The organism is Mycobacterium fragae (genome assembly GCF_002102185.1).
Taxonomy (GTDB): domain Bacteria; phylum Actinomycetota; class Actinomycetes; order Mycobacteriales; family Mycobacteriaceae; genus Mycobacterium; species Mycobacterium fragae.
The window spans coordinates 1-56,609 of sequence record NZ_LQOW01000033.1 but is presented as its reverse complement, the minus strand read 5'-3'; the positions used below and the strand labels follow the sequence as shown (position 1 = coordinate 56,609).

Genomic DNA, 56,609 nt, shown 5'->3' with positions numbered 1-56,609 from the left:
CAGCGCGCATTTCTGGCTATCTGCACACTGTTCCTGGTGACCAGTTGCTTCAATCTCGCCAAGGTGATCCGCGACCAGCACGAAGCCAACCAATTCCGCAATCGGGTCGACGAAGCCCGCTTGGAACAGATGTACGTCGAACACAATCCGCTGAAAGGCGTCGTCTGAAATCGGAGCCACCTAACGGAATCGAACCGTTGACCTGCTCATTACGAGTGAGCCGCTCTACCGACTGAGCTAAGGTGGCATGCCCGACCGGGCGGACCGAGTCTACAGGTCGGACCGCAGCGCCTGCCCGATGGTGGCGACCATCGCATCGACGGCGAACTTGGGTTTGACGTTGACCGCCAGCGCCTCGCGGCACTCGAGCACCGCCTCGATGCACCGCAGCAGCCGGTCGGGTGTGGCGTGTGCGGCCATGGCTGCGATCCGGTCGGCCATGTCGGGATGGTTGGGCCGCACTTCGCCGGCGTTCGACGCCACCAGCAGGGCGTCGCGGAAGTACGTCGCCAGGTCGATCAGCGCGCGGTCCAGCGCATCGCGCGACGCTCTGGTCTGGCGCGACTTCTGCCGTCGCTCCTGGTCTTTGATCGCTCCGGTGGCGCCGCGCAGGGTAGCTGCGGTGCCTTTACCGGTGCCGCCCGCACCCAGCGCGGTCCGTAGCTCCTCGGTTTCGGCCTCGTCGCGCCCGGCGGTGAGCACGAGGGCCTCGTCCCCGGCCGCGGCCACCAGCGCCTCGGCGGCGGCGTAGGCCTTGGATCGGGTCGCCGCGTCACGGGCCAGCCCCAGCGCCTGCAACCGTCGTTCGCGCGCCTGCGGATCGGTGGCCAGCCGCCGCGCCCGGCCCACATGGCCACCGCTGACCGATGCTGCCCAGCTCGCGGTGTCGGCGTCCAGCGCGTCGCTGTCGACCAACACCTGGGCGATGGCCGCGGCCGAGGGTGTCACCAGCGCGATATGCCGGCAGCGCGACCGCAGCGTGATCGCGATGTCCTCGGGGTCCACGGACGGCGCGCACAGCAGAAACACCGTCGACGGCGGCGGTTCCTCGACGACTTTGAGCAACGCGTTCGCCGCGCCTTCGGTCAGCCGGTCGGCGTCCTCGATCAGCACGATCTGCCAACGCCCTGTGCTCGGCCGGCGAGAGGCGATCTGGACGATCGCCCGCATGTCGTCGACGCCGATGGATAGCCCCTCAGGGATGACCCGCCGCACGTCGGCGTGCGTGCCGGCCATCGTCGTCGTGCAGGCACGGCACTCTCCGCAGCCGGGCACGCCCGGTGAGGTGCACTGCAATGCCGCCGCGAAGCACAGCGCCGCGACCGAGCGTCCGGAGCCGGGTGGACCGGTGATCAGCCAGGCATGAGTCATGGCGGCTTCGGAAGCCGCATTGTGAGCTGACTCACCGCGAGCCGCCCGGGCCGCGGCCACCAAGTCGGCTTCCACCGACTCCTGGCCGACCAACCGCGTAAACACCCCGGGCATCACCGGCAACAGTAGCCGCCACAGCTTTTTTGGCTACGTCTTCGTCCCCAGCGCCCGATACGGTGGGCACGTGAGCACGGCAGAGGCACTCCCTCGGCGAATCTTCGGATTCGTCCAGTGGCTGCTGCGCACCCCCTGGCCGGTGTTCGCGCTGAGCGTGCTGCAGGCCGACATCATCGGCGCGCTGCTCGTGCTCGGCTTCCTGCGCTATGGCCTGCCGCCCGAGGACCGCATCGAGCTGCAGGACCTGCCCCGAGCCAACTTGGCGTTCTTCGCGCTCACGCTCGTCCTGCTCTTCGCCACCGGATTTTCGATCAGTACGCGACTGCTGGTGCCGGTATTCCGGTGGCAGCGCCGGGACGGTCTGCTCGGTGACACCGACCCCGCCACCACCGAGCTGGCCCGTAGCCGCGCCCTGCGGATGCCGTTCTACCGCGTGCTGATCAGCATGGGCTACTGGTCGGTCGGCGGAACAATCTTCATCATCGCCAGCTGGCGGGAGACCAGCCACCTGGCACCGGTCGTGGCTGTCGCCGTCGCGCTGGGCGCCACCGCCACCGCGATCATCGGCTACCTGCAGAACGAGCGGGTGCTGCGACCGGTGGCGGTCGCCGCGCTGCGGGGCGGGCTGCCAGAGAACATCCGGGCGTCGGGCGTCATCGGCCGCCAGATGCTGGCCTGGGCGCTGTCGACCGGCGTTCCGTTGCTCGCGATCGTGCTGGCCGTGGTAGCCGACAAGGCTTCGCTGCTGCACGGGACACCCGAGAAGCTGTTCAACCCGATCCTGCTACTGGCGTTAGCTGCACTGGTCGTCGGGTTCGTCAGCACGCTGTTGGTGGCGATGTCGATCGCCGACCCGCTGCGTCAGCTGCGCTGGGCGCTCGGCGAGGTGCAGCACGGCAACTACAACGCGCACATGCAGATCTACGACGCCAGCGAACTGGGCCTACTGCAGGCCGGTTTCAACGACATGGTGCGCGACCTGGCCGAGCGGCAGCGGCTGCGCGACCTGTTCGGCCGCTACGTCGGGGAGGACGTCGCGCGGCGCGCGCTGGAGCGGGGCACCGAGTTGGGCGGCCAGGAGCGCGACGTCGCGGTGTTGTTCGTCGACCTGGTCGGCTCCACCCAGCTCGCGGCGACACGTCCGCCCGCCGAGGTGGTCAACCTGCTCAACGAGTTCTTCCGGGTGGTGGTCGACACCGTCGGCCGGCACGGCGGTTTCGTCAACAAATTCCAGGGTGACGCCGCATTGGCGATCTTCGGCGCACCCATCGAACACCCCGACGCTTCCGGTGGCGCGCTGGCGGCGGCTCGTGAACTGCACGACGAACTGCTTCCGGTGATCGGCTCCGCGGAGTTCGGCATCGGGGTGTCGGCCGGACGCGCCATCGCCGGCCACATCGGCGCACAGGCCCGCTTCGAGTACACCGTGATCGGCGACCCGGTCAACGAGGCGGCGCGGCTGACCGAGCTGGCCAAGCTCGAAGAGGGTCATGTGCTGGCGTCGGCGATCGCGGTCAGCGGGGCGCTCGACGCCGAAGCGTTGTGCTGGGACGTCGCGGAGGTCGTCTCGCTGCGCGGTCGCACCGCACCCACCCAGTTGGCCCGGCCGTTGAATCTGGCTGCCTCAGAAGAGGTTTCCAGCGAGGTGAGCAGCTAACCCTCCGCGAAATAGAAGTCAGGGTCGCGAAAGCGCGAGAATCACTGCCTTGGCTGCTACTTCGCGACAGACAATCCTGGGCTTAACCCCGCTTCTTGGCCGGCGCCCTGCGGGTGCTCTTGCGGGCCGGTCGCTTGGCCGGGCCTCGGGCCCGCCGGTCGGCGAGCAATTCGGCGGCGCGCTCATCGGTGATCGACAACACGTCGTCGCCCTTGCGCAGGCTGGCGTTGGTCTCGCCGTCGGTGACATACGGACCGAATCGACCGTCCTTGATGACCATCGGTTTGCCCGACGCCGGGTCGTTGCCCAGCTCACGCAGCGGGGGCGCCGAAGCGCCTTGGCGGCCTCGGCGTTTCGGCTCGGCGTAGATCTTCAACGCTTCGTCGAGGGTGATGTCGAATATCTGGTCTTCGGTCGCCAGCGAGCGAGAGTCTTTGCCGCGCTTCAGGTATGGCCCATAGCGACCATTCTGCGCAGTGATCTCCTCACCGGTGTCCGCGTCGACACCGACCACGCGCGGCAGTGACAGCAGCTTCAGTGCATCCTCGAGCGTGACGGTCTGCAAATCCATCGAGCGGAGCAGCGATCCTGTGCGCGGCTTGGGACCGGTCGGCTTCTTGCCCTTCTTGGCGGGCGCGGCGTCGTCGCCGTCTTCCGGTGGCTGCGGCAGGATCTCGGTGACATACGGCCCGTAGCGGCCGTCCTTAGCGACGATCTCGTGACCGGTTTCCGGATCCACCCCGAGCACCCGGCCCTCCTGCGGGGTGGCGAACAGCTCTTCGGCCACTTCCAGCGTCAGCTCGTCGGGGGTCAGCGAGTCGTTGAGGTTGGCGCGCTGCGGGGTCGGTTCGCCGTCCTCACCGGTCACCATGCGTTCCAGGTAGGGGCCGTTCTTGCCCACCCGGACGTAGATGGGTCGTCCCTGAGCATCGTCAAATACCCTGATTGAGTTGACTTCTCGCGCGTCGATGCCTTCGAGGTTGACCCCGACCAGCTTCTTCAGACCCCCGGAGCGGGCCACCGAGTCCGGGACGCCGTGGTCGCCGCCGAAGTAGAAGTGGTTGAGCCAGGTGGTGCGCTGCTCGTTGCCCGAGGCGATCGCGTCGAGCTCGTCTTCCATCGCCGCGGTGAAGCTGTAGTCGACCAGCCGGCCGAAATGCTGCTCGAGTAGGCCGATGACGGCGAACGCCACCCACGACGGCACCAGCGCGCTGCCCTTCTTGTACACGTAGCCGCGGTCCTGGATGGTCTTGATGATCGACGAGTAAGTCGACGGCCGCCCGATGCCCAACTCCTCGAGCGCTCGCACCAGCGACGCCTCGGTGTAGCGCGGCGGCGGGTTGGTGGAGTGCCCGTCGGGAGTCAGGTCGGTGGCGTCGAGCCGCTGGCCTTCGGTGAGGTGCGGCAGCCGGCGCTCGGCGTCGTCGGCCTCGCCGCCGGCCAGCTCGTCGACGGTCTCCACATACGCCTTGAGGAAGCCCGGGAAGGTGAGCGTGCGCCCGCTGGCCGAGAACACCACCTGCTGCTCGCCGGATGCGCCCGAGATTCGGAGGCTCAGCGTGGTGCCGCGCGCGTCGGCCATCTGGGAGGCGACGGTGCGCTGCCAGATCAGTTCGTAGAGCCGGAAATCATCGCCGTCCAGTTCGCGGCGCACCGCGTCGGGAGTGGCGAACGTCTCACCGGCGGGCCGGATCGCCTCGTGCGCCTCCTGGGCGTTTTTCACCTTGCGGGTGTACTGCCGCGGCGAGGGGTACACGTATTCCTCGCCGTAGAGCTGGCGGGCCTGAGTGCGGGCGGCGTTGATGGCCGAATCCGACAGCATCGTGGAGTCGGTCCGCATATAGGTGATGTAGCCGTTCTCGTAGAGCCGCTGCGCGATGCTCATCGTCCGCTCGGCGGAGAACCGCAACTTGCGCCCGGCCTCCTGCTGCAGGGTGGAGGTCATAAACGGTGGATAGGGCTTGCGGGTGTACGGCTTTTCCTCCACCGACGCCACGTTGAGCTGCGCGCCGCGCAATCCCTCCGCCAGCGCGGTAGCCCGCGCCTCGTCCAGCACGACGACCTCGTCCGCCTTGCGTAGCGCACCCAGCGAGTCGAAGTCGCGGCCGGTGGCCACCCGCTGACCGTCGACGGAAGTCAACCGGGCGGTGAACGTGGGCGGCTGGGCTTGCGGGTCGGAAACGCTGGCGTCCAGCTGGGCAACGATGTCCCAGTATTCGGCGCTGCGGAAGGCCATCCGGTCGCGTTCGCGCTGCACGATGATGCGGGTGGCCACCGACTGCACCCGGCCCGCCGACAGCTTGGGGGCGACCTTCTTCCACAGCACCGGGCTGACCTCGTAGCCGTACAGCCGGTCCAGGATGCGGCGGGTCTCCTGGGCGTCGACGAGGTCGATGTCCAGGTCGCGCGGATGCTCGGCGGCGGCGCGGATCGCCGGCTCGGTGATCTCGTGGAAGACCATCCGTTTGACCGGGATGTTGGGTTTCAGCGTTTCCAGCAGATGCCAGGCGATGGCTTCGCCCTCGCGGTCGCCGTCAGTGGCCAGATACAGCTCGTCGGCATCCTTGAGCAGGCCTTTGAGCTCGTTGACCGTCCTCTTCTTGTCCGGGCTGATGATGTAGAGCGGCTCGAAGTCGGCGTCGACGTTGACCCCGAGCCGGGCCCAGGGCTCCGATTTGTATTTCGCGGGCACGTCGGCCGCCGCGCGCGGCAAGTCACGGATGTGCCCCCGCGACGACTCGACGACGTAGTTCTTGCCCAGGTAGCTGGCTAATTTGCGCGCCTTGGTGGGCGACTCGACTATGACGAGCCGCCGCGCGCTGCCATTACCCCTGTTTATGGGGTTGCTGCTATCACCCTCAGCCAACTGTGCTTACGCTCACTCTCTCCGGCCGCATCGTGCGCCGGTGCCCCCCTGTGGACACCTGACAATGTGACACCCGGCGCTTGCCGACGCAAACCGACCCCCCGGTAATTGCCCTCTCAATCGCCGCTAAACCCGCGGCCAGGAGTTGAACGCCTCCGCGCAGTCAGGCGGTTCCCCCACGTTCTCTACCAGGCGCGATAGCCTGCGGCGGCCGCTGATCCGCAGCGCCGGGCGAGCCCCGCGAGTGCCGATCAGGGTGGGCGCGATCCCGACCCGCATCAGCGCCGATGCCAGCGGCGAATGGGTGTCCGGCGCGTGCGGGTCAAGGCCGAGCAAATAACGGTCGGCTTCGGGGCTCCCGGCCGCCAGGGTCCACGCCCGTAACTCGCGCGGTCCCGGCAACCACAGCGGTGGCACGGTCTTGACCGCCCCGCGGGTCCACTCCTCGGCGATCGACCGCAGCCTGACGTCCACCGCCGTCCGGACCAGCGGAGTGTCCTCGTCGGTCTGGGTGATCTCGGACGCCAAACCCGCCTCGTCGATCATCTCGGCCAGCGCGCTGGCCCGCCACGGTTGGTCCACCACCACCGACAGCCGGGCGCCACTGCCGACCACCACGACCTGGCCGGAGGCTGCCAACACCCCGGTGAGGTCGGCGACCGCGGGCGGCACCGACTCGGCGGAGAAGAAGGACAGCTGACTCACGTCACCGACAGTAGGCCACGCCCGGCGACGAATCGCGCCGCGAAGCGGCGGGAGGTGGGGGCACCGCCAGCCGCGCTGCGGCAAAGGGGGCGAGCCGGGCAATCGACCGACGTCAAATAAGGCCGGGCAACGAGAACCCCCCGGTCGTACCCGGTGACCGGGACGACGCGGGGGGTTTTCGTCAGAAGCTGCTCAGATGGAGCGGACGCCGGTGGCCTGAGGCCCTTTGGGGCTCTGGCCGACCTCGAACTCGACCCGCTGGTTCTCCTCAAGGGTGCGGAAACCCGTTCCCTGGATTTCCGTGTAGTGGACAAACACGTCGGCCGAACCGTCCTCCGGGGCGATAAAACCAAACCCCTTCTCCGCGTTGAACCACTTCACAGTTCCCTGTGGCATTTCTCGATCTTTCCTTTACTACTGGGGTACGGTGCACCGGCTTTCGGTGCCCCGGGCCCGCTGTGACCGCCATACCTCGCGGAGTTGCCGGAACTTCACCCGAGCAAGAACCTCGCAGGAACCGCGGCCGCAACGTCGATCCTGCGAAAGTTTGACACGAACACAGAAGCTGCGACCGCACATCAGTCAATCATGTTCATCGCGTCGGCGACAGTCTGCCTTGATCAATTCAGCTGGGAGCCGGTGAACAATTCAGTTACGAAGCGGATATGAAGGGGTTCAAAGTGACGTTCGGCAGCGAATTGCTCGCCGTCGCGGTCGCGGGCAGCGAGCCGGGCGAGCAGCCGCTGCGTCATGTCGCCGAGCTGGCGCCGCGCCACGGTGAGCCGTGCCCGTGGCCGGACTGGGTCGAGCCCGACGTGGTTCGCGCGTTCACCGAGTGCGGGATCGCGTCGCCGTGGGCGCATCAGGTCGACGCCGCGGAACTCGCCCACGCCGGGCGCCACGTGGTCATCGGCACCGGCACCGCGTCGGGGAAATCGCTCGCCTATCAGCTTCCCATCCTCAATGTGCTGGCAACCGATCCGCGGGCCCGGGTGCTTTACATTTCGCCGACGAAAGCGCTCGGCCACGACCAGTTGCGCGCCGCGCAGACACTGACCGCGGCGACGCCGCGGCTGCACGACGTCGCACCCACTGCCTACGACGGTGACAGTCCCGCCGAGGTGAGGCGCTTCGCGCGGGAGCGATCGCGGTGGCTGTTCTCCAATCCCGACATGGTCCACCTGGCGCTGTTGCGCAACCATGCTCGCTGGGCGGTGTTCCTGCGTAACCTGCGCTACCTGGTTGTCGACGAATGCCATTACTACCGTGGCATTTTCGGCTCGAACGTGGCGATGGTGCTCCGCCGGCTGCTGCGCTTGTGCGCACGCTACTCCGGGTCACCGACGGTGATCTTCGCCAGCGCGACGACGGCCTCGCCCGGTGAAACCGCCTCAGAGCTCATCGGGCAGTCGGTAGCAGAGATCACCGTGGACGGTTCGCCTCAGGGAGCGCGCACGGTGGCGTTGTGGGAGCCCCCGCTGCGCGCTGACCTGACCGGCGAGAACGGCGCTCCGGTCCGGCGGTCCGCGGGCGCAGAGGCGGCCCGTGTGATGGCGGACCTGATCGCCGAGGGGGCCCGCACCCTGACGTTCGTTCGGTCGCGCCGGGGCGCCGAACTGACCGCGCTGGCCGCCCGGGCGCGCCTGGAGAACATCGCGCCGGAGCTGACGGAGCAGGTGGCGTCCTACCGCGCGGGGTATCTGCCCGAGGACCGCAGCGCGTTGGAACGTGCGCTGGCCGACGGGCAGCTGCGCGGGCTGGCCACCACCAACGCGCTGGAGCTAGGTGTCGATATCGCCGGCCTCGACGCGGTGTTGATGGCCGGCTTCCCGGGAACCGTTACCTCGTTCTGGCAGCAGGCCGGACGCTCGGGGCGACGAGGTCAGGGTGCGCTGGTTGTGCTGATCGCCCGCGACGATCCGCTGGACACTTATCTGGTCCATCACCCTGCGGCGCTGCTGGACAAGCCGATCGAGCGGGTGGTGATCGACCCGGCCAACCCGTACATCCTTGGACCGCAATTATTGTGCGCTGCAACCGAATTGCCGCTCGACGAGGCCGAGGTGCGGGAGTTGGGCGCCGAGCAGGTCGCGGAAACGCTGGAAGACGACGGGCTGCTGCGACGGCGGTCCGGCCGGTATTACCCCGCGCCGGGCGTGGATCCGCATCCCGCAGTGGATATCCGGGGTCCGACCGGCGGGCAGATCGTGATCGTGGAGGCCGACACCGGCCGGCTGCTGGGGACTGCCGGCGTCGGTCAGGCCGCGGCATCGGTGCACCCGGGGGCGGTGTATCTGCACCAGGGTGAGAGCTACGTCGTCGAATCCCTGGATTTCGAGCAGGGCATGGCCTTCGTGCATGCCGGTGATCCCGGATACGCGACGTTCGCACGCGAGCTCACCGATATCGCGGTCACCGGCGCCGGTGAGCGCTGCGAATTCGGGCCCGTCACGCTGGGCCTCGTTCCGGTCGACGTCACCAGCAGAGTCGTCGGCTACCTGCGCCGTCAGCTGAGCGGGGAGATCATCGACTTCGTCGACCTGGATATGCCGGCGCATACGTTGGCCACCACCGCGGTCATGTACACCATCACGCCGGAGGCATTGCAGCGCAACGGCGTTCAAGCGCCGCAGATCCCGGGATCACTACACGCCGCCGAGCATGCGGCGATCGGACTGCTGCCCTTGGTTGCCAGCTGTGACCGCGGGGACATAGGAGGCCTCTCCACTGCCATGGGGCCAGAGGCCGACGGCCTGCCGAGTGTGTTCGTCTATGACGGTTACCCCGGCGGGGCGGGGTTTGCCGAACGCGGTTTCCGCCGGGCAGCCGTCTGGCTGGGCGCCACCGCTGCCGCTATCCAGGCATGTGAATGCCCACACGGATGTCCGTCGTGTGTGCAGTCTCCAAAATGCGGCAGCGGTAACGAACCGCTGGACAAGGCCGGGGCTGTCCGCGTGTTGCGCTTGGTGCTTGCGGAGCTGTCTCGCGATTCATCGTGAGACGACCGGACGACGACCGACCCCTCGACGGTCGACCTCCACGCCTCCGCGTCGTGGCACCTGCCACGTAAGCGCGTTTCTCACTGTTGAAGAGCGCGGACCTGCCGAAATACAAAACGTCGCGACGAACGGTCGGACAACACAATCCGTTCTCAATCCCTGTGGTGCAGCGAAAATACCCGCCCCGGGTAACTGTGTGCAACTCATCAGTCAACCGTGTCGAGATCCGCGTGAGTTGACGGGTGTCGAATCGCGCCGGATCGGCAGGGCGACAACGGGTTAATCCGCGTTTGCTCGCCGGTAAAATCGGGGCATGGCCCACGACTGGCTGCTCGTCGAAACGTTGGGCACCGAACCCGCCGTGGTAGCGCTGGGCCGTCAGCTACGAAATCTCGTTCCGATCAACGCGTTCCTGCGGCGCAATCCGCATCTTGCCGCCATCCGGGCTGCGATCGCCGAGTCGTTGCAGACCGGCCAGAGCCTCGTCAGCATCACGCCCAAAAACGACCGCGTGATCCGCACCGAGCCGGTGCGGATGTCGGACGGCCGAATACACGGCGTACACGTCTGGAGTGGGCCGGTCGCGGCTGAGCCGCCCGAGCGGCCGGTCCCGGGCCCGCTGAAATGGGACATGACCGCTGGCCTCGCCACCGACACGCCGGAGTCGCTGGCCAACAACGGCAGAAACCCCGAGGTGGAAGACACCCACGGTCGCGCGTTTGCGGAGAACTGGCCGTCTCGCGATCTCAAGCCCAACGAAAGCAAGGTGCTGGCGGTGGCAGTCAAGGCCGAACCGGGTCAGACGCTTTGCGACACGTGGGACGGCACCGATTGGCAGGGCAACCACATCCGGGTGAGCTTCGTCGCGCGCAGTGCGCTGGAGCCCGGGCCGGATGGTCGCGACCATGTGATCGCGCGGGGGATGAATTGGCGTGCCGACCCGGCTGGCTCGGTGCACTTGACCGACCGACTGGCGCAGCGAATCCTGCACGGGCTGGCGCAACCGGGCGTGCACCGCGCATTGTTCGATCTCAACAGGTGGACCCTGCTGAAATGGCTCGACGAGCCGTGCCGCTTCTACGACTGGCGCCGCGCCGCGACCAGCTCGCCACGGGTGCACCCCGCCGACGAGCCGAAGATGGCAGCCATGGCAGCCGAATTCGCCGCCGGGACCGCTACCGGGGTCCTACGCATGCCCGGCCACAATGACGACTGGGTTCCCGTGCATGTGACGGTCAACCGAGTGGAGCTCGACGAGAAAACGTTCGCCGGGCTGGTGTCCCTGCGGTTGCCGACCGATGCCGAACTCGTCGAGGCGGGGCTGCGCGAACCGGGCGGCTAAGCCTAATCGTCGGGGCCCGCGCGGGCGGCGGCCCGCGCACTGCCCCACCCGCCGATGGGCACACGCACCTGCACGGTGACCACCACATCCAAGTCGTCGACGGCGCACCCGATGCGATCGATCCGCATCACGCGGGCCACGTTCGTCGCCCGCGCGCAAGCCGTCTCGGGTCCGGCGGGTAGTCGCGCGGCGGCGGCAAGCGCGGCCAAATCGGCGGCCGCCTGGGCGCGGTGACGTGCCACCACCGCAGCACCCAGATACGCGCCGCCGCCGGTGATACCCAGCAAGACGGCGACCATCGCGGCGGCCACCACGGTCGCCGACCCGCGCTCACCGCCGCGGCTCCACCGCCGAGACGCCGGTCGCCGCGATGGGGAGCGCGGGCAGCAGATTCGACCGGGCGGTGACGGTCGCGACGACGAACTCCCCGTCGACCCGCAGCTGCACAGCGGCACCGCCGGGTGCGATTTCGCGTGCGGCGGCGACGGCCGAGCGCTCGTCGCCGCGTGCGGCCAGTCGTGCGGCCTCGCGGGCGGCGTCGACGCAGCGAACCTGCATGGACACCGCCGTGATACCGGCCAGGCAGAGCACCAAGACCGCGACCAGCGCGGCGATGCCGAGCGCCGCTTCGACGGTGCTGGCGCCGGCATCATCGGTTACGCCTTGGTGTTGAGGGCGCGGGTGATGATGTTGGTCAACGCCGCGACGATGGAATCGCCGGTGACGACCGTGTAGAGGATCGCAGCGAACGCCGCCGCCGCGATCGTTCCGATGGCGTATTCGACCGTGGACATGCCCGACTCGTCGACGGCCAGCAATGCCAAGCGTGGCTTTAGCACCCGAAATGTGTTGGCTATCTTCATCTTTTCCTCCTTTCATCACAACAAGCCTGACTGCAGCAGGTCACCCGCCAGCCCGGCCACCACCGGAACGATGCCCAGGCACACGAACGCAGGCAGAAAACACATCCCGAGCGGCCCGGCGATCAGGACCGCGGCCCGCTCGGCGGCCGCGGCGGCAGCGGCGGCCGCGTTGTGGCGACACTGCACGGCAAGCTCGGCCACCGCCTCGGCGAGCGCCGCACCGGATGCGGCCGATCGTCGCGCCAGCCGCAGCAGCGCGTCGGTCTGCGCGTCGAGGGACCCGGCCGCCAGGTCCGGCGGCGCCGACCATGCGACGGCAGGGTCGGCGCCCAACGCCAGCAGATCGGCGGCCCGGCGCAGGATCCTGGCCAGCGCCGCGGGCGCCGAGGGCGCGGCCGCAGCCGCGGCCGTCGAGACCGGCATGCCCGCTGCCAGGCAAACAGCCAGCACGTCCAGGCTCGACGCGACGGCCAGCGGGTCCACGTCACGCGGTGACCGGCGCGGCGTCCAATGCGCGCGGGCCGGCATCCCGGCCCGCGCCCGCACCGTCGACGTCCCGGCACCGCTCAACAGCGCTGCCGCCAGCAGCATCGCCGCTGTAGTCATGACGACGCCACCCGATCGGTGATGTGGTCGGACCACAGCAGCCCGCTGCACGCCAGCGTCACCCCGACGACCAGCAGCCAGCCGCCCGCGTGTCCGCCCAGCAAGAACGCCACCGGGTCCGCCCCGATCAGCTGACCCAGCAGCACAGCGAGCAGCGGCAGGCCGGCCAGGATGACCGCGGTTGCCCGGGAGCCAGCCATTGCCGACGTCACGCGTGCCGAAAACCGTTGTCGTTCAACAATATCGCGCTGCGCAGCGCGCATCAGTGTTGACATCGCCAGGCCGTGTTCGGCGGCGAGTTCCCAACACACCGCGAGCCGTTCCCATTGCGCGGGCAATGCCGAAGTCTCGGCGACACTGCGCAGACCGGCACCGACGTCGGCGCCCAGCCGCGCACGTGCCGCCACCGCGCGACATGAGTTCGCGACCGCGCCAACCGTTTCGTCTGCCGCGACGGCGAAGGCCCGTGCCGGGTGGGCTCCCACCCGCAGTTCGCCCACCAACACATCGATCGCGGTTTCCAGCGCGCGGCTCTCAGCCAGGCCGCGACGGCTGCGGCGCCGCCGCCGGTACCGCAGTCCGCCCGTTGCGGCCAGCACCGCGGCAGCGAGAACCGTTGTCAGCGGCAGCAATACGACAGCGGCGGCCGCCGCACACACTGCCAAGCATCCGATTGCCGACCGTGGCACGCGCACCCGGCCGTCGGAGGCAAGGCGTCGCCGCGGTGAGCACGGCAATGCCATCACCGACATCGACAACGCCAATGTGGCCGCCACCGGACCGCTCATGCCGGTGTCCGGCTCTGCAGCAATCGGCGCAGGACCGCGATTTCGTCGGTCGGTCCGCGGTCGGCGTGCCAGACGGTGATCGCGCTGACCCGCCCGTCGGTTTGGCGCAGGACCGCGATCTCATCGAGGCGCCGCCGCCCGGTGCGGTCGCGGGCAACATGCAGCAACACTTGGACCGCCGCGGCGAGTTGACTGTGCAGCGCAGCGCGATCCAGCCCGCCGAGAGCGCCCAACGCCTCCAGCCGCGCCGGCACTTCACCGGGATTGTTGGCGTGCACCGTTCCCGCGCCGCCGTCGTGGCCGGTGTTCAACGCCGCCAGCAGATCGACGACCTCGGCACCCCTGACCTCGCCGACGACGATGCGGTCCGGCCGCATCCGCAGCGCTTGGCGAACGAGTTGGCGCACCGTGACCTCGCCAACGCCTTCCACATTCGCGCATCGCGCGACCAGCTTGACCAGATGCGGATGCCGAGGCGCCAGCTCCGCGGCGTCCTCGACGCACACGATCCGTTCGTCGGTGGCCACCGCGTTGAGCATCGCCGCGAGCAACGTGGTCTTACCCGCCCCCGTTCCGCCGGACACCAGGAAGGCCAGCCTGGCGGCGATGATGTCGGCGAGCAGTGCGGCGGCCGTCGGCGCGATGGCGCCCGCCGCGATCAGCGCGGCCAAATCCTGGGTGGCGGGCCGCAATACTCGCAGCGACAGGCAGGTGCCGCCGACGGCGACCGGCGGCAGCACTGCATGCAGCCGGACCGTGAAAGCGCCGGCGCCCACACCGGTCAGCTGTCCGTCCACCCAAGGCTGCGCGTCGTCGAGCCGGCGACCGGCCGCCAATGCCAGCCGCTGCGCCAGCCGCCGCACCGCGGCTTCGTCGGCAAACCGAACATCGCTGCGCCGCAGTCCGTTTCCGTCGTCGACCCACACCGCGTCCGGCGCGGTCACCAGCACATCGGTGGTGTCGTCGGCGCATAGCAGCGGCTCGAGGATCCCGGCGCCGGTCAGCTCGGTCTGCAGTACCCGAAGATTGCTCAGCAGTTCGATGTCGCCGAGAACCCCGCCGGACTCGACCCGGATAGCGTCGGCCACCACCGTCGGACGCAGCGGGGCGGATTCCGTCGCCAGCCGCTCGCGCACCCGATCGATCAATGAACCGCTCACGCCACCCGGCCTTCGACCCGGGCCGGCGGGCGTGCGGGCAGCACAGCAAGGACCCGCCGGGCCGCCGCCCCCAGCGCGGAGCGCCGCCGCAATCGCAGCCCACCATGTTCGAGCTGCTCGGCCAGCCGCGGCTCCGGCTTCATCGTCGCCAGCAGCGGCACCGCCGCGATTTCAGCCACCTCGCCCGCCCGCAGACCACCCGGCGACGGCCCGCGCACGACCAGTCCGACATTGGGATTGATTCCGGCGATCACCGCCGCGATCGTCGCGGTGGCGGCACACGCCCGCACGTCGCATTGGCTGATCACCACGACCAGATCAGCGGCGTCGAGCGCGGTTTGAGCGGCATCGGTCAACCGACGTGGAAGGTCGCACACCACGGTCGCGCCGCCGCGGCGCCCAGCATCGATGACGGCCTCCACCGCCTTGGCGTCCGGTTCATATTCGCGTCGAGTGCCCGAGAGCATGCAGACCCCGCGGTGTCGTGGCAACGCGTCGCGCATGGCCGCCCAGTTCAGCCGTCCGCCTTGCAGCGCCAAGTCGGGCCATCGCACGCCAGGTGTGCTTTCGCAACCCATCAGCAGATCGATGCCGCCGGCCCAGGAATCAAGATCGACCAGGAGCGGATCGGTGGCCGCTTGCGCCAAGGCGGCAGCGAAGAGTGAAGCGCCCGCTCCGCCGCGTCCGCCAATGACCGCGATGGCTTCACCGCGGGAACCGCTGTCACGCGCCGCGTCCCCGGCGTCGGCGAGCTCGCGGACCAGATCGCGTTCCTGCGAGGGGAGCCTGAACACATGCCGGGCGCCGACCTCGATCGCCGCGGCCCACGTCGCCGGCGCCGGCTCGGTCGCGGTCACCACGATGACATGCGGGCGGCGCGGAAGTGCGGCGTGGGCGCATTGACCCGTCGCGGCCTCGTCGAGCAGCACCGCCGCGGCCGCCGACCACGTTTTCCTGCTCACCGGTGGTGTACTGCCGGCGTGAACCACCCGCACACCCACCGCGGCGGCGACGCGGTCCACTTCGGCACGCAGCGCCGATTCGGCCAGCACGGCCAGTACCCCGCGGGTACCGGTTGTGGGTGTCATTCGCCCACCGTGCCCGGGGGCGATGTCGTCCCGCCAGCAGCGAATGCCGATCTGTGGACAGCATCCGAACTGTGCACAAACCTGTGGGCTGCGCGCGCCAAAGAGAGGGCCGGGCCGGATAGGGGCGAGAAATTCGGGTAAAAAAGGGACGACCCCCGCCAGGGGGGGAGGAGGCGAGGGTCGTCGTGTATCAGCCCCGGGGGGTCGGGCTGATACACCCTCGGCATAAGCCGAGTACTGCTTACTATACACACGACAGCTGCGCCGGGCGCAAGAGCTGCTTGCAATAGAAAGCATGACGTCCAACTACATTGGTGTAACTGCAGCAAGTCCTGCGAGCAACCAAACCGGGCCTGACCGGCTGTTTTAACCACGCCGTCGCGCTTAGTCGCACGCTCGCCCTATGCTTGGCCGGTGACCGTCTCCGACTCGGCCGCTGACCAGCAAACATCGCAGCAAGCACGGGCAAGTTCGGGTTCAATTCCCCGTACCGCCGCTTTCTTCGATCTTGATAAAACCATCATCGCGAAGTCCAGCACGCTGTTGTTCAGCAAACCCTTTTTCGCCCAGGGATTGATCAATCGGCGCGCCGTGCTCAAGTCCAGCTACGCCCAGTTCCTGTACCTGCTGTCCGGCGCCGATCACGATCAGATGGACCGGATGCGCATCCACCTGACCAACATGTGCACCGGCTGGGATGTGGAGCAGGTCAAATCGATCGTCAACGAAACCCTGCATGACATCGTGACGCCGTTGGTATTCGCGGAAGCGGCGGACCTGATCGCCAGCCACAAGCTCTGCGGCCGCGACGTGGTGGTGGTATCCGCATCCGGTGAGGAGCTGGTGGCGCCGATTGCGCGCGCGCTCGGCGCGACGCATGCGATGGCGACTCGCATGGTCGTCGAAGACGGCAAGTACACCGGAGAGATCGCGTTCTACTGCTACGGCGAGGGCAAGGTGCAGGCGATCCGCGAGTTGGCCGCACGCGAGGGTTACCCGCTCGAGCACTGCTACGCCTACTCCGACTCGATCACCGACTTGCCGATGCTCGAGGCCGTCGGACATCCGAGCGTGGTCAACCCGGACCGCGCCCTGCGCAAGGAGGCGATCGCCCGCGGCTGGCCGGTACTGAGTTTCTCCCGCCCGGTCTCGCTGCGTGACCGCATCCCGGCGCCGTCGGGAGCCGCGGTCGCCACGACGGCCGCGGTGGGTGTCAGTGCGCTGGCCGCCGGAGCGCTGACGTACTCGTTGCTTCGCCGCTTCTCCCTGTAGGCGCGTCGTCCAGCAAACTGCTCGTGGCACGACGCCATGTAACTTCAGCGTTTCGTCACGCTTAAAAAATCAATTGACCCTTGATGTGATAGAGGTCACGTAGTACAAAGGAGTCACGGAAGCCCGGTACGGCCAAGGTCGATCCGGAAGAGAAGGTTCGAGCTCCCGAACTGGGCGACCCAGCACGGCACCCGGCACCCACGCGGAGTCACAGCCACGATAAAGGCAGAAGTGTTGCGGGCCTGCGTAATTGCGAAGAGCGACCGGCCTCGACGGCCCTTTGGGTGGGGCTGCAGTCGGACGCATCGCAAGATCGCCGAGGCCAACCCACGCAACCCAGAGTTGCACGCTTGGTAACCGAGTTCCGTGCTAGCGGGCGGCGAGCCGAAGTTCTTCGGATCGTCGCTCGCTTTATCTTTCCTGGCCGCCTGCCGAAGGCCTGACCGACGCGCTTGCGACGGGGTTCCGGCAACCTACTGCGCCAGCGATTCGGCGATCGACAGCGCTTCGGAAGCGCCGGTCCGCGTGGCCCGGCAGCACAGCATCAGCCAGGCCGTCATCCCGTCGGGAGTGCCCGCGGCGAAGCCCAGCGCGGCCTCCCGGTAGTCGGCGGCGCGACGCATCCACATCACCTCCGGCACCCCCAACCCGTGCGGGTCGAGACCGGTGGCGATGGTAACCAGCCGGGACACCGCCCGGGCCACGACGCCATCGGCGCTGCCGAACGGGGCCAGGGTCAGCAGCTCGCCGTGGGCGACCGCGGCAATCACCGGAGCCGGCGCATCAGTGCCGCCGGTCACCAGGTCGGCGAGCAGCTCGAGGCGCGGCCCGACCTCGGGGTCGGTCCGCGGCCGGCCCAACCGATCCTCCTCGACCAGGTCCGCGGCGGCGAGCACATGCAGCCGCGCCAACGCCTGCAGCGGCGCCCGCTGCCACACGCCAACGAGGTTGGTCTCGCCGCCTTCCAGTGCTTGCGCGACTCGTAACGCGCCGGCGAAGACGGGGTCGCTGGCCGCGTCAAGCTGCTCGACCTTCCGGGCACCGTCGAGCACAGCCGAGGCCCGTGCTGCGCGCAGCGCCGCCTCCGCGGCGGTCACCGGCCACCTTCGCAAGTTGATCCGATGCCGATGCGCTCGCCCGAGTGCGTCGCGCGCCTGCTCCGCTGCGGCGGCGACGCCGGGCAGCTCCATCAGCGGAGCCAAGACGTCTGGAGCCATCACGAGCTGTCACGATATGCCGGTATCGCCGCCAGCAGCTCACGGGTGTACTCATGCCGCGGCCGAGTGAACATCTCCTCGGTGGGCGCATGCTCGACGACCCGGCCGTCGCGCATCACCATCACCTCGTCGGCGATCTGGCGGATCACTGCCAGGTCGTGGCTGATGAACAGATAGGTCAACCCGAGCGCGTCCTGCAGCTCGGCAAGCAGATCCAGAATCTGCGCCTGCACCACGACGTCGAGGGCAGAGACCGGTTCGTCGCAGACAAGCACCTCGGGCCGCAGCGCCAGCGCCCGCGCGATCGCGACGCGCTGACGTTGGCCTCCGGACAGCTCCCGCGGCCGCCTGCCCAGCACCGATGAGGGCAACGCCACCTGCTCGGCCAGCTCGCGCACCGCCTGCGCGCGCTGACGACGGTCGCCGACTCGATGAATTCGCAACGGTTCCTCGATGGCGCGAAACACCGAGTACATGGGATCCAAACTGCTGTAAGGGTTCTGGAATACCGGCTGCACCCGCCGCCGAAAGGCGAACGCGGCGTCGCGGTCCAGCGCTGCGATGTTCTGGCTCTCGAAAACGACTGTGCCCGAAGTAGGTTGCAGCAGCCCCAGCACCATCCGCGCCAGCGTGGATTTTCCCGAACCGGATTCACCTGCGATCGCCAGCGTGGTCCCGCGCCGCAGTCGAAACGACACGTCGTCGACGGCACGCTGCTCCACCTTCCGCCATGGCGCACCGCGCGACGTCCGGTAGACCTTGGTCAGCCCGCTGGCAACAACCACGTCGTCGCCGGGGCTCCTGGTCTGCTTGACGGGTTGATGCAGCGACGGCGCCGCAGCCACCAGCTGTTGGGTGTATGGCTGCTGCGGGTCTTGCAGAATCGACTGGGCCACACCCGTTTCCACCACGACGCCGTCGTGCATGACGACGAGGTACTCGGCACGCTCGGCGGCCAGCGCCAGATCGTGGGTGATCAGCAGCAGCGCGGTTCCCAGTTCACCGGTCAGGCGCTGCAAGTGGTCGAGCACCCTCCGCTGCACCGTCACGTCGAGCGCCGAGGTTGGTTCGTCGGCGATCAGCAGCCGGGGCCGGCCCGCCAGCCCGATCGCGATCAAGGCGCGCTGGCACATCCCCCCGGACAGCTGATGCGGATACCGTCTGGCCTGCGTCACCGGATCCGGCATACCGGCATCGGTGAGCAGTTGCAGGGATCCCTGGCGCACCTCGTCGATATTGTTCGCGCGCAACGCCTCCCGGATCTGAAAGCCGACCTTCCACACCGGGTTGAGGTTGCTCATCGGATCCTGCGGCACGTAACCGATGCCGACGCCCCGGATATCCCGCAGCCGGCGCTCGCCGGCCCGAGTGATGTCGACGCCGTCGAATTCGATGCGACCGGCGGTGACGCGTCCGCCCGGCGGCAGCAGTCCCAGAACCGCGGCGGCGGTAGTGGACTTGCCCGAACCGGATTCGCCGACGAGGGCTACCGTCTGACCGTGGCCGACCGTCAGATCCACTCGCCGCACCGCCGGAGCGTCGTCGCCGAACCTGACTTCCAGGCCCGTGATGCTCAGCAGCGGCGACGTGGTCGTCATGCGCGCCTCGCCCGCGACGCCGGGTCCAGGGCGTCACGCAAGACGTCCCCCATCATCATGAAGGCCAGCACCGTGATCGCCAGAGCGCCCGCAGGATAGAACAGAATCGGCGAGCCGGCGCGCAGCCGGATCTGGTCCACGTTGATATCGCCTCCCCACGACACCACCGACGGCGGCAGCCCAACGCCGAGGTAGGACAACGTCGCCTCGGTGACGATGAACACTCCGAGAGAGATCGTGGCGACGGCGATGACCGGCCCCATCGCGTTGGGGAGCGCGTGCCGCACCAGGGTCCCAAACCTGCTCAGCCCCAGTGCTTTAGCCGCCAGCACATAATCGCTGTCGCGCACCGAGAGCACCGCGCCGCGAGCGATGCGCGCCACCTGCGGCCAGCCGAACAAAGCCAGGATCGCGATCACCGTCCACACCGTTCGGTGATGCATGACCTGCATGAGCACGATGGCCGCCAACAACAACGGTATTCCGAAGAAAACGTCGGCGACGCGCGAGACCAGCGCGTCGAGCCAACCGCCGTAGAAACCGGCCAGCGCGCCCAGCGCGCCGCCCACGACGAACACGGCGAGTGTCGCGCCCACGCCGACCGTGATGGAGGCCCGGGCGCCGTATACCGTGCGCGCGTAGATGTCGTGGCCCTGCAGGTCGGTGCCGAACCAGTGCGTCGCCGACGGTGACAGCAGGCTCTGGTTCGGATCGGCATACCCGGGATCGGCTCCGGTGAAGAGCGCCGGAAACGCCGCGACGATAACGACAAAGAGGATCAGCGTCCCGGCGACGATGAACTTCGGGCGCCGGCGCAGTCCACGCCACAGCTCAGCCATAACGAATCCGTGGGTCCAGCGCGGCATACAACAGATCCACGAGCAGGTTGGTCGCCAGGTAGACGACAACCAATACCGTGACGATCGACACCACTGTCGGGGCCTCCTGGCGGGTGACGGCTTGATAGAGCACGCCGCCGACGCCGTGGATGTTGAAGATTCCCTCGGTCACGATCGCCCCGCCCATCAGCGCGCCGAGGTCCGCGCCGAGGAAGGTCACCACCGGGATCAGCGAGTTGCGCAGAATGTGCACCGTCACCACCCGTGGCCGCGACAACCCCTTCGCGGTCGCCGTGCGCACGTAGTCGGCATGGGCGTTGGCGGCCACCGCAGAACGGGTCAACCGCACCACGTAGGCGAACGACACCGAGCCCAGCACAATGCCGGGCAAAAGCAGCCGCTGCAACGTCGCTTGGTCGCCGACGGTGACCGAGGCGACGCCCAGCCGTACCCCGAAGACGAATTGCGCCAAGAAGCCCAGCACGAAAATCGGAATCGCGATGATGACCAGGCTGGCGATCAGCACACCGGCATCGAAGATCCCGCCCTGGCGCAGACCGGCGACAACCCCGAAGCCCACGCCGAGGATGGCCTCCACCGCCAGCGCGATCAACGCCAGCCTGATGGTCACCGGAAAAGCCTGGGCCAGAACGACACTGACCGGCAGTCCGGAGTAGGCGCGACCGAGATCGCCGTGCAGGATGCCGCCCAGGTAATGCAGGTACTGCAGCACGAACGGATCGTCGAGGTGATATTGAGCACGCAGTTGCGCGGCGACCGCGGGGCTCAGCGGCCGGTCCCCGCCCAACGCGGCGATCGGGTCGCCGGGCAACAGGAAGACCATGCCGTAGATCAGCAGCGTGGCGCCGAGGAAAACCGGAACCATGACCGCGACGCGTCGTGCGATGTACCAACCCATCTCAAGCCTTGACGATGTGCTCGTAGTCGGGCAGCCCGTTCCAGGTGAGGGTGACCCCGCTGACTGCCGGTGATCGCCCCGCCACGCTGATGGTGTACCACAGTGGCACGACGGGCATGTCCGCCAACAGAATTCGCTGCGCCGCGTTGGCCTGTGCAAAGGACTGCGGCAAGCTCGGTGCGCTCTCGGCTGCGGCGATCGCGGCGTCGAAATCCGGGTTGGAATAGCCGACGTCGTTGGCGCCCGCCCCGGTGCCGAATAGCGGCTCCAAGAATTCCAGCAGTGAGGGGAAGTCGCCTTGCCAGCCGGCGCGGAACGCGGTTGTGATGGTGCGGTTGGTGATTTGGGTGCGGAACCCGGCGAAGGTGGGCTGCGGCGCACCGACCGCATCGATGGCCAGCACGTTCTTGATGCTGTTGGCCACGGCATCCACCCACTCCTGATGCCCGCCGTCGCCGTTGTAGGCGATGGCGTATTGGCCCGTCCATTTCGAGATGGCGTCGGCCTGCGCCCATAGCCGCCGCGCTCGGTCCGGATCGAAGTTCAGCGCGTCGTTGCCGGCGATGTCGGGGTCATACCCGGGCAGCGAACTGGCGGTGAAATCGCGCGCCGGCGCACGGGCTCCGGAAAAGATCTGCTTGCAGATCTGCGGGCGGTTGATGGCCGCCGATAGCGCGAGCCGGCGCAGCCGGCCTTCTTCGCCGCCGAAATGCGGCAGCCGCAGCGGTGTGTCCAGCGTCTGGTTGACCGCCGCGGGCGCGGTGACGGCACGATCGCCGAGGTCTTTGCGAAAGATCGGCAGCACGCTGGGCGGAATGGTGTCCAGCACATCGAGATTGCTCGACAGCAGGTCGGCATAGGCGGTGTCGAGGTTGGCGTAGAACACGAACCGCAGTCCCTTGTTCTGCGGCATCCGGTTGCCGTGGTAGCGCGGGTTGGGTACCAGATCCAGCTTGACGTTGTGCTGCCAGGCTGGGTTACGCGGATCGTCGGTGAGACGATACGGGCCGTTGCCGATCGGGTGCTGCCCGAACGCCGTCATGTCCTTGTACGCGGCATCTGGCAGCGGATAAAACGGCGAAAACCCAAGTCGCAGTTTGAAATCGATGGTCGGCGCCTTGAGGCGCACGCTGAATTCGCGGTCGTTGACCACCCGCAACCCGGACATCGCGGTCGCCGCAGGTTTTGGCGCGGCCACCTCGTCGAACCCGACGATGGGGCTGAAGAAGCTTTGCTGCAGTTGCGCGTTGGTGGCCAATGCGCCGTAATTCCAGGCGTTTACGAACGAGTGCGCCGTCACCGGCGTGCCGTCGCTGAACGTCCACCCCGGCTTGAGGATGATCCGGTAGTTGACGTTGTCGGTGGTCTCGATGGACTGGGCGACCTCGGGTTCGGGTTTGCCCTTGGCGTCGTAGGACATCAGGCCGGCGAACAGCCGGTCGATGACACGGCCCCCATTGGTGTCGTTGGTGTTCGTCGGGATCAACGGGTTCTGCGGCTCACTGGCGTTGACGATGACCACGTCGGTGCGGACATTGCCGCCCCAGCAGCCGGCCAGCAGACCAGCCAGGAGCACGGCAACTGCCGACGCGATGCGCAGCCGACGCAAACCAGCCTCCTCGTTCGTGATCACTACAATTCCGTCGTGACCGTCACCGAACTCGCCGAGGGTAGCGTCGCCGAGCACGTTGGTTTTCTGATCGGGATGATCGGCATCCCTCTTTTGGGAGTGATCCTATTGATCGTCGGTCTTCAGCAGCGTGCACGACGTCGCCGGCTACCGCCGTTTACCAACGCGCCCATGCCGTATCCGTATGGCTATCCCTACCCTTACCAGCCGGGCCCTCCCCAGCCGCCGACGCACCGACCGTATTACCCGACCGGCTATCCGGCGCCGCCCCGACCTGGGTCGTCGGGCACAGCGCTGATCGTCGTGGGGTCGATCCTGCTGGGATTCGGCGTGCTGGGGATCCTTGGCGGCGTGGTCGATGCGGCCTCACGAGCCGGCCGCTCGGCTGGTTCCGCAAATGTCGGTCAATGCATCAGTGCATTCAGTACTCGGGATCCCAGTCTGACTCCGAAACCGCAGGACTGCGACAAGCCTGACTCGACATTGGAGGTCGCCAGCAAGGGGGGTAGCTCCGCGAAGTGCCCGGACGGCAAGCGTGAGGGCTCCGACTACTCGTTTCTTTTCGACGGGACCACCACCTTCTGCCTGATGGTCAACCTCAAGCAGGGTCAGTGCTACTCGATGTCCGGCGGGGCGACGGACCCGACGTTTGTCGCGACGGCCTGCGATGGCTCGAACCCGCGGATCAGGGTCGTCAAACGTGTCGATGGTAGCTCGGATGCCGCGTTGTGTCTGGCCGGAACCAAAGCGGTCTCCTATCCGACTCCGGCCCGGCTGTACTGCCTGCAGCGATTCGAAAACTGACCCAACTGACTACGCTCGCAAACGTGACCGAAACGCATGCCGAGGCGATGAAGTCTTATCCGCCGCCGGAGGAGTTCGCCGAGCACGCCAACGCGACTGCCGAGTTGTACCGCGAGGCCGAGCAGCACCGGCTGGCGTTCTGGGGCAAGCAGGCTGACCGGCTGTCCTGGGCGACGCCATTCGAGCAGGTGCTGGACTGGTCGGCTGCACCGTTCGCCAGATGGTTTGTCGGCGGCACGCTCAACGTCGCCTACAACTGCGTGGACCGCCATGTCGAAGCCGGCCACGGCGACCGAGTCGCCATCCACTGGGAGGGCGAGCCGGTCGATGACGGTCGCAGTCTCACCTACTCCGACTTGCAAGCCGAGGTGTGCAAGGCCGCCAACGCCTTGACCGACCTCGGTCTGGTCGCCGGTGACCGGGTCGCCATCTACCTGCCGATGATCCCGGAGGCCATTGTCGCGATGTTGGCCTGCGCGCGGCTGGGCCTCATGCACAGCGTCGTGTTCGCCGGCTTCACCGCCAAGGCGCTGGCCGCGAGGATCGACGACGCTGAGGCCAAACTGCTGATCACCGCAGACGGGCAGTTCCGGCGCGGCAAGCCGGCACCGCTCAAGGAGGCGGCCGACGAAGCGGTCGCTGACACGGAGACCATCGAGCACGTCGTGGTGGTGCGTCGCACCGGGATCGACGTGCCGTGGACGGACGGCCGCGACCTATGGTGGCACGACGTCGTCGACCCCGCGCCGGCCGAACACAGCCCGGAGGCGTTCGACGCCGAGCATCCGCTGTTCCTGCTGTACACCTCGGGCACCACCGGTAAGCCCAAGGGCATCATGCACACCAGCGGCGGCTATCTCACCCAGACTTCCTACACCCACCACGCCATCTTCGACACCAAGCCGGAGAGAGACGTGTTCTGGTGCACCGCCGACATCGGCTGGGTCACCGGGCACACCTACAGCGTCTACGGCCCGTTGTCCAACGGCGTCACGCAGATCATCTACGAGGGCACACCCGACGCACCCAGCCAGCATCGGCACTTCGAGATCATCGAAAAGTACGGCGCGACAATCTATTACGCAGCGCCAACGCTGATCCGCACGTTCATGAAGTGGGGCCGTGAGATCCCGGACGCCCATGACCTGTCCAGCCTGCGGCTGCTCGGGTCCGTCGGCGAGCCGATCAACCCGGAGGCCTGGCGGTGGTATCGCAACGTGGTCGGCGCCGGCAGCACCCCGGTGGTGGACACCTGGTGGCAGACCGAGACCGGCGCCGCGATGATCTCCCCGCTGCCCGGGATCGCCGCGGCCAAGCCGGGTTCGGCGATGCGGCCGCTGCCGGGCATCTCGGCCAAAATCGTCGACGACGACGGCAACCAACTCTCACCCCCGTCGACCGACGAGGGTGAGCACGCCACCGGATACCTGATCATCGACCAGCCCTGGCCGGGCATGCTGCGCGGCATCTGGGGCGACCCGGACCGCTACCGGGAAACGTACTGGTCCAAGTTCGCCGACCAGGGCTGGTATTTCGCGGGCGACAGCGCCCGCTACGACCCCGACGGCGACATCTGGGTGGTGGGCCGCATCGACGACGTGATGAACGTGTCCGGGCATCGCATCTCCACCGCCGAGGTGGAGTCGGCACTGGTCGGCCACTCGGGGGTGGCCGAGGCCGCGGTGGTCGGTGCCACCGATGAGGACACCGGTCAGGCGATCTGCGCGTTCGTCGTTCTGGATGCTGATCAACCCGAGACCGTGGGCGAAGAGATCATCGACGAGCTGCGCGGCCAAGTGGCCAAAGAGATCTCGCCGATCGCCCGGCCGCGCGAACTGCATGTGGTGCCCGAACTGCCGAAGACCCGCAGCGGCAAGATCATGCGCCGGCTGCTGCGCGACATCGCCGAGAATCGGGAACTCGGGGACACCTCGACGCTGCTCGACCCAGGCGTGTTCGACGCGATCCGCGCCGCTAAGTAACTAAGTAGCCGATGCCCCGCCCGCGACCGGGACGAACCCGGCGCCGGGCCGGTTCTTTGCGGCGAGGTCGGCCAGCACGGCGTTGATCGAGACGACGACGGCCGGGGTGTGCAGCGGGACGTATTTGATAATGCAGCCCGGCAGAAGCTCGCTGAAGGCGCCGTGGATCATCCCGACCAGCTGGTTGTTGGCGGTGACCGGCCCGCCCGAGTCGCCGGGCTGCCCGCAGAGCTGGGCGACGATGGTGCCCGGGTCTTGGCCAGGACCGAACGTGACGCCGCAGGAATCACCGGTGGTGCGGCCGTCCTTGCAGACGACTTGGCCGGCGGCCGGATCGGGTCCGATGCCGTTGATCGCGAAGCCGCCGAAGTTGGATACCGGGGCTACCTTGTCCGGCTCGAACTGGATGACCGCGTAGTCGAGGTTGTCATTGCCGGCCACCATGGTCCCCACCGGTCCGCGGTTCTGCGCGGCCTCGGCGGCGACGGACGCGCCCGGACCCCCGCAGTGCGCGGAGGTGAACCCGATGAGTTGGCCCTTGTTGTCGTTGCCGATGGCGGTCAGGGTGCAAAAGGTGTCCCCGTTGACGACGATGCCCGCGCCGCCGCCGAGGGGAACCTTGTCGTCGGCTCCCGCGGGCACATCATGCGCGCCGAGCAGCCCGAGCGATGTCACCGCCACCAACGCCGCCGCGACCCGAAACAGCCGGCGGTGCGCGGTCTGCACAGCGATACTCCCGTCGACAGGCCAGGACGCGAACCCGAATGGGCCGGCGTCAGTCTAGCGTGGTCCCTACCCCACCAGTGTTCACCCTCCGACGGCGTTTGGCGTGTCCGGTTGGCCTCGTCCACCACCGGACCACATGGCAACATGAACCGCGACGACAGCGAACCGGGAGGACGCCTGTGAGCAAGCCAGGTCGAAAGAACGCGGGTGACGGGGTGCCCCGCACGCTGACCACGATTCCGTTGACCGACCCGCACGCCACAGCCGTCGAACCGTCGATCGGTGAGCTGGTCAAGGACGCCACGGCGCAGATGTCGACGCTGGTGCGCGCCGAGGTGGAACTGGCCCGCGCCGAGATCACCCGCGATGTCAAGAAAGGCCTTACCGGCAGCGTCTACTTCATCTCGGCGCTGGTCGTGCTGTTCTACTCGACCTTCTTTTTCTTCTTCTTCGTCGCCGAACTGCTCGATACCTGGCTGTGGCGCTGGGTGGCGTTCCTGATCGTGTTCGGGATCATGGTGGTGGTCACCGCGGTGCTGGCGCTGTTCGGCTATTTGAAGGTGCGGCGCATTCGCGGACCACGGCAGACCATCGAATCGGTGAAGGAGACCCGCACCGCTTTCACCCCCGGTCACGACAAGTCCGGCCAGCAGGCACTCAATGCCGGCGGGACACCCGCCGACCCCTCGGGTTGGTAGATGGCACCACCAGATCCGTCGGTGACCCGCATTGGCGGGCCATGGCGGCATCTGGACGTCCACGCCAACGGCATCCGGTTTCAAGTCGTCGAGGCGGCGCCCGCCGGGCAGGATGCGGCCACACCTCTGACGGCGCGCCCGCTGGTGATCATGCTGCACGGCTTCGCCTCGTTCTGGTGGTCCTGGCGTCACCAGCTACGCGGGCTGCGCGGCGCTCGCCTGGTCGCGGTGGATTTGCGCGGTTACGGCGGCAGCGACAAGCCTCCGCGCGGCTATGACGGGTGGACGCTCGCCGGTGACACCGCGGGACTGATCCGGGCGCTGGGTCATACCTCGGCAACCCTGGTCGGCCATGCCGACGGGGGCCTGGTCTGCTGGGCCACCTCGGTGCTGCACCCCCGGCTGGTGCGCGCCATCGCCGTGATCAGCTCGCCCCACCCGGCCGCGTTGCGCAGATCGGCACTGACCCAGCGCGATCAGCGCCGTGCGCTGTTGCCGTCGCTACTGCGTTACCAGATACCGCTGTGGCCGGAGCGCTCGTTGACTCGGCATGATGCCAGGGAGATCGAGCGCCTGCTCCGTAGTCGCGCGAGCGCCAAATGGGTCGCGTCCGAGGACTTTTCCGAGACCGTCCATCATTTGCGGCAAGCGATCCGAATTCCGTCGGCCGCGCACTCCGCACTGGAATATCAGCGTTGGGCGGTGCGGAGCCAGTTACGTGACGAGGGTCGGCGGTTCATGAGGTCGATGAGCCGACCGCTCGGCATCCCCATGCTGCACATCCGAGGTGAGGCCGATCCGTACGTGCTCGCGGATCCGGTTGACCGCACCCAACGCTATGCACCGCACGGTCGTTACGTATCAATCTCCGGCGCAGGACATTTCAGTCACGAAGAGGCGCCGGAGGAAGTCAACAGCTACCTGATGCGGTTCCTGGAACGGGTCTACCGGTCACCGGTCAGCTGACACACGACCCGGTGTTCACCGGCGCGGTGTCACCGATCGCCGCAAGCTGACCGGCCACTTCCTTGGCGGTCAGGACGAAGCCGGTGTCGTTGTCGTCGACCGCTGCGCCGAACACCACACCGAGCACATGGCCATCCAAGTCGATCAGCGGCCCGCCCGAATTGCCTTGTTCCACAGTGGCTCTGATGGTGTACACCTCGCGGTTGACCGTCGCGTTCCGGTAGATATCAGGACCGGACAGCTCGATGGTTTCCCGGATCCTGGCCGGCGTGGCCACGAATCCCCCGCCGCCGGGATAACCCAGCACCAGCGCGTCGGCGTCCGGTTTCGCTGGCGCGTCTGCGAAGGCCAGCGGTCCGGACGGCAAGTTGGAGACGGAGAGGATCGCGATGTCGACGGTTGGATCGTAGGACACCACAGTTGCGTTATACGGGTTGCCGTTCGCCTCCACGGTGACGCTGTTTGCGCCGGCCACGACATGCGCGTTGGTCATCACCCGATCGGGGGAAAGCACAAAGCCACTGCCCTCCAACACTTTCTGGCAATCGGGGGCGATCGCGCGGATCTTCAGCACGCTGGGTTGGGTGGCCGCCACCACAGGGTTGCTGGCCAGCGCCGCATCCGGTGCCCCCACCGCCGCAATTGGGGTGCGCCTGAACCGATCACCCAGCACCTGACGGAAACCAGAGGCATCAATCAGCGGCGACAATCGGTCGGGCACCTTCTTCAGCCACGGCGGCGCTAACTCGTTGACTTGAGCCAGTACCCGCGAACCCCGCACGGCGGCAGCTAGATTGGGCAGACTAGACAACGACGTCAACGGCGTCGCTACCAGCCACACCGCGACCAGCACCACTACCACCTGCACGACCACCCCGACCAAAGAGTCGAAGAACCGGAGTGTACGGCTGTGGATCGCCCCGCGCACCGCGCGACCCAGCACCACACCCGCGACCTCACCGACGACGACCAGCACTAGGACCAAGAAAAGCCCCGCGAACGACCTGGCAGGATCAGAATTGATGCGGCCGAAGAGGTGCGGGGCCAGCAGCATGCCGGCAAACCCTCCCAGCAGCACACCGACGAATGACAAAAGCGAGCCGAGTGCGCCTGAGCGCCAACCCGATATCGCCGCGAGGAGAGCGACGCCAAGCACACCGATGTCGAGCCACTGAGAGGAGGTCATCATTCATCACCTTCGTCGCCGACCAAGGCCATCGCTTCGTCCAGCTCACGGATGTCGCTGCTGTCCCAGGGCTTTGCCCAACCCGCCACGTCCAGCATCGCCGAAATCACCTGACCTGTGAAACCCCAAACCAGCATCTCGTTCAACAGGAACGCCGGTCCGGCGAAGCGGCGGCTGAAGGTGCGGCGGTACACCATCAGCCTGTTCTCCGGATTGATGAACGCCCGCACCGGAACCCGGGCCACGACCGCCGTCTCGGCCGCGTCGACGACGGCCACCGGCCCCGGGTCGGGTGAATACGCCAGCACCGGCACAACGTGAAAACCCGACGGCGCGATGAACGTTCGCTCCAGCGTGGCCAGTGGATGCAGCCTGTTGGGATCGATGCCGGTCTCTTCGCGCGCCTCTCGCAGCGCGGTGGCCACCGGGCCGTCGTCATCCGGATCGGTTGCGCCGCCAGGAAAGGCCGCCTGCCCTGCATGGTGGCGCAATGTGGAGGCCCGCACTGTCAGCAGCAGGTCGGCGTCGTCCGGGGGACCGCCGTCGGGCTGGTCAGACGGCGGTCCGGAGAACAGCACCAGCACGGCCGCGTCGCGGCGGTCTTTGCGCAACTTGGCCGTCGCGTGGGCGGCGGTGACCATGGCCAGCACGTCGGCCGGCAGCCGGCGCCGGGCGGCCGCCGGCACGTGATCGGCGTTGTCGACCAGCGGACGCAGCCAGGGCGGGCCGAGCTCGGGCGTCAGCGGAATCGCAGCGCTCACCCGAGCCTCCCTGGTCTCACTCCCGACCTCCGACCGCAGCCTCGATCTCGTCGGCGGTGGCGAAGGCTCGCGGCAGGGTCTGCGCAACGCTACCGTCCGAGGCCAACACCACCGTCGCGGGCATCACATTAGGTACCCGCAACGCCGCCGCGACTTTCCGCCGACCGTCCTGCAGCGTCGGCAGCCGGACATCCAGTTGCGCCAGCCGCAGCAGGGCGGCCGTCTCGTTCTCGTCCTGGTGCACGGTCACCACGGTCACAGCCGAGCCGACGCGCCGCTGATACTCGGCCATCGCGGGTAATTCGGCCTTGCAGGGTTGGCACCAGTACGCCCACAGGTTGAGCACCACGCGGCGCCCGGCCAGCGCGCGGGCGACGTCGACCGTCGAGCCGTCGGCTGCGCATTCGACCGTGATACCGCGCAACACCGGCGGACCTGCACTGTCACCGGGGGGCGGACACGGCGGCAGGTTGGCACGATGCCGCGGACCGGCCAACGCCGCGGGAGTGTCGGCGTCGCGGTGTTCGCGGCTGGGGCCGCTCGTCGGTGGTGGGGAGGACAGGTGGTATGTGTCGCGCATTTCAACCAGCAACGCGCCGAGCAGGGCCACGATCGCAGCCAAGATCGCGACGGTCCAGCCGGTCCGAGCGCTCATCGCCAGTGGCCTACAAGCCCGCCAATGCAAGCAGGTGCTGGGTCTCCGGGCCCTGCACCAGCGCCGCGGCGATCTCCGGTTCGGTGGGCCCGGTCCCGAACGAGGGACAGTCCTTGGCCAGCACGCACACCCCGCAGGCCGGTTTGCGAGCGTGGCATACCCGGCGCCCGTGGAAGATCACCCGGTGGCTGAGCAGTGTCCACTCGTCGCGTTCGATGAGTTCGCCGACGGCGTGCTCGATCTTCACCGGGTCATCCTCGGCCGTCCATCGCCACCGCCGGACCAGCCGCTTGAAATGGGTGTCAACGGTGATGCCCGGAACTCCGAATGCGTTTCCGAGGATGACGTTGGCGGTCTTGCGTCCGATTCCGGGCAGCGTCACCAACTCTTCCATGCTGGCGGGCACCTCGCCGTCGAACCGCTCGACCAAGGCTTGCCCCAGCCCGATCAACGCATTCGCCTTGTTGCGATAGAAACCGGTGGGGCGGATGAGGTTTTCTAATTCTTCGCGGTTCGCTTGCGCATAGTCCCGCGCGGTCCGATACCGGGCGAACAGCGCCGGGGTGGTGAGGTTCACCCGCTTGTCGGTGCTCTGCGCCGACAAGATCGTGGCCACCGTCAGCTCAAGTGGGTTCCTGAAATCTAACTCGCAATATACGTGTGGAAAGGCTTGTGCCAGTGCACGATTCATTCGGCGTGCCCGTCGCACCAAGCCCAGCCGAGTTTCCGAAGTCCAACGACGGTCGGCCGCGGCTGAAGTTGCGGTGGGCGCCTGGGCAGCGGCGCGAGAGGGTTTGCCCATAATCACCTTCGACAGAGTACTAATTCGTAATCCCGCTGAGACCTTAGCCGTGTTTACTGGCTCCCTGTGTCGTGGTTGCTCGTGGCATTCATCCCGGGGTTGCTGATGCTGGCGACTTTCGGGCTCAGCCGGCTGGAAGCGAGTTTGGCCAATGACACGCTTACCGCCAGGGACGTCACCGAATTTCTCGATCAGGCCGAGCCGGTCGATATGAGAACGCTGGCCCGCGAGGGCCTGCCCGAGGCCTTGGAATGCCTGCACCGCCGCCGCACCGAAGAGGTTGCCGACGAGGCCGCTCATAGCGCCCACCGGCTGGAACCTCCGGTCGATCCGTTCTTGACGGCCGCCATTATTTCCGCCGCCGAACAAGCTGACTGGGCCACGCCGCGGCCGAGGCATTCGAGGGAGAATCGCCAATTTGGGGCGCCTCGGCATGCCAATCGTGTGTAGCGTTGGCACGTTGAGTCATTCACACAGCTAAGGGGCAACGTGGACGAGATCCTGGCAAGGGCCGGAATCTTCCAGGGGGTTGAACCCAGCGCCGTCGCCGCGCTGACCAAGCAATTGCAGCCCGTCGACTTTCCTCGTGGACACACCGTTTTCGCCGAAGGCGAGCCGGGCGATCGGCTGTACATCATCATTGCCGGCAAGGTGAAGATCGGCCGCCGTTCTCCGGATGGCCGCGAGAACCTCCTGACGATCATGGGCCCGTCAGACATGTTCGGCGAGCTGTCGATCTTCGACCCCGGCCCGCGAACCTCCAGCGCCACCACCATCACCGAGGTGCGCGCGGTGTCGATGGACCGTGACGCGCTGCGCGCCTGGATCGCCGACCGCCCTGAGATCGCCGAGCAGCTGCTGCGCGTGCTGGCGCGTCGGTTGCGGCGCACCAACAACAACCTCGCCGACCTCATCTTCACCGACGTGCCCGGCCGCGTCGCCAAGCAGTTGCTGCAGCTCGCCCAGCGTTTCGGCACTCAGGAAGGCGGCGCGATGCGCGTCACCCACGACCTGACGCAGGAAGAGATCGCCCAGCTGGTCGGCGCGTCGAGAGAGACGGTGAACAAGGCGCTCGCCGATTTCGCCCATCGCGGCTGGATTCGCCTGGAGGGCAAGAGCGTGCTGATCTCCGACTCGGAGCGGCTGGCCCGCCGCGCCCGCTAGCGCCGAGATTGCAGTCAGGGTCGTGATCGCGGCGCGTTCACAGCCCTACGCGCAATGTCAACGACGCAAATAGTCCAGCTGGGCCTGCACGGACCACTCGGCGACGTCCCACAGCTCCTCGTCGACGTCGACATAGACGTATTCGACGACCTGACGCACGGTGGCGTCGTCTCCCAGTTCGCGCAGCGCCGAGCGCACCTGCTCCAGCCGCTGCTCGCGATGCGCCAAATATCCCGACGCGACAGCTTCCAGATTTCCCAAGTCCGGCCCGTGACCGGGTAGCACCCTCTTATCGCCCAGACCACGCAGCCGGCGCAGCGATTCCAGGTATGCGCTCAGGCTGCCGTCTTCGGTGTCGATGACCGTGGTCCCCCGCCCTAATACGGTGTCCGCGGTTAATACCGCATCGTCGAGGACGAACGACAGCGAGTCGGCGGTGTGCCCCGGCGTCGCCAGCACCGTGATCGTCAGCCCGGCAACATCGATCACCTCACCGTCGGTCAAATGACCGCCGAGGCCCCGCAAAAACCCGCTGCCCGCCGACCGCACCGTCGCCCCGGTGAGGTCGACCAGCTTGTCGATGCCGTCGGTATGGTCGCCGTGCCGATGGCTGATCAGCACCAGGGCGATGCGGCCCAGACCCGCGACGCGGGCGATGTGCTCGTCGTCGTCCGGGCCGGGATCGACGATCACCACCTCGTCGCTGCGAGGCCCGCGCAGCACCCAGGTGTTGGTGCCCTCCAGCGTCATCAGGCCCGGATTGTCGGCCAGCAACACCGACGCGGTGTCGGTGACCGGCCGCAACTGGCCGTAGGCGGGATGCGTCAGCAACTCTGTCGTTACCCGACCTCGACGATCAACTCGACTTCCACCGGCGCGTCCAACGGCAACTCGGAGACGCCGACCGCCGAGCGGGCATGCGCACCAGAGTCTCCGAACACCTCGGCAAGTAGATCCGATGCGCCGTTGACCACGCCCGGCTGGCCGTTGAATCCGGTTGCAGAGGCGACGAATCCGGTCACCTTGACCACCTGCGTGACGGCGTCGAGGCCCACCAGCGAATCCACCGCGGCCAACGCGTTGAGTGCGCAGATCCGTGCGAATGCCTTGGCCTCCTCAGGGGTGACGTCCCCCCCGACCTTGCCCGTGCCGGCAAGCTTGCCGGCCTGCATCGGCAACTGGCCCGACGTGTACACCAGGCTGCCGCTGCGCACCGCCGGAACATAGGAAGCCAGCGGCTTGGCCACCTCCGGGAGTGCGATGCCCAGCTTTTCGAGCCGGGCAGACACGCTCATTTCGGGCGTTTCAGATACGCGACATGCTGCTCGCCGGTGGGCCCGGGCAGCACCGAAACCAGCTCCCAGCCGTCGGCGCCCCACTGGTCGAGGATCTGCTTGGTGGCATGTGTCAACAGTGGGACCGTGACGTACTCCCATGCGGTCGGTTGGGTCATGAGCCGAGCTTATCGGTAGCGCGGTCGGCGACTTCGCTAGCATGCGTGGGTGGCGACCACACCGAGCGGAGGTAGCACCGTCGGCTGGCCATCGCGGTTGTCGAAGGCCCGCCTTCACTTCGTGACCGGCAAAGGCGGCACTGGCAAGTCGACGATCGCCGCCGCGCTGGCACTGACCCTGGCATACGGCGGACGCAAGGTCCTCCTCGTGGAAGTTGAAGGGCGCCAAGGGATTGCGCAGCTCTTCGATGTGCCGCCGCTGCCGTACAAGGAGGTCAAGATCGCGACCGCCGAGCACGGCGGCCAGGTCAATGCGCTGGCGATCGACATCGAGGCGGCGTTCCTGGAATACCTCGACATGTTCTACAACCTCGGCATCGCGGGCCGGGCGATGCGGCGCATCGGCGCGGTCGAGTTCGCGACGACGATCGCGCCGGGTCTGCGCGACGTGCTGCTCACCGGAAAGATCAAGGAAGCAGTGGTTCGCCAAAAGAAGGGCGACAAGAACAAGCTGCCGGTGTATGACGCAGTGGTCGTCGACGCACCACCGACCGGGCGGATCGCCCGCTTTCTCGATGTGACGAGGGCGGTGTCGGACCTCGCCAAGGGCGGCCCGGTGTATTCGCAAAGCGAGGGTGTGGTCAGGCTGCTGCATTCCGATGAGACGGCCATCCACCTGGTCACTCTGCTGGAGGCCCTGCCGATGCAGGAGACGATGGAGGCGATCGAGGAGTTGGAGCAGTTGAATCTCCCGATCGGCAGTGTGATCGTCAACCGCAACATCCCCGCCTACCTGGAGCCCGACGATCTCGCCAAGGCCGCCGAGGGCGACGTCGACGCCGACGCCGTGCGAGACGGGCTGGCCGCCGCCGGGATCAAATTGAGCGACGCGGACTTCGCTGGCCTGCTGACCGAGACCATCCACCACGCGACCCGGATCACCGCGCGGGCCCAGACCGCGGAGCAACTCGACGAACTACACGTGCCGCGGCTCGAATTACCGACGATCGCCGACGGCGTCGACCTCGGCAGCCTGTATGAGCTTTCTGAATCGCTTGCGCAGCAGGGGGTTCGATGAGTACCACACCGCCGGCCCTGGATGTCGGCTCGATTCTGGCCGACAGGGCAAACCGCGTGGTCGTGTGTTGTGGCGCCGGTGGAGTCGGCAAGACCACCACCGCCGCGGCGATGGCATTGCGCGCGGCCGAGTACGGCCGCACCGTTGTCGTCCTGACGATCGACCCTGCCAAGCGACTGGCACAGGCGTTGGGCATCAACGCCCTTGGCAACTCGCCACAACGCGTGCCGCTGGCTCCCGACGTCTCCGGTGAGCTGTACGCGATGATGCTCGACATGCGTCGCACGTTCGACGAGATGGTGGTCCAGTATTCCGGACCCGAACGGGCACAAGCGATTCTGGACAACCAGTTCTATCAGACCGTCGCCACTTCGCTGGCCGGCACCCAGGAATACATGGCGATGGAAAAGCTCGGCCAATTGTTGAGCCAGGACCGCTGGGACCTGGTGGTCGTCGACACCCCGCCGTCGCGTAATGCGCTGGACTTCCTGGACGCGCCGAAACGGCTGGGCAGTTTCATGGACAGTCGGTTGTGGCGGCTGCTGTTGGCACCCGGTCGCGGCATCGGGCGACTGGTCACCGGGGCGGTCGGCTTGGCGATGAAGGCGCTCTCGACCGTCCTGGGCTCCCAAATGCTTTCCGACGCTGCGGGTTTCGTGCAGTCGCTGGATGCCACCTTCGGCGGTTTCCGCGAGAAGGCGGACCGCACCTACGCGCTGCTGAAGCGACGCGGCACCCAGTTCATGGTGGTGTCTGCGGCAGAGCCCGACGCGCTTCGGGAAGCGTCGTTTTTCGTGGATCGGCTATCCGAGGAACGCATGCCGCTCGCCGGCCTCATCTTGAACCGGACCCATCCGATGTTGTGCTCGCTGCCCGTGGAGCGGGCCGTCGACGGTGCCGAGACGCTGGTGAACGAACCGGCGGATGGCGACGACGCGGCCTCGAGAACGTTGGCGACGGCCGTGCTGCGCATCCACGCCGACCGTGCATCGACCTCCAAGAGGGAGATTCGGCTGCTGTCCCGGTTTACCGGGGCCAATCCTCATGTCGCGATTGTCGGCGTGCCCTCACTGCCGTTCGACGTATGCGATCTGGAGGCGCTGCGCGCAATCGCCGACCAGATGACGGGGGCCGCGAGTTAGCGGCAGTCCAAGAATCCGGATTAGCCGGCGCTGCGGTGCTTACGCTGTGCAGCGAAGAACTCCGCCCAAGACACCACCTCCGGGTGCTGCTTGAGTAATGCCCGTCGCTGGCGCTCGGTCATTCCGCCCCAGACGCCGAACTCGACACGGTTATCCAACGCGTCCGCACCACATTCCAGCATCACTGGGCAGTGCCGGCAGATCACCGCCGCTTTACGTTGTGCCGCCCCGCGGACGAAAAGCTCGTCGGGATCAGCCGCTCGACACAGCGCCCTGGAAACCCAAGCGATCCGAGACTCGGCATCCGTGCGATGCATGAGATTGTTCGTCGGCGCTGTGTTGCGCGCCGCGGTCCGTGTACCTGACACCAGCGATCCCCTTCGCTCGGCCGCCTCTTCTTGACGGCTCTGCCCTGACTACAGACCAACGATGCGATCTACGCCACACTATGCACGTCGGTGTTACCTGTATCTCATTGTGGGTCTAAGCTAGGTGGTCAGGGGGCAATTGCGCAACACTTTGGCACCCCCTTTTTTGGGACAACCGTGCCGTCCGATCATGAATCCCGGCTAAAACCGGCGCCCGCGGCGGCTGAAGAGGCCCTGAGCTGCATCTGAGAGAACGCTGAGTGGTGACGCGTCGGAAAATTTTCCTCGACCTGCCACTCAAGATCTCGAGCCCGGATGCGCCGCTAGTCTAGTAGCCATGCCGGAACGCCCCTCGACTGCGATCACCATCGCCAAGCTCGCCGGGTGCTGCGTTTTGGCCAGCGTGGTTGTCGCAGCCCTGCTGTTTCCAGTGGTCGGCGGCATGGGGCTGGTGTCCAACCGGGCCTCCGAAGTGGTGGCCAACGGCTCGGCACAACTGCTCCAGGGCGACGTCCCGGCGGTGACCACCATGGTCGACGCGAAGGGCAACACCATCGCTTGGCTGTATTCTCAGCGCCGCTTCGAGGTACCCAGCGACAAAATCGCCAACACCATGAAGCTGGCAATCGTCTCGATTGAGGACAAGCGGTTTGCCGAGCACAACGGCGTCGACTGGAAGGGCACCCTGACCGGGCTGGCCGGCTACGCGTCCGGCGACGTCGACACCCGCGGCGGTTCCACGATCGAACAGCAGTACGTGAAGAACTACCAGCTGCTGGTGACCGCGCAAACCGACGCGGAGAAGCGTGCGGCCGTGGAGACCACGCCGGCGCGGAAGCTCCGTGAAATCCGGATGGCGCTCACCCTGGACAAGACGTTCACCAAACCGGAAATCCTGACCCGCTACCTGAATCTGGTCTCCTTCGGTAACAACGCCTTCGGCGTCCAGGATGCGGCGCAGACGTACTTCGGTGTCAACGCGTCCGATTTGAATTGGCAGCAGGCAGCTTTGCTTGCCGGCCTGGTCCAGTCCACCAGCGCGCTGAACCCGTACACCAACCCGGAGGGCGCGTTGGCTCGCCGGAACCTGGTGTTGGACACCATGATCGAGAACTTGCCTCGAGAGGCGGATGCGCTACGCGCCGCCAAGGCCGAGCCGCTCGGAATCCTGCCGCAGCCCAAGGAGCTGCCACGAGGCTGTATTGCCGCGGGCGATCGGGCGTTCTTCTGCGACTACGTGCAGGCCTATCTGGCGAGGGCGGGTATCAGCAAGGAGCAGGTGGCCCGGGGCGGCTACCTGATCCGCACCACGCTGGACCCCGACGTGCAGGCTCCGGTCAAGCAGGCGATCGACACCTACGCCAGCCCGACCCTGCAGGGCATCGCGAGCGTGATGAGTGTGATCAAACCCGGCAAGACTTCGCACAAGGTCATAGCGATGGCCAGCAACCGCACCTACGGGCTGAACACCGAGGCCGGCGAGACCATGCGACCGCAGCCGTTCTCATTGGTCGGTGACGGCGCCGGGTCCATTTTCAAGATCTTCACCACCGCCGCCGCGATGGACATGGGCATGGGCATCAATACCCAGCTGGAGGTACCGGGCAGCTTTCAGACCAAGGGCATGGGAAGCGGCGGTGCCAAGGGCTGCCCGAAGGAAACGTGGTGCGTGGTGAACGCCGGCAAGTACCGGGGCTCGATGAACGTGACCGATGCGTTGGCCACCTCACCGAACACCGCGTTCGCCAAACTGATCTCGCGGATCGGAGTTCCGCGCACTGTCGACATGGCGGTCAGGCTCGGGCTGCGGTCGTACGCCGATCCGGGGACCGCTCGCGATTACGACCCGGACAGCAATGAGAGCCTGGCCGACTTCATCAAACGGCAGAACATCGGGTCGTTCACCCTGGGCCCGTTCGAACTCAACGCGCTCGAACTGTCGAACGTCGCCGCGACACTGGCGTCGGGCGGCACATGGTGCCCACCGAACCCCATTGACAAGGTGATCGACCGTGACGGCAACGAAGTCGCCGTCACCACCGAGCCATGCGACCAAGCGGTACCGGAGGGGCTCGCCAACACGCTGGCCAACGCACTCAGCAAGGACTCGCAGGGGGGCGGCACAGCGTCGGGATCCGCCGCCGCGGCGGGCTGGAATCTGCCGATGTCGGGCAAGACCGGCACCACCGAGGCACACCGGTCGTCGGGCTTCGTGGGCTTCACCAACCACTACGCCGCGGCCAACTACATCTACGACGACTCCAGCTCGCCATCGGATCTGTGTTCCTCCCCGCTGCGGCGCTGCGGCGACGGCAATCTCTTCGGCGGCAACGAGCCGGCCCGCACCTGGTTCACCGCGATGAAGCCGATCGCGACCAAGTTCGGCGATGTGAAACTGCCGCCGACCGATCCCCGGTACGTGGACGGGGGCGCCGGGTCTCGAGTGCCGAGCGTCGCGGGGCTCGACCTCAACGCCGCGCGCCAGCGCTTGAAGGAGGCCGGTTTCCAGGTCGCCGACCAGCCCAACTCCGTGAACAGCACGGCAAAGTATGGCGAGGTGGTCGGCACCTCACCGAACGGCCAGACCATTCCGGGAACGATCATCACCATTGAAGTCAGCAACGGCATCCCGCCGCCGCCCCCGCCGTAGCCGGTCTCAGGGCGCGTGGCGCGCGATCAACCGCCGAGCGGCAGTAGGCTGCCTGCATGCCAACCGCCATGTCCGTTGTGAAAAGTACCGGCGCCGTCGCGCTCGGATCGGCCGTCGCCGGAATCGGCTACGCCTCGATCATCGAACGCAACGCGTTCACCGTGCGCGAGCTGACGATGCCGGTGTTGACGCCGGGCTCGTTGCCGCTGCGGGTGCTGCACATCAGCGACATCCACATGCGACCGGGCCAACGCCGCAAGCGGTCTTGGCTGCGTGAACTGGCCAGCTGGGAGCCCGATCTGGTGGTCAACACGGGTGACAACCTGGCGCACCCCAAGGCGGTGCCCGCAGTCGTACAGGCGCTCGGTGACCTGTTGTCGCTGCCGGGCGTCTTCGTCTTCGGCAGCAATGACTACTTCGGGCCGCGGTTGAAGAACCCGCTGAACTATCTGACCAACCCGGGTCACCGGGTCTACGGGCGGCCGTTGCCGTGGCAGGACCTACGGGCGGCGTTCACCGAGCGCGGCTGGCTGGACCTCACCCACAATCGTCGCGAGTTGGAGGTAGCCGGTCTGCATATCGCCGCCGCCGGTGTCGACGACCCGCATATCGACCGGGATCGCTACGAAACGATCGCCGGTCCGGCCAGCCCGGCCGCCAACCTGCGCCTAGGGCTGACCCATTCACCGGAGCCGCGGGTGCTGGACCGCTTCGCCGCCGACGGCTACCAACTGGTGATGGCCGGCCACACCCACGGCGGACAGCTGTGCCTTCCGTTCTACGGAGCCGTGGTGACCAACTCGGGTCTGGACCGGTCCCGGGCCAAAGGACAGTCACGCTGGGGCGCGACGATGCGGTTGCACGTCTCGGCCGGCATCGGCACGTCGCCGTTTGCGCCTGTGCGGTTCTGCTGCCGGCCGGAGGCGACGCTGCTGACACTGATTGCGGCGCCGACCGGCGGCCGGGACCCGCATCGGGACCGGGGCCGGTCGCAGCCAACGTATTCGGCGCGTTGAGCAAACCAGCCCGGGTCGCGGTTCACAGCCGACCACGCGGCTGGACAGACAACGCGATCCGGCTGATCGAGGCGGACGCCCGTCGCAGCGCCGACACCCATCTGCTGCGCTACCCGCTGCCGTCGGCCTGGTGCGACGACGCCGACGTCGAGCTCTACCTCAAAGACGAGACCACGCACATCACCGGCAGCCTCAAGCACCGGCTGGCCCGCTCGCTGTTCCTATATGCGCTGTGTAATGGCTGGATAGGCGAGGACACCACGGTGGTCGAGGCGTCATCGGGGTCGACGGCGGTGTCGGAAGCCTACTTCGCCGCGCTGTTGGGTCTGCCGTTCATCGCAGTGATGCCCGCCGCCACCAGCGCGTCCAAGGTCGCGTTGATCGAATCCCAAGGCGGCCGTTGCCATTTCGTCGAGCATTCGGGTGACATCTACGCCGAGGCGGAGCGGGTGGCCACGCAGACCGGCGGGCATTACCTGGATCAGTTCACCAACGCCGAGCGGGCCACCGACTGGCGCGGCAACAACAACATCGCCGAGTCGATATTCGTCCAAATGCGCGACGAGAAGCACCCGATTCCGAAATGGATCGTGGTCGGTGCGGGCACGGGTGGGACGAGCGCGACGATCGGGCGCTACATCCGCTACCGGCGGCATGCCACCCGGTTATGTGTGGTGGACCCGGAGAATTCGGCGTTCTATCCGGCCTACGCGGAAAACCACTACGACGTCGTCGTCGACGCGTCGTCGCGCATCGAGGGCATCGGCCGGCCGCGAGTGGAGCCGTCGTTTTTGCCCGATGTGGTTGACCGCATGGTGTCGGTGCCCGACGCGGCATCGATTGCGGCAGCCCGCCATGCCAGTACCGTGCTTGGCCGACGAGTGGGAGCATCCACAGGAACCAATCTGTGGGGAGCGTTCGGTTTACTGGCCGAAATGGTCACGGAGGGGCGGAGCGGCTCGGTGGTCACCCTGCTGGCTGACAGCGGCGACCGCTACGCCGACACTTACTTCTGCGATGAGTGGGTCAACGCCCAGGGGCTGGAGCTGTCTGAGCCCACGGCCGCGCTGACCTCGTTCGAACGCTCATGCCACTGGGACTGATCCCACGCCTCTTCGGCTTCGTTGCCCGGAGCGGTCACCAGCAGCCACAGCACCCCGAGGGCCAAGAGTCCGCCGAACACCACGGCGCCTAACACCGTCATGGTTTTCTCGCTTCCGTTAGAAACCGATCGCGTTCATTAGTTTATTTAATGTCACCGACGTCCCTGGTATTCCGAAGCCAAGTGTGGCGCAAATCGCGCGTCACGCCCGATGTGACCTGCGCAGCAACGCCGCTTTTTTGGACGGTTCGTCTTGGGTACCCGGCGGTTCGGGCCTCAATCCGCTTTGACGCGTTACCGGGCCGGTGCGATACGCTGTCGTGGCTCAATGCGGGGTGTGGCGCAGCTTGGTAGCGCGCTTCGTTCGGGACGAAGAGGCCGTGGGTTCAAATCCCGCCACCCCGACCCGAAAACGGCTGGTAGCCGTGGTGAAAATCCAACTGCATCATTGCAACTGGGGTCTGGTCTCTGCGCGCGACTGCGCCTTCGTGAAGCGGTGTCGTACCCACCGCCTGGGTCTACCCTCGAGGAGGCAGGAGGAGAGGTACGCAATGCTCGCAGCATTCGGATTCGAAGCCCTGGGCGTAGTCGTCGGGGACATGTATTTCGTCGACCCGGCACCGCTCGCCGGTCAGGAGACCCCGGAACGGGGAGTCAGACTGGAGCTCCGCCTCGTTGACCGGGCCGAGCCGCAGGGGTCGATCTACGCCGGCATCCCGATCGCGTTCGGCCGCCCGGTGTGGCGGGTGGACCTCTTCGGGTCCACGGAGAGCCCGCCGGGCACGCTGGACCGGGCTCATCACCATCCCCGTTTCGACGGTTGGGAACCCGGGCGCCGGCACTTCGTCGACGAGCTGTCAGCCGACCCGCTGTCCTGGCTGGCCGATCAGCTGGCCGACCCGGCCGCCGTACTGGCCCGCGCCGGCGTCGACGCCGATGAGGTCCCCGAAGCCGACAAGACCGGACTCGCTGCGGCAGCCCCGGAGATTGTCGCCGCTGTCAAACGGATGCTCGACGGCGTGCGAAACGGGGACCTCGCCCCGGTCCCCGCCGAGCCGGTTGCCGCCGCCCGCACCGGCTGGCTCTGACTGCTTTCGTCAGATTCGCTGCTCGCCAGTCAGTTCCTGGGCTACCGCGTCGAACGCACGCAGGGTATCTGTCTGTACTTGTGGGTCCTGAGAGTCCGGCTGGCTTGATAGCTTGGCGGCGACCACCTCCGCGGCGCGGTTGACGTAGATCATCTGACCACACATGCCCAGGCACAGCACGACGTTGCTGCCGGGGTAGGGAAACCACACTTGGTTGCGGTACATCCCGCCAGGCATCGGGTTGTCCTCGGGGCTGGCGGCGAACGCCTCGCGCGAGTCGGGACCGCCGTCGAGGGTGTCTGCGATCCACGCCGCAGGCACCACTTGCCGGCCTGTCAACGAGACACCGTCGCGCAAGAACAGCGACCCGAAGCGGATCATGTCGGTAAGACAGGCGCTGATGCCACCGTCGAATATCCCTGTGCCGGCCGCGTCTACGCCGATCGTGGCGTCACATTGGGCGCCGATGCGGCTCCACAGCAGTTCCGACATCAGTTCGGGCATCGGCCGGCCGCCGGCCGCCTCGCAGATCCAGCCGAGTACATCGGTTTCACACGAGCGATATTCGAACGGCCCGCCGTGAGCCGACTTCTGCCGCAAGGTCAGCAGGAAGTCACGCAGCGTGGCGGGCACGTCCGCACTGCCCTTGGGTCGCCACCCGATCACCTGCTCGCGCACGTGTATCTCCGCGGCCGGGTCGAGGTAATTCTCCGAGAAGGCGATACCCGACCGCATGTCGAGCAGGTGGCGCACCGTCGCACCGGCGTAGCCGCAGTTCGCCAGCGCGGCAACGTATTCCGTCACCGGCGCGTCGAGCTCTTTCGCGCCGTTCAGCGCGCCGACCACGGCGGCCACCAGCGACTTGCTCACCGAGAACAGCAGGTGCCGGGTCTCGGCGTGCATGCCGTCGAGGTACTCCTCGGCGACCAACGAACCGCAGTGGGCGACGGCCCACCCGTCGGTCGCGGTGGCTGCCATCACCGCGCCGACGGTGGTGGCTATCCCGTCGGTGCCGGTCACCCCGATCTCGGCGATCGGAGCACCAGCCGCCGGCAGCGCCACGGCCGGCCCGGCCCCCCGCGAGATCACCGCGGTCGGCATGAAGTCTTCGATGTGCTGGAACGACCAATGCGAATACGGCGGCGACAGCCAATTGTCCAGTGAGAGACCGGCCGGGACGCCGCTCACGCTCGTGCGACGAGCCGCGAGACGATCGGCGTGGCCGGCGCCAGGGGCGTCGAGGCGAACTTCGCCTTGATGCCCTTGACCCAGCGCCGGCAGCGCTCGGTGAGCTGGTAGTCCTCGGTCTGCAGGTGTCCGCGCGTGACGAGCACGCCGAGTTGGGCGCCCTCGCAGCGTAAGTCGCCGGGCGCCGCGACACGCATGTAGAACGCCTCGGACTCGTCGAGCAACGTTGCCCAGTCGTTGGCGGACCGCGCGAAGGAAACGCGTCCCTCTTCGTCGAGTCGCCACACACCGGTGCGTGGGGTCGAGGTGAAAAGCTCGACGTCCGTGGAGGTTTCGCCGATGATCAGCTGACCCCAGACCTCATCCTCGCCATAGCCGCGCTCCCATCGCGCGTTGATCTCGTCGATGTCGAGCTCGTAGTCCACGTCCATGTACTCGAGCAGGTGGAAGAGGAACAGCGGCATATCGGCGTACGCCTCTGTGGTCAAGTTCGTCATCGGGCTGGCGCCACTCAGGCGCGGGTTCACCTCACCGAGGTAGAGCTCGTCGGAGTCCAAGTCGTGCAGGAGGTCCACCTCGAAGTAGCCGCGGTATCCCTCGCGGCTCAGCACGTCGCCCAGCTTGCGCACCATTTCTCGCGCGGTGTGGGTCTGCGCGGGCGGCAGCACCTCCCGCCAGATGTCATTGCCGCACCAGCCGCCCTTGCGGGGAGTCAGCTCCGGGTAGCCCACGAGACTGGTCATCGCGGGGCCGATCACGGTGCCGTGGCGGGTCACGGTGCCCTCAAGGCACACCTCGACATTGCGGATGCGCTTCATCACTTTGACTTCCTGGCCGGCCAGGTCAGCGGCGTGATCGTCCCAGTCGCGCTGGCCGCGCACAAAGAACACCGCGCTGCCGGCGTCGCCATAGGCGGCCACCACGACGAGGTCATCTCCCAGCCCGGCGTTTTGCGCGAGCGCCGACAGCTCGTCGTAGGAGCCGACCCGCCCGATCGCGTGCGGCACGCTGCGCACACCCGCATCGTCGGCCAGGCGCGTCATGACGATCTTGGAGCCCAGACGATGGCGCAGCTCGACGGGCGGATGCATGACCTCGAGCCCCGCCTCGTGCGCAAGCGCCTGGGTCTTTTCGTCAAGCATCACAAAGCAGGCCTTGCCGCCGGGTCCTCGGTTCTCGATGAAGTCGAGTGTCTCGGGATCGCGCAGCAGGTGGTTGCATACATCTCCCATGGACCCGAAATCGATGCGGTCGCGCCGCCGGGGCACGAACACGCGCGAATGCGTGCCCTCGAAAGAGTCAAAGTACGTCAGGTAGAAGAAGTTTCGTATCCAGCGGTCGATGCCCAGCAGGTTGAACGGGGTCGGCGAGATGAAGTACAGCGGCACTTTGTTGGTATGAAAGAACGCGCGTACGTCCGAGATCCCGTTCAGGTGGCGGCGCGGTTCAGGTACCTCCATGCCACAAGTGTGCACCTACCTATGGCCGTGTACCCGAGTTCTCCGGGCAAGCATGCATGGATCGGGACGACCCCTCAACGCCCCGAGATCACGCAGTTCGGTGTTTGCGCCTGGCGGCGAAGAAGTCCGCCCACGACACCACCTCGGGATGCTGCTTGAGCAGGGCGCGACGCTGACGCTCGGTCATCCCACCCCAGATGCCGAACTCGACGCGGTTGTCCAGGGCATCGGCACCACATTCGAGGATCACCGGACAATGCCGGCAGATCACCGCGGCTTTGCGCTGTGCGGCGCCGCGCACGAACAACTCATCGGGATCGCGGGCACGACAGCGAGCTTGGGACACCCAGGCCATCCGGGCTTCGGCCTCCGCACCATAGGGGCGGATCTGAAATGGACTTCGCGGTGTTGGTTTCACGATGCTGCCTTCACATACAGCTGGGCCACCAGGTTCACCCACTGCCTGGCCTCCTCCCGGCCGCCCAACGGAACCGGGTCGTGACGAAATTCGATCCCCGCGGTGTTGGCCAGCAATGGAGTCACATACAGCAACCAATACGGCCGGTCAGGTGGTTGAAACGCTCCCGCGATCTCCACGCCCGACGCATTCACGGCGCTGATCCGGGGATGGGCGGGGCCTTGCTCATCCTCGACGATGGAGTAGTTCGTTGCGCTGGAAGCGATGGGCTGTTGCAGAAGGACCATGGCTCCTCCCCGGTCGGCACCGCTCGGTTTGCTGAATTTGAAGTAGTTTTGCAAGAAGGGGCTAATGAGGAATCGGGGGTTTCCCTAATGTCGTGACCGCTTTTACCCCCTCATCCCGCGCAACGCGTGTGATCCGGGCCGCCACATCGGAGCTGAGCCGCTCGAGGGGGAGGCCGGCGCGCCGGCAGGTCTGGACGACGATGTCAGGGGAGCATGCGGCGAAGACGCCGTAGATGACCTCGTCGGTGGGCACCGCCAGTGTCACGAGCAGCTTCACCGGTGAGCCCTCCACGCGCATGGTGGCTGCGACAGCGTCGAGTTTGGCGACGGTGTCGTCGAGAGGCTGCTGGGTGACCTCCGGTCGGTACCACTCCGCGAGATAGCACGCGACCGGCGGCGCTGCGCTGCTCACGGAACGGACGCTAGCGGCCCGCGGCGCCCGGCGAATCGGGGGTTTCCCTAAAGTTGAGTTGCCTCATCCATTGGCCTAGTTCGGCGCGCGAGTGAATGCCGAGTTTGCGGTAGACGCGGCTCAGGTTGTGTTCGACGGTCTTTGGGCTGATGAACAGGGCGGCCGCGACGTCACGGTTGGTCATGCCGGAAGCAGCAAGTTCGGCCACCCTCCGTTCCGTGGGTGTGAGTCCCGCATCGTGGGCGGGGCTGACTTTGGTGCGTGCGAGCTCGGCGCGAGCGTGTTCAGCCCACAGCGGGGTGCCCAAGTCTTCGAATGTGCGCAAGGCCTCGTTCAGAGTCGCCGCGGCAGCGTCTTTTCTGCGCTGCCGACGCTGTAGTTGGCCGAGCAGCAGCTGGGTGCGGGCGCGTTCGAAAGGCATTGGCAGCCGGTCGTGCTCGGCCATCGCCTGCTGCGCGACGTGCTCGGCGGCTACCACGTCGCCCCGGGCGGCCAGCAGCATGCTGCGGCAGCGCGCGCCGACGGCCAGCATCCACGCGCGGTCGAGCCGGCGACCATTACGTTCCAGCGTCTCGATCAGCGGCTCGGCGTCGTCGAAGCGACCGAGAGCGACCATCGCCTCGACCGCGTCCGGCATGTACCAGGCGGTGAGGATCTCGGTGCCGGGAATGGCGTTGAACACCGATAAGACTGGTTGCAAGGCGATCAGCGCCTCGGCGTAGTGCCCGAGCGAAACCTCCAGAAACCCCAGAGTCATGATCGGCCAGTAGCCCGGCAGCCGTTGTGCGCCATCAGTCTCAGCTTTCACGGCTTCCTCAGCGTCGGCGCGGGCATCGCGTTCACGCCCGGTGTACGCGGCGACCGCTGCTCGCACCCCCAACGGAATCACCAGCACATGGTCGCCGCCCAGCTGTTCGGCCCGCTCCACGGCGTCGTCGGCAAGGTCTGCTGCATCGCTGAAGCGTCCCTGCCAGATATCGACCCATGTGCTGTATCCGGCGATGGCCACCAGGTCGCCTTCGGCGCCGCGTTCGACGCAGTGCCGACGCATGGCCTGCATCTGGGTGCGGGCTTCATCGAGCCGACCGGTGCAGGCCAGGATCAGTGCGTTGATCGCGCTGGCGCGAAACGGAATTGGCACGTCGATGTCGGGGTCTTCGAGTTCCAGCGCACGCCTGAGATCGGCTTCGTCGAACCCTTCTCCGTACGTGAAGGTGGCCCGCACCAACATCGCGAGCGCCTGACTGGTCAGCGTCGGAATGCCGAGCCCGTCGGCAACCGCCACGGCTTGTCGGGCGTTGCGCAGCGATTCGCCGTACTCGTCGACGTTGAGTTGAACAAATGACAGCATGAGCAAGGTCTGCACCAGCACCGCAGGCTCGCCTTCGGCGTCGTCGAGCGCAGCCTTCAGTCGATCGGCGGCGTGCAGAAAGCTGTTGTCATAGATACGCATTCCGGCAAGCAGGTCGAACGCGATGGCCCGAAGCGGGCCGGGCTCCATTGCGTCAATGGTCGGCGCGAGCACCGCTTGGGCTCGATCGGTGTCGCCGGCCTGAAAACGATGCTGGGCGGCCCGTATCCTTCGCGCCGAGGTGTCGCCACCGAGGCCGATCGCCAACTCGATCAACTCTGCGGCGGCAGCGGGCGCTCCGCGGGCCAGCGCCGCATCGGCGGCTTCGTCAAGAGCCTGAAGTGTTTTCGGATCCGCGCGAGTGGCGGCCAGTCCGAGATGCCTGGCTCTCAGCTCCGGGAGGGTCACGACGTCGGCAAGCGCCCGATGCATCCTGCGGCGGCGGGCCGGAGGGGCGTCGGTATAGACACTCCTCGCCAGCAGCGGATGGGAAAAATGCACCCGGTTGCCGTCAATCCTGATGATGTCGTGACTTTCGGGCTCTTCCAGTAGCTCGACCGTCCGCTCGACGCCCGTTCCGGTGGCCTGCGCCAGCAGGTCGACCGTCGGATCGGCCATACAGGCAGCGGCCAGCAACATCTCCCGTGACGCGTCTTCCAGGCGCCCGATCCGGGCCCGTACCAGCCCCGCCAACGTCGCGGGCAATGCTGCCTCCGTCTCCGGCGAACCGGCCATCGCACGCCCCAGTTCGAGTGCGTAAAACGGGTTGCCCCCGGAGGACTCGGCGATGCGCACCATCGTGGGCCGAGGAAACGACCGGCCTAGTTTCTCCAAAAACAGTGTGTGCAGTCCGCCAAGAGTCAACGGGCGCACCCTAATCCGCGCAACACCGTCGGGCCTGCTCGGCTGCAGCCACACCGTGTCCTCGGTGTCGGGTTCGGTGCGCTCGGTAAGCAGCACCCCGACCCGTCCCCGTATCCGCCGTGTCGCGAAGGCGACCACACTTTTACTTGACGAATCCAGCCATTGCGCATCGTCGATGGCGACCAGCACCGGGGTGTCCGCCGCGAGGCCCTCGACAACGGACAAGAACGCCGCTGCAACCACCCGCTGGTTGGTGGCGGGGCCATCGCCGTTGGCCCGCAACAGAACCCGCTCCAGAGCAAGACGTTGAACGTCGGGAAGTGTTGCCAGAACGGCTGATTCGACGTCGCGCAGCAGGTCGGCCACCGCCGCGTAAGCCAGGATCGATTCGGCGTGCCCTGCCCTCGCCGACAGCACCCGGAATCCGCGCTCATGCGCTTGCTCAATCGCGGCCAACCACAGCGTGGTCTTGCCGATACCCGCCTCGCCCTCGATGACCAAGAGCGACGGCTGCACCCCCGCGCCGATTAGGAACTCGGCTACCGCTCGGCTCTCGGCCAACCGGTTGCCCACACCTTCGGCCACGACGCCAATCATCGCAGCCACGTCAACACCCACACGTCACGGGCTGCCATTCCCGCAGCTCAGGCGCTGCTGTCTATGATCAGCGGGTGAGAGTCATTGTCACGGGTGGCAACAGCGGCGTCGGCGAGGCCACCGCTGCCGCACTGGCAGCCGCGGGCCACAGCGTTGTGATCGCTTGTCGCACTATTCCCAAGGCCGAGAAGGCGGCAGCGGCCATAACGGGCGACGTGGAGATTGCCCACCTCGATCTCGCCGATCTGGGCAGCGTCAGGAAATTCGCCGACTCAGTGGAAAACGTTGATGTGCTGGTGAACAACGCCGGCGTCATGGGTATGCCGCTGACCCGTACGGCCGACGGCTTCGAGTCCCACATGGGCATCAACTACCTCGGCCATTTCGCGTTGACGTGCCTACTGGGCGACAGTATCAAGGACCGGGTGATCTCGGTGGTCAGCGCCGCGTACGCCTTCGGTCGCATCCACCTCGATGACCTGAACTGGCACACCCGCAAGTACTCCAAGTCGGCGGCCTACGCGGAATCCAAGCTGGCCGTCATGCTCTTCAGCTATGAACTCGCGAACCGCGGCGTGCGGACGTACCTGACCGATCCGGGTGCCACCGACACGGACATCGCCAGGCACACCCGGTTGCTGCCCTGGGTGCGTGAACACACCTTCCGCCATTTCCCTGCCCACAGCGCGGCGGTGGGTGCGCGGGCCAGCATCGCCGCGGTCACGACTGATCTGCCCAGCGGAAGCTATCTGGCGCCGCGGTTCAGCCAATGGGGCAAGCCGAAGCCCACCAAGGTGGGAAAGAAGGCACGCGACGCCGTGATGGCCCGTCGGCTGTGGGAACTGTCCGCCGAACTGACCGGCTGCGACTGGCAGACAGTTTGACGAGCGTGCAATCGGGGGTAAACGGCGGTGTGACTCATACCCAGGCCGCGCGCGAGACCATCGAGCCTCGGCTGCCGGCGGCGCACGGACCGCTGTCGATGGCGGTTCGGCGCAGCCTGACCGAACCCGCGCCCCGCGATCAGCTGGCCCGCATCGGCGCCTCGGTGCGCGACTCCGAGCCCTTTGGCCTGGATCTGCAACTGGCCCTCTATATGTGTTATGAGCTGCATTACCGGGGCTTCGCCGGGGTCGACCCGACCTGGGAGTGGAATCCCGGTTTACTGCATCTGCGCAGCCAATTGGAACGGGCCTTTTTGACCGGCGTGCGCCGCGACGTCGGCTCCGTCGACCCCGACCAGAGCGCTGAGGCCGAAATGGAAGCGCTGTCAAGGGAACCCGCTGACGGAACAGGCCCGTCGTACTGGCTGCGCGACAACGGAACGTGGGAGCAGATGCGCGAATACTTCGTGCACCGGTCGCTGTATCACCTCAAGGAGGGTGATCCGCACGCCTGGGCGATTCCACGTCTGACCGGGCAGGCCAAGGCGTCATTCGTCGCGGTCGAATTCGACGAATACGGAGCCGGACGCGGCCCGCAGGTGCACCAGCAGTTGTTCGCCGACCTGTTGACCGCCGCGGGTCTGGATTCGACGTATCTGGGCTACCTCGACGCGGTTCCCGCCGAGTCTCTGGCCGTGGTGAACCTGATGTCGATGTTCGGTCTGCACCGCTGGTTACGCGGAGCGGCCATCGGGCATTTCGCCGCAACGGAGATCACGTCGCCGCCGGGCTCGCGCCGGTTGGTCGAGGCGCTGCAGCGGCTCGACGCGCCGCCGGCATGCGTTGCGTTCTACAGCGAGCACGTCGAGGCCGACGCAGTGCACGAGCAGGTGGTGCGCATCGACGTGGTGGGCGACCTCGTCGCGCGGGAACCACAGTTGGACCGCGATGTGGTTTTCGGCATTCGCGCCCACGCTGTGGTCGAAGACCGGCTCGGCGAGGCGATGGTGGCGTCGTGGAAGGCCGGTCAGTCCTCGCTACGACGACCGCTCGAGTGATTTCGTGCGGGCGGGTCGGCAGCGCCGGTGGCTGGTGTCGCACAGCGGATAGTTCTTGCTGCGCCGGCAGGTGCACACCGCCACCATGAACCGGTCGGATTCGACGACGCGGCCGTCGGGCGTCTCGATGCGCACCGGGCCGTCGATCAGTATCGGCCCGTTGGGTACCACCTGAACGCGAGTCATGGTTTGTCCGCTCGGATCACAATCAATTCCTCTCGCCGGCAACCGCGTGGGATCCGACCGGTCTCCTCTAGCCAACCGGCCCTTGCCGACATCACTGGTCCGAACGCGATCCATTGGGAGGCAATGACTTCAGCGTCGAGGCCGGTTGATCGCAATGTGTCAAGCGATTGTTCCACACCCGAGAAGCGAGACTGCACCAGCAGCATGGAGCCTCCGACGGACATCAGGCTCGACGCGGACTCGCACATCGGATCTATCACCAGTCTCCCGTCGACTCCTGCGTTCCAAGCCCACGCGGGACCGGCGCTCTGCGGGATCACCTCAGTGTCCCCGGCCGGCGGGGTGGGCACATAAGGCGGATTGGCCATGATGACCTCGAACGGGCCGCAGTCCAGCGCACCGATCCAGGATCCCTCCCGCACATCGATGTCAACGCAGGCGTGAACGGCATTGCCTTGGGAACACCGCACCGCGCGGGGGCAGATGTCGAATGCGGTCACACTGGCCGCTCCTAGTTCCGCGGCGGCGATCGCGATGTATCCGCTGCCGGTACACAGGTCCAAAACACGCCGCCCCGGTACCAGCCCGGTACGTTCCATCGTGTCGACCAGCAGTTGCGAATCTTCTTGCGGCGGGTACACCCCGTCGGCGTCGAAGGGGTCAGCGAGCAGCGGCCGCAAATCGGCTGAAGTGGTGGTCACGTGGGCCTTTCGACTCTTCGCCGCGGGGGTCACGGCTTATCGCGTGACTATGCCCGCAAACCGCCTTGTTGAAACCGACCCGCGTCAGAGCTCACTCAGGCTTTGCTCGGCGCGTTGGCGAACTGCTGGATGATCGTCGAGCAGAACACCGGGAGGTCCGAGGGTGAGCGGCTGGAGATCAGATTGCCGTCGACGACGACCTCCTCGTCCACGACGTTTGCACCGGCATTGCGTAGATCGGTGCGAATGCTCTGATAAGAAGTCAACGTCCGGCCCGACGCCACGCCGGCTTCCACCAGTGTCCACGGGCCATGGCAGATGGCCGCCACCGGCTTTCCGGATTCGACGAAGTCGCGCACGAAGGACACGGCCGAATCGTCCATCCGCAGCTTGTCGGGATTAACCGTGCCGCCGGGCAACACCAAGGCGTCGAAGTCGTCGACGGATGCATCGGACACCGTGCTGTCGACGCCGAAGGTCCCCGCCGGTTCGAGGTCGTGGTTTCGGGCCTGGATCTCACCCTGGTGCAGTGAGAGCAGCTTTGTCTCGGCGCCGGCTTGCTTAAGTGCCGCGCGCGGCTGCTCGACTTCGACCTTCTCCACGCCGTCGGCCGCCAGGATGGCGATTCTCTTGCCTTGCAGTTCATTTGGCATTGCTGTACTCCTACGGGTTTAGGACAACCTTGGTGCAGTTGTCTTGCTTGTGCTTGAAAATCTCATAGCCATGTGGCGCCTCGTCGAGCGGCAGATGATGGCTGATGATCGAGGGCGGATCGATTTCGCCGTCGCGGATTCGTTTGAGAAGTGGCTTCATGTAGCGCTGGACGTGACATTGGCCGGTCTTGATGGTCAACGATCGATTCATCACCGCGCCGATGGGAAACTTGTCCATCAGCCCGCCGTAGACACCGACGACCGAGATGGTGCCGCCGTTGCGGCAACTCATGATGGCTTCCCGAAGCGCATGCGGCCGTTCGGTTTCCAACCTCGCCGCTTGCTTAACGCGGTCGTAGGCGTCGACGACCGTTGATCCGTTGCGTGCCTCCAGTCCGACAGCGTCGATGCAGTGGTCTGGCCCGCGACCGGCGGTGAGGTCGCGAAGCGTCTCCAGCACCGATGTTTCTTCGAAATTGACTGCGACCGCGCCCTTCTCCTCGGCAAGCTTCAGGCGGTACGGCACTCGGTCTATCGCAATGACTTTCGATGCGCCGAGCAGGTAGGCGCTGATGATCGAGAACAGGCCGACCGGTCCGGCGCCCCAGACGGCGACGACGTCGCCGGGCGCGATGCCGCACATTTCGGCGCCCATGTAGCCGGTGGGCAGGATGTCGGACAAGAACAGCACCTGGTCATCCGAGAGGTCGTCGTCGATCTTCAGCGGCCCGACGTCGGCGAAGGGAACCCGCGCGTATTCGGCCTGTCCGCCGGCGAATCCGCCCATCATGTGCGAATAGCCGAACAGCCCGGCGGGCGAATGGCCCATCAACTTCTCGACGATTCCGGCGTTGGGGTTGGAGTTCTCGCACAGCGAGTACAGCTCGCGTTCGCAGGCTGAGCAGGCTCCGCAGGCGATCGGGAACGGCACCACCACCCGGTCGCCGGCGGCCAGGTTCTGCACTGCCTTGCCGACTTCGACGACCTCGCCCATGAATTCGTGTCCGAGCACGTCGCCGTGTTTGACCGTCGGGATGTAACCGTCGTAGATGTGCAGATCCGATCCGCAGATCGCGGTCGAGGTGACCCGCACGATCGCATCGCGGTCGTTGAGGATCTTCGGGTCGGGAACCGACTGCACCTCCACGCTGTTGCGACCCGCCCACACCGTCGCCTTCATCGCTCGGCTGCTTTCGGTTGCGCGGTCCGCTGATGCATCTGCCGGATGGACGCAACGCCTTCGGGAGAGCCGTCCGAGCGCAGGATTTCGCCGGTCTCGAGCAGCTGCTTGAATCGGCGGAGGTCGTCGTTGACCTGCTGCTCGGGTGACTCGCCGAATAGCGTTGCCGCCGCCTTGCCCAGGGCCCCGCCCGGTATGTGGTAGCTCAAAGTGACGCGGACCTCGGTGCCGTCGCCGGCGGGCGTGGGCGTGAATTCGACGCTGCCGCCGTTGGCGATCGCGGAGCCCGGCAGTGACTGCCATGCGATGCGCTGGTTCGGCTCGTCGTCGGTGATCTGAGCGTCCCTGGTGAGGGACCTCAGGTGAGATGTCGGCTGATTCTGCAGATCGCGCCAGTAGCGGTAGACCTCCTCCGGACTACGGCGCACGGTGATTGCCGCTCGCAGCGTGCGATGACGTTGTGCGTTGGCGTGCCGACCGTCGCCGTTTCGGGTGGTGCGCAGCGCCGCGTAGAGGTCGGCGGCGGCGATCCCGGCGAGCGCAACGGCCGACGCCGCGCCGCGGCGGCGCCCACCCCGGCGGCGCTTTGCCAGCGCGGCGCCCAGTAACGACAGATCCAGGGCGTCGCCGGCGACCCTCGTCCAGACCAGGCGGGCCGGCCCGAACAACAGGGCGGCGGCGTGCCCGCATTCGCGAATCCCGAGCGCCCTGATCACCGATCGGGATCGCCCGGTCTGGTCGATGCCGGCCAACGCCGCCACTTTCGCGGGTGCCAAAATTTCGCTGAGGCCGAGGCCCAGGCTGGCCCCGCCGAGCCCCTTGACCAGCGTCGTCGTGGTGCTCGCGGATGCGTTATTCACCGTCGTGGCCCTGGTCGGCTGCTGATCGCACCGCCGCCAGCAGCGGTTCGGCGGCTTCCTTGAGGAAGAGGTCCTGCGCGTCGCCGCCGATTTGGATCATCGCGATGTCGGTGAAACCGGCCTCCCAGTACGGGCGCACCGCCTCGACGATCGCGTCCACATCCGGACCGCAGGGGATGCTCTCGGCGACGTCCTCGGGCCGGACGAACTGCGTCGCGCCGGCAAACCCGGCTGTCGTCGGCAGGTTGGCGTTGACATGCCAGCCGCCGCCGAACCAGCGGAACTGGTCGTGGGCGCGTTCAACGGCGGCGTCGCGGTCTGGATCCCAGCAGATCGGCACCTGTCCGATCACCCGGCCACCACCGGCCATACCGCTTGCCTGGCGTGCCGAGTGCCATTCATGGACGAGGTCTCCGTTGGGTTCCACCGCGGCCAGGTGGTCGGCGAGCGTGGCGAACTTCTGGATGGCCTTCTGACCGGTCATCGAAACCGCGATGCCCACCGGAACTTCCGGCAGATCCCACAAACGCGCCGAGTCCACCCGGTAGTACTCGCCGCGCCAGTCGACCAACCCGCCGCCGAACAGTGCCCGGATGACCTCGAGCGCCTCGGCCAGCATGTCCTGCCGCTGCGCGATCGCCGGCCAACCCTTGCCGATGACATGCTCGTTGAGGTTCTCACCGCTGCCCAGCCCCAGCGTGAACCGCCCGTCGGCGAGGAGCTGCACGGTTGCCGCCTGCTGCGCGACGATCGCCGGGTGATACCGCATCGTCGGGCAGGTCACATAGGAATAGAGGTCCACCCGCTCGGTCACCTGCGCCACGGCACCGAGCACCGCCCAGGCGTTGGGCGCATGTCCTTGCGAGGCCAGCCACGGCGAGAAGTGGTCGCTGCAGACCTCGAAGTCGAAACCTCGTCGTTCGGCCGAAACCGCGTACCGGACAAGGTCTTTGGGGCCGTTTTGCTCCGTCATCAGGGTGTAGCCAAAGCGCGTCATACGACGTGGGGTACCCCGGCGCGGCGTGGGCAAACGGCCCTTAGGAGCTAAAGGCGGTCCTTGACCGCCGCGGACAGGCGTGCACCGTCGGCCTTGCCGGCCGCGATCGCGGTCGCGGCCTTCATCACCATGCCCATCTGCTTCATGCCGGGCCGCTCCCCCAGCTGCTCGGCTACCTGGGCGATGGCGGTGTCAACGACGTCGGCCAGCTCTCCCTCGGTCAGCGGCGGCGGCAGATACTCTTCGATGACCCGGGCTTCCGCGTGCTCGTTGGCGGCCAGCTCACCGCGGCCGTTCTGGGTATAGATCTCGGCCGCCTCGCCGCGCTTCCTGGACTCCCTGGCCAGCACCTTGAGCACCTCGTCGTCGGAGAGCTCGCGGGATTGCTTGCCGGAAACCTCCTCGGTCTGGATCGCGGCCAGCAGCATGCGCAGCGTCGCGGTGCGCAGCTTGTCCTGCGTCTTCATCGCTTCGGTCAAATCCGCCCGCAGCCGGGACTTGAGTTCCGCCATAGCTGAGACGCTACGCGAGCCACCGGCTAAGCGGCCGACCGTGCGCCCCGGGGAATCGACTGTGCGCCCTGGGCGGGAATTCCGCCAAATTTCCGCCCAGGATGCACACTCGGCGCCGCCAGCGCACACTCGGGACACGTTGAGAAATGCCTCGTCGGCCGACAGGATGGGAGCCATGATCCGCGCTGGCGACTATGGCGGCCGTGTGTGAGCGTGCCGCCGCGCGACTACCCCGATTACCCAGAGCCGGGGTATCCACCACCTGGTTACGGCCCGCCCCCGGGTTACCCGCCGCCGGCCTACCCCCCGCCCGCATACGGCCC

At 66.9% G+C, this 56,609-nt stretch carries 56 protein-coding genes, 2 tRNA genes and 1 pseudogene (1 of these 59 running past the window's edge); 20 read left to right on the top strand and 39 right to left on the bottom strand.

Annotated elements, in window-relative coordinates; genetic code table 11:
* Positions 1-168: the 3' portion of a YiaA/YiaB family inner membrane protein gene (locus tag AWC06_RS22190; protein ID WP_085200170.1), read on the top strand. Its footprint begins 123 nt before the window's first position; only the last 168 of its 291 coding nucleotides appear in the window; the start codon falls outside the window, past its left edge; its stop codon occupies positions 166-168.
* Positions 169-174: 6 nt separating this feature from the next.
* On the opposite strand, the gene AWC06_RS22185 is transcribed toward AWC06_RS22190, so the two are convergent.
* A tRNA-Thr gene (locus tag AWC06_RS22185) sits at positions 175-247 on the bottom strand.
* A gap of 23 nt (positions 248-270) precedes the next feature.
* Positions 271-1,485, bottom strand: a complete 1,215-nt coding sequence (locus AWC06_RS22180; protein ID WP_085200169.1) for a DNA polymerase III subunit delta' — start codon at positions 1,483-1,485, stop codon at positions 271-273.
* On the opposite strand from AWC06_RS22180, the gene AWC06_RS22175 reads away from it, so the two are divergent.
* Positions 1,484-3,145 carry an adenylate/guanylate cyclase domain-containing protein gene (locus AWC06_RS22175; RefSeq protein ID WP_227371195.1) on the top strand — a complete coding sequence of 554 codons (1,662 nt, stop codon included), beginning with the start codon at positions 1,484-1,486 and terminating at the stop codon, positions 3,143-3,145. The genes AWC06_RS22180 and AWC06_RS22175 overlap by 2 nt on opposite strands.
* Before the next feature lie 82 nt (positions 3,146-3,227).
* Here the strand turns inward: AWC06_RS22175 and topA are convergent, their stop codons facing one another.
* The 3 genes from topA to cspA form a co-directional block, all read right to left on the bottom strand.
* A complete protein-coding gene (gene topA, locus AWC06_RS22170; RefSeq protein WP_085200167.1) occupies positions 3,228-6,011 on the bottom strand; it encodes a type I DNA topoisomerase in 2,784 nt (927 codons plus the stop codon).
* 126 nt (positions 6,012-6,137) lie between these two features.
* On the bottom strand, positions 6,138-6,716 hold the full coding sequence (locus tag AWC06_RS22165; RefSeq protein ID WP_085200166.1) for a hypothetical protein: 579 nt from the start codon (positions 6,714-6,716) through the stop codon (positions 6,138-6,140).
* Positions 6,717-6,908: 192 nt separating this feature from the next.
* Entirely contained in the window at positions 6,909-7,112 is a 204-nt protein-coding gene (cspA, locus tag AWC06_RS22160; protein ID WP_083088599.1) for a cold shock protein CspA, read from the bottom strand.
* Positions 7,113-7,381: 269 nt separating this feature from the next.
* On the opposite strand from cspA, the gene AWC06_RS22155 reads away from it, so the two are divergent.
* Positions 7,382-9,715 carry a DEAD/DEAH box helicase gene (locus AWC06_RS22155; protein ID WP_085200165.1) on the top strand — a complete coding sequence of 778 codons (2,334 nt, stop codon included), beginning with the start codon at positions 7,382-7,384 and terminating at the stop codon, positions 9,713-9,715.
* A gap of 313 nt (positions 9,716-10,028) precedes the next feature.
* Positions 10,029-11,057: a PAS domain-containing protein gene (locus AWC06_RS22150; protein WP_085200164.1), complete on the top strand. Its 1,029-nt coding sequence runs from the start codon at positions 10,029-10,031 to the stop codon at positions 11,055-11,057.
* A gap of 2 nt (positions 11,058-11,059) precedes the next feature.
* Here AWC06_RS22150 and AWC06_RS23770 read toward each other — a convergent pair whose 3' ends face one another.
* The 7 genes from AWC06_RS23770 to ssd are packed head-to-tail and all read right to left on the bottom strand — an operon-like array spanning position 11,060 to position 15,562.
* Positions 11,060-11,368, bottom strand: coding sequence for an Rv3654c family TadE-like protein (locus tag AWC06_RS23770; protein WP_308204217.1), 309 nt, complete (start codon positions 11,366-11,368; stop codon positions 11,060-11,062).
* 19 nt (positions 11,369-11,387) lie between these two features.
* Positions 11,388-11,672: a TadE family type IV pilus minor pilin gene (locus tag AWC06_RS23765; protein ID WP_227371187.1), complete on the bottom strand. Its 285-nt coding sequence runs from the start codon at positions 11,670-11,672 to the stop codon at positions 11,388-11,390.
* 41 nt (positions 11,673-11,713) lie between these two features.
* Positions 11,714-11,920: a DUF4244 domain-containing protein gene (locus AWC06_RS22140; RefSeq protein WP_085200163.1), complete on the bottom strand. Its 207-nt coding sequence runs from the start codon at positions 11,918-11,920 to the stop codon at positions 11,714-11,716.
* Between the two features lie 15 nt (positions 11,921-11,935).
* A complete protein-coding gene (locus AWC06_RS22135; RefSeq protein WP_211282013.1) occupies positions 11,936-12,526 on the bottom strand; it encodes a type II secretion system F family protein in 591 nt (196 codons plus the stop codon).
* Positions 12,523-13,314 carry a type II secretion system F family protein gene (locus AWC06_RS22130; protein WP_085200161.1) on the bottom strand — a complete coding sequence of 264 codons (792 nt, stop codon included), beginning with the start codon at positions 13,312-13,314 and terminating at the stop codon, positions 12,523-12,525. Before AWC06_RS22130 ends, AWC06_RS22135 begins: the two co-directional genes overlap by 4 nt.
* Entirely contained in the window at positions 13,311-14,474 is a 1,164-nt protein-coding gene (locus AWC06_RS22125; protein WP_085200160.1) for a TadA family conjugal transfer-associated ATPase, read from the bottom strand. The genes AWC06_RS22130 and AWC06_RS22125 overlap by 4 nt, the downstream gene beginning before the upstream one ends.
* Positions 14,471-15,562 (bottom strand): septum site-determining protein Ssd, encoded by a 1,092-nt coding sequence (gene ssd, locus AWC06_RS22120; RefSeq protein WP_264480460.1) that lies wholly within the window; start codon positions 15,560-15,562, stop codon positions 14,471-14,473. Before ssd ends, AWC06_RS22125 begins: the two co-directional genes overlap by 4 nt.
* 414 nt (positions 15,563-15,976) lie before the next feature.
* Between ssd and AWC06_RS22115 the strand changes: the two genes are divergently transcribed.
* Positions 15,977-16,834: an HAD-IB family hydrolase gene (locus AWC06_RS22115; protein ID WP_085200159.1), complete on the top strand. Its 858-nt coding sequence runs from the start codon at positions 15,977-15,979 to the stop codon at positions 16,832-16,834.
* A 473-nt stretch (positions 16,835-17,307) separates the two neighbouring features.
* Here the strand turns inward: AWC06_RS22115 and AWC06_RS22105 are convergent, their stop codons facing one another.
* From AWC06_RS22105 to AWC06_RS22085, 5 genes are read right to left on the bottom strand one after another with little or no spacing between them, the layout of a single operon-like run.
* Positions 17,308-18,051, bottom strand: coding sequence for an oxidoreductase (locus AWC06_RS22105; protein ID WP_085200158.1), 744 nt, complete (start codon positions 18,049-18,051; stop codon positions 17,308-17,310).
* The gene (locus tag AWC06_RS22100; RefSeq protein WP_085200157.1) at positions 18,051-19,649 is read right to left on the bottom strand and encodes a dipeptide ABC transporter ATP-binding protein; all 1,599 of its coding nucleotides are present in this window, start codon (positions 19,647-19,649) and stop codon (positions 18,051-18,053) included. Before AWC06_RS22100 ends, AWC06_RS22105 begins: the two co-directional genes overlap by 1 nt.
* Complete coding sequence (locus AWC06_RS22095) at positions 19,646-20,515, bottom strand: ABC transporter permease (protein WP_211282012.1); 870 nt, start codon at positions 20,513-20,515, stop codon at positions 19,646-19,648. Before AWC06_RS22095 ends, AWC06_RS22100 begins: the two co-directional genes overlap by 4 nt.
* Positions 20,481-21,407, bottom strand: a complete 927-nt coding sequence (locus tag AWC06_RS22090; protein ID WP_085200155.1) for an ABC transporter permease — start codon at positions 21,405-21,407, stop codon at positions 20,481-20,483. The genes AWC06_RS22095 and AWC06_RS22090 overlap by 35 nt, the downstream gene beginning before the upstream one ends.
* A 1-nt stretch (position 21,408) precedes the next feature.
* Complete coding sequence (locus AWC06_RS22085; RefSeq protein WP_372458199.1) at positions 21,409-23,007, bottom strand: peptide ABC transporter substrate-binding protein; 1,599 nt, start codon at positions 23,005-23,007, stop codon at positions 21,409-21,411.
* A 45-nt stretch (positions 23,008-23,052) separates the two neighbouring features.
* Between AWC06_RS22085 and AWC06_RS22080 the strand changes: the two genes are divergently transcribed.
* Together AWC06_RS22080 and acs are read left to right on the top strand one after the other, a co-directional pair.
* On the top strand, positions 23,053-23,841 hold the full coding sequence (locus tag AWC06_RS22080) for an LppU/SCO3897 family protein (protein WP_085200154.1): 789 nt from the start codon (positions 23,053-23,055) through the stop codon (positions 23,839-23,841).
* A 23-nt stretch (positions 23,842-23,864) separates the two neighbouring features.
* Positions 23,865-25,823, top strand: a complete 1,959-nt coding sequence (gene acs, locus AWC06_RS22075; RefSeq protein ID WP_085200153.1) for an acetate--CoA ligase — start codon at positions 23,865-23,867, stop codon at positions 25,821-25,823.
* Here the strand turns inward: acs and AWC06_RS22070 are convergent, their stop codons facing one another.
* Complete coding sequence (locus tag AWC06_RS22070) at positions 25,824-26,507, bottom strand: S1 family peptidase (protein ID WP_227371188.1); 684 nt, start codon at positions 26,505-26,507, stop codon at positions 25,824-25,826.
* A gap of 221 nt (positions 26,508-26,728) precedes the next feature.
* On the opposite strand from AWC06_RS22070, the gene AWC06_RS22065 reads away from it, so the two are divergent.
* Together AWC06_RS22065 and AWC06_RS22060 are read left to right on the top strand one after the other, a co-directional pair.
* Positions 26,729-27,247, top strand: a complete 519-nt coding sequence (locus tag AWC06_RS22065; RefSeq protein WP_085200151.1) for a phage holin family protein — start codon at positions 26,729-26,731, stop codon at positions 27,245-27,247.
* Positions 27,248-28,213 carry an alpha/beta fold hydrolase gene (locus tag AWC06_RS22060; RefSeq protein WP_085200150.1) on the top strand — a complete coding sequence of 322 codons (966 nt, stop codon included), beginning with the start codon at positions 27,248-27,250 and terminating at the stop codon, positions 28,211-28,213.
* Here AWC06_RS22060 and marP read toward each other — a convergent pair.
* Genes marP through nth form a run of 4 tightly spaced genes read right to left on the bottom strand, consistent with a single transcriptional unit; the run spans position 28,206 to position 31,506 of the window.
* Positions 28,206-29,399, bottom strand: a complete 1,194-nt coding sequence (gene marP / locus AWC06_RS22055) for an acid resistance serine protease MarP (protein WP_139820195.1) — start codon at positions 29,397-29,399, stop codon at positions 28,206-28,208. The genes AWC06_RS22060 and marP overlap by 8 nt on opposite strands.
* Positions 29,399-30,160, bottom strand: coding sequence for an NUDIX hydrolase (locus tag AWC06_RS22050; protein ID WP_372458198.1), 762 nt, complete (start codon positions 30,158-30,160; stop codon positions 29,399-29,401). Before AWC06_RS22050 ends, marP begins: the two co-directional genes overlap by 1 nt.
* Positions 30,161-30,176: 16 nt before the next feature.
* Positions 30,177-30,815 carry a TlpA family protein disulfide reductase gene (locus AWC06_RS22045; protein WP_085200148.1) on the bottom strand — a complete coding sequence of 213 codons (639 nt, stop codon included), beginning with the start codon at positions 30,813-30,815 and terminating at the stop codon, positions 30,177-30,179.
* A 10-nt stretch (positions 30,816-30,825) separates the two neighbouring features.
* Positions 30,826-31,506 (bottom strand): endonuclease III, encoded by a 681-nt coding sequence (nth, locus tag AWC06_RS22040; protein WP_227371184.1) that lies wholly within the window; start codon positions 31,504-31,506, stop codon positions 30,826-30,828.
* Positions 31,507-31,722: 216 nt separating this feature from the next.
* Between nth and AWC06_RS22035 the strand changes: the two genes are divergently transcribed.
* The gene (locus tag AWC06_RS22035) at positions 31,723-32,067 is read left to right on the top strand and encodes a hypothetical protein (protein ID WP_227371189.1); all 345 of its coding nucleotides are present in this window, start codon (positions 31,723-31,725) and stop codon (positions 32,065-32,067) included.
* 39 nt (positions 32,068-32,106) lie between these two features.
* Positions 32,107-32,781, top strand: coding sequence for a cAMP-activated global transcriptional regulator CRP (crp, locus tag AWC06_RS22030; protein ID WP_085200145.1), 675 nt, complete (start codon positions 32,107-32,109; stop codon positions 32,779-32,781).
* A gap of 57 nt (positions 32,782-32,838) precedes the next feature.
* Here crp and AWC06_RS22025 read toward each other — a convergent pair whose 3' ends face one another.
* From AWC06_RS22025 to sp36, 3 genes are read right to left on the bottom strand one after another with little or no spacing between them, the layout of a single operon-like run.
* The gene (locus AWC06_RS22025) at positions 32,839-33,612 is read right to left on the bottom strand and encodes an MBL fold metallo-hydrolase (protein WP_139820194.1); all 774 of its coding nucleotides are present in this window, start codon (positions 33,610-33,612) and stop codon (positions 32,839-32,841) included.
* Between the two features lie 8 nt (positions 33,613-33,620).
* Complete coding sequence (locus tag AWC06_RS22020; protein ID WP_085200144.1) at positions 33,621-34,076, bottom strand: RidA family protein; 456 nt, start codon at positions 34,074-34,076, stop codon at positions 33,621-33,623.
* Positions 34,073-34,234, bottom strand: a complete 162-nt coding sequence (gene sp36 / locus AWC06_RS23155) for a Sp36 family protein (RefSeq protein WP_139797953.1) — start codon at positions 34,232-34,234, stop codon at positions 34,073-34,075. The genes AWC06_RS22020 and sp36 overlap by 4 nt, the downstream gene beginning before the upstream one ends.
* Before the next feature lie 49 nt (positions 34,235-34,283).
* On the opposite strand from sp36, the gene bagA reads away from it, so the two are divergent.
* Together bagA and bagB are read left to right on the top strand one after the other, a co-directional pair.
* Positions 34,284-35,312, top strand: coding sequence for an ATPase BagA (gene bagA / locus AWC06_RS22015; protein ID WP_085200143.1), 1,029 nt, complete (start codon positions 34,284-34,286; stop codon positions 35,310-35,312).
* Positions 35,309-36,454: an ATPase BagB gene (gene bagB / locus AWC06_RS22010; protein ID WP_085200142.1), complete on the top strand. Its 1,146-nt coding sequence runs from the start codon at positions 35,309-35,311 to the stop codon at positions 36,452-36,454. Before bagA ends, bagB begins: the two co-directional genes overlap by 4 nt.
* A gap of 20 nt (positions 36,455-36,474) precedes the next feature.
* Here bagB and AWC06_RS22005 read toward each other — a convergent pair whose 3' ends face one another.
* Positions 36,475-36,822 (bottom strand): WhiB family transcriptional regulator, encoded by a 348-nt coding sequence (locus AWC06_RS22005; protein ID WP_085200141.1) that lies wholly within the window; start codon positions 36,820-36,822, stop codon positions 36,475-36,477.
* Positions 36,823-37,159: 337 nt separating this feature from the next.
* On the opposite strand from AWC06_RS22005, the pseudogene ponA2 reads away from it, so the two are divergent.
* From ponA2 to AWC06_RS21975, 5 genes and pseudogenes are all read left to right on the top strand, one after another.
* Positions 37,160-39,469: pseudogene (ponA2, locus tag AWC06_RS22000) on the top strand (transglycosylase/D,D-transpeptidase PonA2); the annotation flags it as partial.
* A gap of 59 nt (positions 39,470-39,528) precedes the next feature.
* Positions 39,529-40,488, top strand: a complete 960-nt coding sequence (locus AWC06_RS21995) for a metallophosphoesterase (RefSeq protein ID WP_085200140.1) — start codon at positions 39,529-39,531, stop codon at positions 40,486-40,488.
* Positions 40,485-41,591 (top strand): L-cysteine desulfhydrase Cds1, encoded by a 1,107-nt coding sequence (cds1, locus tag AWC06_RS21990; protein WP_085200139.1) that lies wholly within the window; start codon positions 40,485-40,487, stop codon positions 41,589-41,591. The genes AWC06_RS21995 and cds1 overlap by 4 nt, the downstream gene beginning before the upstream one ends.
* 330 nt (positions 41,592-41,921) lie before the next feature.
* Positions 41,922-41,995, top strand: a tRNA-Pro gene (locus tag AWC06_RS21980).
* Positions 41,996-42,141: 146 nt separating this feature from the next.
* The gene (locus tag AWC06_RS21975; RefSeq protein WP_085200137.1) at positions 42,142-42,678 is read left to right on the top strand and encodes a hypothetical protein; all 537 of its coding nucleotides are present in this window, start codon (positions 42,142-42,144) and stop codon (positions 42,676-42,678) included.
* A 9-nt stretch (positions 42,679-42,687) separates the two neighbouring features.
* Here AWC06_RS21975 and AWC06_RS21970 read toward each other — a convergent pair whose 3' ends face one another.
* The 6 genes from AWC06_RS21970 to AWC06_RS21945 form a co-directional block, all read right to left on the bottom strand.
* Positions 42,688-43,839, bottom strand: a complete 1,152-nt coding sequence (locus AWC06_RS21970) for a serine hydrolase domain-containing protein (RefSeq protein ID WP_372458203.1) — start codon at positions 43,837-43,839, stop codon at positions 42,688-42,690.
* 23 nt (positions 43,840-43,862) lie between these two features.
* Positions 43,863-45,326: a biotin carboxylase gene (locus AWC06_RS21965; RefSeq protein ID WP_085200135.1), complete on the bottom strand. Its 1,464-nt coding sequence runs from the start codon at positions 45,324-45,326 to the stop codon at positions 43,863-43,865.
* 88 nt (positions 45,327-45,414) lie between these two features.
* A complete protein-coding gene (locus tag AWC06_RS21960; protein ID WP_139820198.1) occupies positions 45,415-45,681 on the bottom strand; it encodes a WhiB family transcriptional regulator in 267 nt (88 codons plus the stop codon).
* A gap of 59 nt (positions 45,682-45,740) precedes the next feature.
* Entirely contained in the window at positions 45,741-46,031 is a 291-nt protein-coding gene (locus tag AWC06_RS21955) for a hypothetical protein (RefSeq protein ID WP_139820193.1), read from the bottom strand.
* 61 nt (positions 46,032-46,092) lie between these two features.
* Positions 46,093-46,443, bottom strand: a complete 351-nt coding sequence (locus tag AWC06_RS21950) for a hypothetical protein (protein ID WP_139820192.1) — start codon at positions 46,441-46,443, stop codon at positions 46,093-46,095.
* Between the two features lie 10 nt (positions 46,444-46,453).
* Positions 46,454-49,255, bottom strand: coding sequence for a helix-turn-helix transcriptional regulator (locus tag AWC06_RS21945; protein ID WP_085200182.1), 2,802 nt, complete (start codon positions 49,253-49,255; stop codon positions 46,454-46,456).
* 74 nt (positions 49,256-49,329) lie between these two features.
* Here AWC06_RS21945 and AWC06_RS21940 point away from each other — a divergent pair, with 74 nt between their 5' ends.
* Both AWC06_RS21940 and AWC06_RS21935 read left to right on the top strand, forming a co-directional pair.
* Positions 49,330-50,139, top strand: coding sequence for an SDR family NAD(P)-dependent oxidoreductase (locus AWC06_RS21940; protein WP_085200133.1), 810 nt, complete (start codon positions 49,330-49,332; stop codon positions 50,137-50,139).
* A 98-nt stretch (positions 50,140-50,237) separates the two neighbouring features.
* Positions 50,238-51,197 (top strand): iron-containing redox enzyme family protein, encoded by a 960-nt coding sequence (locus tag AWC06_RS21935; RefSeq protein ID WP_085200181.1) that lies wholly within the window; start codon positions 50,238-50,240, stop codon positions 51,195-51,197.
* On the opposite strand, the gene AWC06_RS21930 is transcribed toward AWC06_RS21935, so the two are convergent.
* The 7 genes from AWC06_RS21930 to AWC06_RS21900 all read right to left on the bottom strand — a co-directional run bounded on the left by AWC06_RS21930 (position 51,177) and on the right by AWC06_RS21900 (position 56,286).
* Positions 51,177-51,383, bottom strand: a complete 207-nt coding sequence (locus tag AWC06_RS21930) for a CDGSH iron-sulfur domain-containing protein (RefSeq protein WP_085200132.1) — start codon at positions 51,381-51,383, stop codon at positions 51,177-51,179. The genes AWC06_RS21935 and AWC06_RS21930 overlap by 21 nt on opposite strands.
* Entirely contained in the window at positions 51,380-51,982 is a 603-nt protein-coding gene (locus tag AWC06_RS21925; RefSeq protein WP_139820197.1) for a HemK2/MTQ2 family protein methyltransferase, read from the bottom strand. The genes AWC06_RS21930 and AWC06_RS21925 overlap by 4 nt, the downstream gene beginning before the upstream one ends.
* Positions 51,983-52,179: 197 nt before the next feature.
* On the bottom strand, positions 52,180-52,737 hold the full coding sequence (locus tag AWC06_RS21920) for a type 1 glutamine amidotransferase domain-containing protein (RefSeq protein ID WP_085200130.1): 558 nt from the start codon (positions 52,735-52,737) through the stop codon (positions 52,180-52,182).
* Positions 52,738-52,747: 10 nt separating this feature from the next.
* On the bottom strand, positions 52,748-53,917 hold the full coding sequence (locus AWC06_RS21915) for a zinc-dependent alcohol dehydrogenase (RefSeq protein ID WP_085200129.1): 1,170 nt from the start codon (positions 53,915-53,917) through the stop codon (positions 52,748-52,750).
* A complete protein-coding gene (locus tag AWC06_RS23760; protein ID WP_085200128.1) occupies positions 53,914-54,777 on the bottom strand; it encodes an SRPBCC family protein in 864 nt (287 codons plus the stop codon). The genes AWC06_RS21915 and AWC06_RS23760 overlap by 4 nt, the downstream gene beginning before the upstream one ends.
* On the bottom strand, positions 54,770-55,774 hold the full coding sequence (locus tag AWC06_RS21905; protein WP_085200127.1) for an LLM class F420-dependent oxidoreductase: 1,005 nt from the start codon (positions 55,772-55,774) through the stop codon (positions 54,770-54,772). Before AWC06_RS21905 ends, AWC06_RS23760 begins: the two co-directional genes overlap by 8 nt.
* 47 nt (positions 55,775-55,821) lie before the next feature.
* Positions 55,822-56,286, bottom strand: coding sequence for a GatB/YqeY domain-containing protein (locus tag AWC06_RS21900; protein ID WP_085200126.1), 465 nt, complete (start codon positions 56,284-56,286; stop codon positions 55,822-55,824).
* Between the last annotated feature and the right edge of the window lie 323 nt (positions 56,287-56,609).

Bases quoted from the DNA above. Each gene is read 5' to 3' on its own strand.
- AWC06_RS22180 (WP_085200169.1), bottom strand. From the start codon at position 1,485: ATGCCCGGGGTGTTTACGCGGTTGGTCGGCCAGGAGTCGGTGGAAGCC.
- cspA (WP_083088599.1), bottom strand. From the start codon at position 7,112: ATGCCACAGGGAACTGTGAAGTGGTTCAACGCGGAGAAGGGGTTTGGT.
- AWC06_RS22155 (WP_085200165.1), top strand. From the start codon at position 7,382: ATGAAGGGGTTCAAAGTGACGTTCGGCAGCGAATTGCTCGCCGTCGCG.
- AWC06_RS22150 (WP_085200164.1), top strand. From the start codon at position 10,029: ATGGCCCACGACTGGCTGCTCGTCGAAACGTTGGGCACCGAACCCGCC.
- AWC06_RS22140 (WP_085200163.1), bottom strand. From the start codon at position 11,920: ATGAAGATAGCCAACACATTTCGGGTGCTAAAGCCACGCTTGGCATTG.
- AWC06_RS22135 (WP_211282013.1), bottom strand. From the start codon at position 12,526: ATGACTACAGCGGCGATGCTGCTGGCGGCAGCGCTGTTGAGCGGTGCC.
- AWC06_RS22130 (WP_085200161.1), bottom strand. From the start codon at position 13,314: ATGAGCGGTCCGGTGGCGGCCACATTGGCGTTGTCGATGTCGGTGATG.
- ssd (WP_264480460.1), bottom strand. From the start codon at position 15,562: ATGACACCCACAACCGGTACCCGCGGGGTACTGGCCGTGCTGGCCGAA.
- AWC06_RS22105 (WP_085200158.1), bottom strand. From the start codon at position 18,051: ATGGCTCCAGACGTCTTGGCTCCGCTGATGGAGCTGCCCGGCGTCGCC.
- AWC06_RS22100 (WP_085200157.1), bottom strand. From the start codon at position 19,649: ATGACGACCACGTCGCCGCTGCTGAGCATCACGGGCCTGGAAGTCAGG.
- AWC06_RS22095 (WP_211282012.1), bottom strand. From the start codon at position 20,515: ATGCCGCGCTGGACCCACGGATTCGTTATGGCTGAGCTGTGGCGTGGA.
- AWC06_RS22090 (WP_085200155.1), bottom strand. From the start codon at position 21,407: ATGGGTTGGTACATCGCACGACGCGTCGCGGTCATGGTTCCGGTTTTC.
- AWC06_RS22060 (WP_085200150.1), top strand. From the start codon at position 27,248: ATGGCACCACCAGATCCGTCGGTGACCCGCATTGGCGGGCCATGGCGG.
- marP (WP_139820195.1), bottom strand. From the start codon at position 29,399: ATGACCTCCTCTCAGTGGCTCGACATCGGTGTGCTTGGCGTCGCTCTC.
- AWC06_RS22045 (WP_085200148.1), bottom strand. From the start codon at position 30,815: ATGAGCGCTCGGACCGGCTGGACCGTCGCGATCTTGGCTGCGATCGTG.
- nth (WP_227371184.1), bottom strand. From the start codon at position 31,506: ATGAATCGTGCACTGGCACAAGCCTTTCCACACGTATATTGCGAGTTA.
- AWC06_RS22035 (WP_227371189.1), top strand. From the start codon at position 31,723: ATGCTGGCGACTTTCGGGCTCAGCCGGCTGGAAGCGAGTTTGGCCAAT.
- AWC06_RS22020 (WP_085200144.1), bottom strand. From the start codon at position 34,076: ATGAGCGTGTCTGCCCGGCTCGAAAAGCTGGGCATCGCACTCCCGGAG.
- sp36 (WP_139797953.1), bottom strand. From the start codon at position 34,234: ATGACCCAACCGACCGCATGGGAGTACGTCACGGTCCCACTGTTGACA.
- bagB (WP_085200142.1), top strand. From the start codon at position 35,309: ATGAGTACCACACCGCCGGCCCTGGATGTCGGCTCGATTCTGGCCGAC.
- AWC06_RS21995 (WP_085200140.1), top strand. From the start codon at position 39,529: ATGCCAACCGCCATGTCCGTTGTGAAAAGTACCGGCGCCGTCGCGCTC.
- AWC06_RS21975 (WP_085200137.1), top strand. From the start codon at position 42,142: ATGCTCGCAGCATTCGGATTCGAAGCCCTGGGCGTAGTCGTCGGGGAC.
- AWC06_RS21965 (WP_085200135.1), bottom strand. From the start codon at position 45,326: ATGGAGGTACCTGAACCGCGCCGCCACCTGAACGGGATCTCGGACGTA.
- AWC06_RS21960 (WP_139820198.1), bottom strand. From the start codon at position 45,681: ATGGCCTGGGTGTCCCAAGCTCGCTGTCGTGCCCGCGATCCCGATGAG.
- AWC06_RS21955 (WP_139820193.1), bottom strand. From the start codon at position 46,031: ATGGTCCTTCTGCAACAGCCCATCGCTTCCAGCGCAACGAACTACTCC.
- AWC06_RS21945 (WP_085200182.1), bottom strand. From the start codon at position 49,255: ATGATTGGCGTCGTGGCCGAAGGTGTGGGCAACCGGTTGGCCGAGAGC.
- AWC06_RS21935 (WP_085200181.1), top strand. From the start codon at position 50,238: ATGGCGGTTCGGCGCAGCCTGACCGAACCCGCGCCCCGCGATCAGCTG.
- AWC06_RS21930 (WP_085200132.1), bottom strand. From the start codon at position 51,383: ATGACTCGCGTTCAGGTGGTACCCAACGGGCCGATACTGATCGACGGC.
- AWC06_RS21925 (WP_139820197.1), bottom strand. From the start codon at position 51,982: ATGGAACGTACCGGGCTGGTACCGGGGCGGCGTGTTTTGGACCTGTGT.
- AWC06_RS21920 (WP_085200130.1), bottom strand. From the start codon at position 52,737: ATGCCAAATGAACTGCAAGGCAAGAGAATCGCCATCCTGGCGGCCGAC.
- AWC06_RS21915 (WP_085200129.1), bottom strand. From the start codon at position 53,917: ATGAAGGCGACGGTGTGGGCGGGTCGCAACAGCGTGGAGGTGCAGTCG.
- AWC06_RS21905 (WP_085200127.1), bottom strand. From the start codon at position 55,774: ATGACGCGCTTTGGCTACACCCTGATGACGGAGCAAAACGGCCCCAAA.
- AWC06_RS21900 (WP_085200126.1), bottom strand. From the start codon at position 56,286: ATGGCGGAACTCAAGTCCCGGCTGCGGGCGGATTTGACCGAAGCGATG.